The organism is Marmoricola sp. URHB0036, from assembly GCF_000426045.1.
In the GTDB taxonomy this organism is placed as follows: Bacteria; Actinomycetota; Actinomycetes; order Propionibacteriales; family Nocardioidaceae; genus Marmoricola.
Window position 1 is genome coordinate 57672 of sequence record NZ_AUEP01000007.1, and the last position, 56385, is coordinate 114056.

Below are 56385 nucleotides of genomic sequence, written 5' to 3' on the forward strand. Positions count from 1 at the left end.
CGGGGCTTCGGTTGAGACCTTGAACGACCACCCTTCGAGCGCCCCCCACACGCATCGATCCGGAGCAGCGGACGGTCGCTGACCGATGGCCGTTGGTAACCCATCCGAGGGTCGTCCTTGCGTCTCCGCCGAACGGGACAAGTCCCCACCATTCATGCCGCCCCAGCCGCGCGAACTATGGTCCGCGTCACAGTACGGGCCGGTAACACTCCCGCTCTGCCAACCTCTGCGCATCGGCAGCCCGAGCAAGTACAAGGTTGATCAAACTGCGACCTCTCTCCCACACCCACTCGCAGTCTCAGCCGCAAAAAGGGAACGCGCGGGCTGTCGGCTCAGACCTGCACATTGGAGCCTTGCGTCCGGATGCCCCGGTATTGACATGGCCGCTTCACCTGTCGTCAAAGGAGCAAGGGCGTGGTGATGTCGTCCGACCAAGAGCCGACGATGGGTCGAACGGACTCCACGCGGGTGCCCGACCCGACGAAGATACGCGTCGTCGTCGTCGACGATGCTGGGGACTTTCGGCACCTGATGCGCGCGGTGCTGGAACGTGCAGCTGGATTCGAGGTGGTAGGCGAAGCCCGCAACGGCTTGGAGGGAATAGCAGCGGTCCGCAAGCATGACCCGCAGCTGGTGTTGCTCGACATCTCCATGCCAACCATGGGGGGGTTCGAAGCGCTCCCCTTGATCCGCGACGTCTGCCCAAAGGCCGCCATCGTGGTGCTTTCCACCTTTCACCCATCAACCCTGAAGAACCATGCTGTCTCTCTCGGAGTTCAAGCCCGTTGCCTCGGCGCTGATGGTTACATCCAGAAGGGGCAAAGACTCAACGTCTTTCTGTCCCAGGTGCAGGCGGTTATCGACGCCACCTTGCATGGCGACCGACATGGTTGAGCCGGGCCAGCCGCCTCCGGGGCCTGAGGAGGCAGTGGAGCGGACCTATCACGTTGCACCGCACACGCTATTCGCTGCAGTCATGGCAGTCGTGCCTTCACTTGATGGCCAGCTGCTCGAGATCGGCAACTACGGCACTTCCCTAGCCTTCCTCCCAAGGGACTCCGGCAACGGCGTTAGGTGGGAAGCCTTCGTGCGACGCCACCCCGACGGGCATGGTGTCCTGATGGTCCGCTGGTCGCACACAGACGCCTCTCCGGCCTCTCGACTTAGCAGCACCAAGGAGGCTGCTCAAGCCTTGCTCGATGCCGTCACAGTGGAGGTGGAGCACCTGCCCCCCGTCGAACCGGCTCCGTCCACTCCGGACACGCAGGGGACACCGACTAGCAGAAGCTAGACCGCGCGCAGCTCGCCGGCGTAGCTGAGGAACAATTGGGTTATAGGAAACGTCCAAGAGATGGAGGTGAGAAATGAAACATGTTAGAAGTATTGATTCTATTGGTGGCCATTGCGCAGTTGTGCGTGATGGTCTATGCGGTGAAGGCAGGCAAGTGATGACGTCACACCCTGATATGCCCCGTGGCAGCCAGTCACAGGGCTTCTTCATCTCTGCGGCCGGGGGTTGCCCTAGGCTCCGTGCGTGCGACGGCTGGCCAAAGGTGACGAGGAGCGGCTGCGCGCTGAGCATGAGAAGCGCGCGGATCGCGACGTACAGGTGGTCACCGCGAGGTTCAGTGCGTTGACGGGACTGGCCGCAGCTCTACTTGGAGCAGTTCTCGGACTAACCGGTTCATTCCTCATCACCAACCGGCAGATCGAAGCTCAGGCCGCTCAGGATCAGCGCACTTTCGTCCTTAATCAGCAACAGGTGGCCTACGCGCGACTGATCGACATCGACAGCAAACTCCGGGAGTTCGAGGCCCAGCGTTCAAGTCTCTGAGGCTTTCACCGATGCTGAAGTCATCAACTACGGGCGCGAGGCCAGCGCCCTCATTTCTCAGTTCGATACGGCCAACATCCAAGTTCTAGTGGTCGGCTCAGATCGTGCAGCAGATGCCAGCCACGAACTTCTGAACGCACACAACAAGTGCACCGAAGACTTGTTAAATGCTCAGGGCGCGGTCACTCGACACGGCAGTGCAAAAGTTGTGGGGTCATTTATACATCGCAGCCAAGAGGACCGCTCGACTGTCCAAAAGTGGAGCAACAAGTTGCTGGTCGTAGTCAGAGACGACCTCGGCATCGATAAGTAGGCAAGGTCCGCCTTGTCTAATCTGCCCGCGACGCTCCGCCGAAGACCCGGATGTCCACCATAATGCCTGGCACTTTAACCATGATCGTCTCGGCGAGACGCGACGTCACTTGGTGAGGTGTTCCAGCCGGAACCTCGATTACCAGGATCTCTCGACCGTCGTCGCGGTATTCGACCAACACTCTGTTCACTCCGACGTCGAGGCGCTTCCCAGCCTCGAAGATCATCTGAGTCGCGTCTTCCAGCCACGCAATCGGGCGCACCACATCACGGATTGCGCGATCGTCACCAAGACGTCGAGAACGTATGGCAGCGGCCCGCACCGCATCGTTTTCGTTGCGCATCGCCCTTACGTGCTCCAGGATTTCGTCGAGCATTTCTTCGGGCGGCCTAGGCGGCTTCGTGAGATTCACGCCTCCGGAAGGCCGGGCCCGCTCCAGAGCTGCCTCCAGTTCTGCCCAGTGTGCCTCTACCCGCTTGTCCACTCGGTCGGGCTCAATGCCCAGCATCTCCCCGAGGGAGCGCATCAGGCCTCGGATGCCGTCCTTGTTCATGACCTTGGCTTGGAACTGTGTCAAAGGCCCGGTCAGTTGGGCGGGGCTGGACACATCGACCAGGAGAGGTGCCACACGCTGTTCAACGTTCTCGGTGATTGTCTTGCTTAAGGCGCCGGCCTCAAAGTTCAACCAAGGGGCACTCTGGTTCTCGTCCGTCACGACGATGATGCCGAACTGGGTGCCGTCAAGGCGACTCTCAATCACGTTCATACCGCGCTGGCCTGCCGCGATGTCGTTGTCGGACATGAACGGTTCCACATCATCAAAAAGGTTCGGGATCCATGCGCGCAGGGCTTGGGCTACACCCTTCGCGTACTCGCCCGACCAACTGATGAAGAGCTTTGACTTGGCCATATGTGAACCCTACTCAACACCTGACACTCTCCCGTTCCCACTTTGTTCAGTCGGGGAAGCCGGGGACGTTCGCAATGTGTTCGCTCTCGACCCCTGTTGAAAACAGAACCCCCCCCCCGCCGGGTGACCGGGGGCAGGGGAGTTGATTCAAGGTGTTACAGGTTTTCCGAGCCGACGCCCGTGATCGAGCAGGGGACTCCCCCATACGCGTGCCACTGGACGAAGTTCGAGATTAGGCCACGAAGAGTCGGCGCAGCCCTGTTCCCCGTCCGTGAACGTGCGCCCACCTGCCTCCACCATGGGCATTGCATCGCAGTTCATGACAGGCATGTCGTCTCCCGGACCACGAGTTGTCGACGGCGCTGCGCAAAGGAGGGGCTGTCCAGCCCAGAGTTACGCCGCCGTTCGAGTTTTCACGTGCTAGCTCGATCCCTGCAGCAATGGCGCCTAGCGCGGCGAAAGTGGTCGATGACCGGTTGAAGGCGTTCTTGCCCCACTTCTCTCGCTCCTCCTCCACCTTGCTGTCCTGAGAGCCTCGGCCTTCTCAGCGGCGGTGGCCTTCTTGGCTTCTGCATCCGGCTGGACTTCACTGGCCACGTATGCAAACTCGATCCGATCTGGATCGTCGTGGAAGCTCGCATACGCCTCTTCGCGGTGCACATTCCGGAAGGCATTGACCACCGCCGGTTGATGACTGACCGCCACAGGGGCCAAGCGTTTCTCCACTCGAGGTACTCCCCGCGCTGACCGATCAGTCTCTCTTTGAATACTTCCCGCGCCTGCTGGATTGGGTTCGCGCCGTCGCCCATTATGATCTCCGAAGCAGTCATATACAGGCGGGCTAGCCCGGGCAACACGTCATTGACCCTTTATGTATCCCTGGACGAACCACCCCAAGCAGGTTTGGCCAGAACTGAACTTGTCGCACGAGGAGGGCCCCCGGTTTGCTTTGTTTGAGCGATGGTGGACGATCTCCATATGGCCAAGACCACAATCACACAGATCACTGATGACCTCGACGGCTCGAAGGACGCCGAGACATATGCCTTCGCCTGGCAAGGCGCCGAGTATGAGATCGACCTGAGCAACAAAAACTACAAGGCCCTCGACAAGGTTCTCCAGCCTTACATCGAAGCTGGCACCAAGGTCACGAAGCGTTCGACGTCCAGTCGCCGCTCCTCCTCTTCCAAGCGCGACATCGCAGCTGTGCGTGAATGGGCTAAGAGCCAGAACCTTGAGGTCTCCGAGCGCGGGCGCATTCCGAGGGCGATCATCGAAGCGTTTGACGCCGCTCACTGAGCGTGGACGAGGACGACCCGGCGCACGGCGAGGCGCTCGTCTACATCGGCTACGGGGAGTTGATGCGGCGCTTGCAGTATCTCGAACTCAACTTGTGGCAGATGTAGGCGCTTCGCATGAAGCGAGGTATTTCCGACGATCAAGCCTTCGCCAAGATCGAGAAGTGGGACGGTACAGCCAGTCAACGGTTCATCTTGACCGACGGCCAAGTGGGCCTGCGACGACCCCCAGAGGCCGCCGCAATATCCGCCATTTGCCTGGCTCGACGATGCGTCTTAGTGGGCGGGATGTGGCGCGGCACGGTGCCGAAGGACTATCGAATCAGAGGCTCTGTTCGTCGCAAGTAGTCGGTGACGCGCAGGCGTATGCGGTCGACCATCGGTAGGTCTTCAAGTCGGTCCGGTGCCGCGAACTCAACTTCGTAGGACTCGTCACTTGCTGCCAGGTTGCCGCTAAGAACTCGACAGGCGAAGCAGATCGAGAACTCCTGTCGAACCTCGCCATCGTCGTAGGCGAAAACGTGCTTGGGATCGCTGTAGATCCCCACGATGCTTGTTGGCTCCACCTCGAGGCCGGTCTCCTCGCGCACTTCACGTACGACGCACTCACCGATCGACTCGCCGAGTTCCATGACTCCGCCTGGTAGTGCCCACATGTCGTTGTCGCGTCGTCGGTGCACAAGGATGCGCCCTTCGTCGTTCACGACAATGGCGGAGGCAGCTGGCACCAACGAGTTCGCGGGTGGTGCGTCGGGATCGTCGTAGTAGTCGACTCGGCCCATCAGATGTCCTCGGATTTAGACGCCCGACCGAACGGGTGGTCGCTTCCCATCCTCCACGACTTCGGTCGAGCTGGCCCAGATGCCTTCGAAGTGCGCCGAAAAGCGTGAGAACAGCCCGTTCGGGCCGAGTCTGCGCAGATGTAGCAACGGCGCCGCGTGGCCCGGTGTCGCGTAAAGGTGGGGAGTCACGAGCATCTCGTCGTCGAAGCGGAAAAGTGAGTTGTACAACGGTGCCGACTGGAAACGCACCTCTGCGCCGTTCACATCTAGGAGGGGACGGAGCGCTTTCAGCGTCGTGGAAATCCGGGCCACCAACGTGATCGGCTCCTGCTCTTCGTCGTCTCGGAGGCTCACCTGGTCGGACTCCGGGTCGGCGATGGCGATCCGCACGCGACATCCATCCGCACACTTCTCGCTCAGGAGCTCTACGAGCCCAGGGTGCTGCTGCGGCAGGAAGTACAGCGTGTAGCCCAGCAGGTCGATCTGCTTGTTCGCGCCCTCGAAGAGGTCCCACCACCGCCTGGTGTCCAGCTCCGACCGAAATGCATAAGCCGCCAGCAACTCGGCGCCAGCTGCGCTGCCGCTCGTGATCCCACCTGATCCCGGCCAGAGGAACTCCTCGTCCTCCCCCACTGCCTCGCACAGCTTCCAACGATGGCGCGGGTGCGGAACGCGACCGGCCAACCATCGCTGCACCGTCTTCGGATCTACGCCAGTCGACCGGGCAGCGGCTTCCACGGACAGGCTCGCCCGTCCCATTGCGAGGCGCAGGCGCTCGTTCGTCATCGGTGCTCCAGGACGTATCGGCGTATCTTCAAACATTCTAAACGTCCCAGCAATGCGGTTCCCTCGTCAAGAGGCCCAGCGCGTAATTGGGGAGAACCGACTCGGAGGTGAACGAGGTGACAGATTCAATCGCCGCAACCAGCGCCGATCTGGATCGGCCCCGTCTCCTGTCGTCGGCCCTGGAGGGGCTCCCCCTCCTCATTCCGGTCCCGCAGGCGGCGACTCTCCTCGGCATCAGTCGATCAGCCGCCTACCGCTGCGCCGCCTGCGGCGACCTTCCAATCACCCACCTCGGAGGACGCGTATACGTCGTGACCGCGCGGCTTCAGGAGCTCTTGTCGGCATGAGGGGTTCTGTGCGGCGACGTGCGAACGGCGAGTGGGAGTACCGCTTCGAAGCGGGCGAGGATGCGCTCACAGGCCGTCGGTACCGGCCCGGAAGGTCGGGTTTCCCCACACGCAAAGAGGCTTCCCAGGCACTGCGGGCGGCGATCGCAGCCCACCACCAGGGTCGATCAACCCGCACGACCAGGCAGACAGTTGGCGATTTCCTGCAGGAGTGGCACCAAGGCATCAGGTCGGTTCTGCGCCCCTCGACATGGGTCAACTACAGGGACTACATGAACGCCTACGTCATCCCCATCATCGGCGACAGTCGCCTGCGAGACCTCACCCCGATGCGGATCAACCTCCTCTACAGCCATTTGCTCAAGGACGGTCGCGTCAGAGGTCCCGGAGGACTCGCACCCAAGACGGTGCGCAATGTCCACGTGATGCTCCATCGCGCCTTGAGCGACGCCGTGCGTTGGGACCTCATCCCGCGCAACGCTGCAGAGGATGCCTCTCCGCCAAGGGTCAGCCGGAAGCGTCCGATGATCTGGACCCCCGAGCAACTAGGCGATTTCGTGGACCACATCCAGGGCGATCGCTTCTACGCCCTCTGGCTACTAGTCGCTACGACCGGTTTTCGGCGTGGGGAAATCGCCGGCCTTCGCAGGCATGACATCGATCTCCAGCGCGGTCGAGTCTCCCCGAGCGTCCCAAGAGTCGTCGTCGCTGGACGAGCCGAAGACTCGGAGACGAAGACGCGAAGTGGCGAACGAGTGGTGGCACTGGATCCCACCACTTGGGAGGCACTTCGCGAGTACGTCATCACATGGGATCAGGAACGCGAGCTCTTAGGTCAGGACACCGATCTTCTGTTCGTATGGCCTAGCGGGCAACCAATCCACCCCGACACCATCACGAGCCTGTTCCACAAGCACTGCGCGGCGGCGAACCTACCCAGGATCCGACTGCACGACGTCAGGCACTCATATGCGAGCGCGGGCCTGATGGCAGGCGTCCCGGCGAAGGTCATGAGCGAGCGGCTGGGTCACTCCGCGGTCGCGTTCACGCTGCAGACCTACTCACACGTCATCCCCGGGATGGACGAGGCCGCTGCGAACGACGTTGCAGACCTGATCTTGCGGCGCCACGAGTCGCCGGGACGCATTTCAGGACGCGCGGCAGTCGCGAGTATCACCGAGACAAGCAAAGAACCCGGTGACCTGCTGCATTTCCGCAGGTCACCGGGTTCTTCCTCTGGTAGCGGGGGCAGGATTTGAACCTGCGACCTCTGGGTTATGAGCCCAGCGAGCTACCGAACTGCTCCACCCCGCGTCGGTGAACACCACGTTACCGGGAGCACTCGGGCTCCTCCAAATCGAGGGGACTACACCAGTGCAGGGCAATGGGTCGGGAGTCCTGTTCCGCACCGTCGGCCGCGCGTACCTTCGGCAGTAGGGGGAGGACCGGTAAGGCTGGTCTTTCGATGTTGGGACGCTCGGGACGGGAGACGAGGAACGCTCGCAGAGCGATGCTCCTCGTGGCGATCGGCGTGCTCGCTCAACAGTGGGAGCTGTCCCCGCGGTCGCGAGGCTCGGCCGAGCCGGAGGTCCGCATGGCCGAGCTGCAGGCGGAGCTGGCTGCCGAACGGCGGCGAGCCGACGCGCTCGCGCAGGAGCTGGCCTCCGTACGCGACGAGTTCAGCCGCACGATGTCGCGGATCAACGACCTGTTCTGGACCGTGGAGATCCTTCCCGACGGGGACATCACCCTGACCTACCTCAGTGCCAACGCCTCCGGTGTGGTCGGCAAGGACGTGCAGGCAGGCCTCGACGCGCTCGCTTTCCGGGAGGGTCTCGGCCACCCCGACGACGCCGAGGCGAAAGCCGCCTTCACCGCCGCCATGCTGGCCGGAGAGGCGGCCGAGGTGGAAGAACGCCTCGTGGGGTACGACGGCGTGGTGCGCTGGACCTGGTCGCGGGGTACGCCGCGGCGTGAGGGCGACCGCCTGTTCTTCGACGGGGTGACCACCAACATCAGCGAGCGGCACGAGCTGGCTGCGCAGCGTGAGCACGTGCTGGACCGCGAGCGCGAGCAGGTGGCGATGCTGGAGGAGATGCACCGCAGCCACGACGACTTCATCGCGCTGGCGGGCCACGAGCTGCGTACGCCGCTCACCGTCGTCCAGGGGTACGCCGAGCACCTGCTCGACGACCCGACGATGGGGCGCGAACAGCGCGCCCAGCTCGAGATCGTCGTACGCCGGGCCCGGTCGATGAGCGACCTGATCGACGACCTGTTCGACCTCGCCAAGCTCAACGCCCCCCTCGGCACCGTCGCGTTCGCCCCGGTCGACCTGGACCGGGTCGTCGAGGAGGCGGTGCTCGCCCACCGGCGGCAGGCACGTCAGCGCGGCATCACCTTCACCACGACCACCGAGCCGCTCCAGGTGTTCGGAGACCGCGCCCGGCTGCGACGCATGTGCGACAGCCTGCTCGACAACGCGGTGAAGTACAGCGCCTCGGGCGGGGTCGTGACCGTCACTGTGCGGGGCGAGGAGGACACCGCTGTCCTGGAGGTCGCCGACCAAGGCATCGGTATCCCCTCCGAGGAGCTCTCCCACGTCTTCGAGCGGCTCTACCGCGCGACCAACACGACCGATGGCCGCTACCCCGGGACGGGCCTGGGACTGTCGATCGCGCTGGCGACGGCCGAGAGCCACGGCGGAACCGCGACGGCGGACAACGGGCCCGACGGTGGCGCGGTGTTCACGGTCAGGCTGCCGCTCGGCCGACCGGAAGAGGCGACCGACTGAACCGTGGGACTCCTCCACGGCGACCCTCGCTTGCTGGCATGCTTCGGCACGTGTCCAGCGGCGAGGCGTGGGTCTACGGCTCCGTCCTGCTCGGCTCGGCCGGCCAGACGGCGCGCCAGCTGCGGGTGCGCATCCAGGTGCTGCTCACCGTCCTGCTCGTGGGCACCAACGTCATCGGGGCCGTGCTGGTCTTCGTCCTCTCCACGCTCGTCATCCCCAGCCCGGACCTCGAGCCCGACCTCAAGCTCGCGCTGGCCATCGGCGTGCCCGTCTACGTGGGCGTCGCCGTGTTCCTCGGGGCCGGATGGGGGACGGCCGGTGCCCTCAAGGCGCTGCGCTGGTCCATCGAGGACCGCGAACCGACCGAGCAGGAACGCCTCACCGCACTCGGGGTGCCCTGGTTCCTGACCCGGATCCAGGCCGGTCTCTGGCTCGGGGGCACCGTTCTCTTCACGCTGCTGACCGCCTTCCTCCAGCCGGAGCGAGCCCTCACCACCGCCCTGACGACCGGGATCGCCTCGCTCGTCGTGGGTGGCATCGCCTTCCTGTTCACCGAGTTCGCCCTGCGTCCGGTGGCGGCGCGCGCGCTGTCGGGCGAGCAGCGGCTGCGCGTCCGCGGTCTCGGCGTACGACGACGCATGGTGCTGTTCTGGTCGCTGGGCACGGGCGCACCCGTGGCCGGGCTGGTCGTGGTGGCGATCCTGGCTCTGACCGTGGGCGACATCTCGCTGACCAAGCTGGCGATCATCGTGCTCGTCCTCGGCGGGGTGGTGCTGTGCTTCGGCCTGCTGGTCACCGGCCTCAACGCGCGCGCGGTCGTGGCCCCGATCCTCGCCGTCCGCAACGCGATGGAGCGCGTGGAGGAGGGTGAGCTCGACGTCGAGGTGCAGGTCTACGACGGCACCGAGCTCGGCCAGCTGCAGGCCGGGTTCAACCAGATGGTGGCCGGCCTCCGGGATCGCGAGAAGCTGCGCGACCTCTTCGGCCGGCACGTCGGACGAGACGTCGCTGAGGCCGCGGCCCTGGGCGAGGTCGAGCTCGGCGGCGAGACCCGGGTCGTGTCGGTGCTGTTCGTCGACATCGTCGGGTCGACGACGCTGGCCACGCAGAAGCAGCCGGACGAGGTGGTCGACCTCTTGAACCGGTTCTTCGCGGTCGTCGTGGAGGAGGTCGACCGCCACCAGGGCCTGGTCAACAAGTTCATCGGCGACGCCGCGCTCGCGATCTTCGGTGCGCCGGTGGAGGTCGACGACCACGCCACCCGCGCGCTGGCGTCGGGGCGGGCGATGGCGGCCCGCCTGGCCGAGGAGGTGCCGGACCTCGACTGCGGCATCGGGGTCGCCACCGGTGAGGCGGTGGCCGGCAACGTCGGCGACGAGTCCCGGTTCGAGTACACCGTCATCGGCGACGCCGTGAACGCGGCGGCCCGGATCTCCGACCTGGCCAAGAAGGTGGACCCACGGGTGCTCGCTGCCCGGGAGTCGGTGGACGCCGCGGACGACGACGAGGCCACCCACTGGCAGGACCACGACACGGTGACGCTGCGGGGGCGCAGCTCCGAGACGGCGCTCGTCGTACCGAGGGAGTGAGCTGCGCAGTGGAGATCGACCTCGAGAACGTCCAGCTGAGCGCACTGACCTGGGGGCCGGACGACGGTCCGCTGGCCGTCCTCCTCCACGGGTTCCCCGACAGCGCGCACACCTGGCGCCATCTCGGCCCGGCCCTCGCCGACGAGGGGTACCGCGTGGTCGCGCCGTTCACCCGCGGCTACGCGCCTTCGACCGTGCCGTCGGACGGCCGCTCGGACGTCGGTGCGCTGATGGACGACGCGGTCGGCGTACACGCGGCGCTGGGCGGCGGCGACGATGCCGTGCTCGTGGGTCATGACTGGGGCGGGATGACGGCCGGCACCCTGGCCGCTCACCGGGACTCGCCCTTCCGCCGGGTGGTGGCGATGGCCGTCCCACCGGTGGCGGCTCTGCCGTTCGGCGAGACCGTTCGGCACCTCCCGGGACAGCTCCGGCGCAGCTGGTACATCGGCTTCAACCAGCTCCCCCGCCTGCCGGAACGCTCTCTGGACCGGCTGGTGCCGAAGCTGTGGCGCGACTGGTCCCCGGCTTACGACGGGCGGGCCGATGCGACGCAGACCCTCGCGGCCCTTCCCGACGCCGCCCACCGGAAGGCCGCGATCGACTACTACCGGCACCTTGCTCGGCCGATCGGAGTGCCGGCCCGCTACCGCCGTTGGCAGGCGTCCCTCCGGGACCTCCCGACCACGCCTCTGCTCTACCTGCACGGTCGCGACGACGCCTGTCTCACCCCGGCCTTCGCCGAGATCGCTCGGTCGCACCTGCCCGACCACTGCGACGTCCGCGTCGTCGACGAGGCGGGCCACTTCCTGCACCTCGAGCAGCCCGACGAGGTCAACCAGCTCGTTCTCGACTTCCTGCGGAGCTGACCCGGTTACGGTCAGCCCATGAGCTCGTCACAGGGAAAGACCATCCTCATCACCGGGGCCGCCCGCGGCATCGGCGCCGAGACCGCCCGCCACCTGTCCCGTGCGGGAGCACGTCTGGTGCTGGTCGACCTCGACGAGGTCGGCCTGAAGTCGCTCGCCGCCGAGCTCGCCAGCGACGACGTGCTCGCGGTCACCGCCGACGTCTGCGACCTCGAGGGCATGGAGGCTGCGGTCGCCCGTGGACTGGAGCGGTTCGGTGGGATCGACGTGGTCCTCGCCAACGCCGGGATCGCCAGCTACGGCTCCGTCCTGGCGGTCGACCCGGCCACCTTCAAGCGGGTCATCGACATCAACTGCTCGGCGTGTTCCACACCGTGCGCGCGGCGCTGCCGTCTGTCATCGAGAACAACGGCTACGTGCTCGTCGTGTCGTCGATGGCGGCCTTCGGCGCGATGGCGGGCCTGGCGTCGTACAACGCGAGCAAGGCCGGCGTCGAGCACTTCGCCAACGCGTTGCGGCTCGAGGTCAAGCACCTCGGGGTCGACGTCGGCGTCGCCCACATGTCCTGGATCGACACGCCGCTCGTCCGTGATGCCCGCGACGACCTCACTGCCTTCGGACGGATGATCGCGGCCCTGCCGTACCCGATGAACAAGACCACGTCGGTCGAGGCCTGCGGCAAGGCCTTCGTCGCCGGCATCGAGGCACGCAAGCGTCGCGTCTTCGTACCGGGCTGGGTCGCGCTGGCCGCGGCGGCCCGGACGCTGCTGAACTCCCGCGTCGCCGAGCTCGGGGCGCTGCGCCACATCCCGGCCCTGCTGCCGCTCATGGACGAGGAGGTACGCCGGCTCGGCCGGTCGACCAGCCTCCGCAACGTCGAGCTGAGCGACGAGATCGCCGACCGCTGATCGACGACCCCGCTGCCCTCACTTCTTGGCGGACAGGGCCTGCTTCACCAGCCGGTGGGCCTCGTTGACCGCCGTGGCGTAGCCCTGCAGGTCACCGGCCTTGAGCGCCTTGTCGGCCTCGGCGAACTTGTCGTCGGCCCGCTGGAGCAACCGCAGTGCACCGACCGGGAGGTCCTGGGTGCCGGTCTGGCCCTGCCCGCTGTTGGAGTTGTCCGTGGGGGTGGGCACGGCGTCTCCCGAGTCGACGGTCAGCACGTCCTCGAGCGAGGCCGACAGCGTCGAGCCGATGCCCACGTCGCGACCGAACGACGACAGCACGAAGCGCAGCACCGGATAGTTGCCGGACCCGCCCTCGCGCAGCGTGTACAGCGGCTGCACGTAGAGCAGCCCGCCACCGACCGGCAACGTCAGCAGGTTGCCGTAGGCGACCTTGGCGTCGGCCTGCTTGAACGCACGCAGCTGGTTGGCGACCTTGGGGTCGTTGCTGAACTGGTTCGCGATCTGCGAGGGCCCCGGCACCTGAGTGGTGTCCGGCAGCCGCAGGATCTGGAACTTGCCGTAGCTCGCAGGCTTGGCGGCGTCGGCACCGACCGACATGAAGGCCGCGAGGTTCTGCTTCTTCTGCGGCACGAACACGCTGGTCAGTGAGAAGTCGGGCGTCTCACCGGTCTTGGTGGCCACCGAGAGCCGGTAGGGCGGCTGCTTGCGGATCGACGACGACGGGTCCTCCGGGACGTCCCACTTGTCGTTGCCCTCGTAGAAGTTCTTGGGGTCCAGGACGTGGTAGGCGCCGAGCATGTCGCGCTGCACCTTGAACAGGTCCTCCGGGTAGCGCATGTGCTGGAGCATGTCCGGCGGGATCTCGGACTTCTTCTTGACCACACCCGGGAACGCCTTCTCCCAGGTCCTGAGGATCGGGTCGGAGGTGTCCCATTCGTAGAGGGTCACCGTGCCGTCGTACGCATCGACCGTGGCCTTGACCGCGTTGCGCATGTAGTTGATCTGGTCGGTCGGCAAGGTGGCGTACGCCGAGCGCGGGTTGACCGCATCGGAAGTCATCTCCTGCAGCGACTTCTTCTCCGCCAGGGGGTACTTGTCACTGGTCGTGTAGCCGTCGAGCAGCCAGACGATCTTGCCGTCCACGACGGACGGGAGCGCGTCGGAGTCGACCGTCAGCCACGGCGCGACCTTCTGGACGCGCTCGCGCGGGGACCGGTCGTAGAGGATCTTGCTGTTCTCGTTGACCCGCGAGGACAGCACGATGTTGGCGTCGCCGAAGTGCACGGCGTAGAGCAGCTTGCGGAAGATGTTGCCGACGCCGACGCCGTCCTTGCCCTGGTAGGTGTTGGTCTGCGACTGCCCGGGGGTGCCGCTCCCCTGCGGCACGTCGAGCTCGACGTCCTTGCCACCCGGCCCCTTGCCCACGATGGAGTAGGTCGGACTGTGCTCGCCGAAGTAGATCTGCGGACGGTACTTGCCCTCCGGCTGGATCTTGCTGATCTCACCGATCGGCGGGAGGTCCTCCTCGGCGAACACGGGCTCGCCGTCGTTGTTCACCGGCTGGTCCTGGGCATTCTTCTGGTTGCCGTAGGCGGCGATGATGCCGTAGCCGTGGGTGTAGACGGTCTTCTCGTTGGCCCACTTCTTCTGGGCGTCGGGCAGTCCCTCGAGGTGGATCTCGCGGGCGGCCACGACGACGTCACGCTCCCGGCCGTCGATCGGGTAGCGGTCGACGTCGAGCACCGCCGGGACGCTGTAGTAGCCGCGCACCTGCTGCAGCTGCTCGAAGGTGTCCGAGACGAGCTGTGGGTCGACGAGCCGGATGCCCGGCAGCGAGGCCGAGTCGGCCTGCAGCTTGACCTGCGACAAGGTGGTGCTCGCGGCGTAGTCGCTGACCGCGGTGTCCTCGAGGTCGAACGCCGCTCGCGTGGCCTGGATGTTCTTGCCGATGAACGACGCTTCCTTATCGGGCTCGTCGGGCTTGACCTGGAACCGCTGCATCAGGCCTGGCCAGACACCACCGAGCAGCACCGCCGAGATCGCGAACAGGGCGAGCCCGACGCCCGGGAGCAGCCAGGTACGCCGGACGATGTTGGCGAAGAAGAACACCGCGCAGATCACGGCGATGAACATCAAGATGTTCTTCGCCGGCAGCACGGCGTGCTCGCGGGTGTAGGTCATGCCGGTGATCAGGCTGCCGCTCTGCGAGGTCAGGTCGAAGCGGTCGAGCCAGTAGTCGACACCCTTGAGCAGCAGGAACAGCCCGAACAGCGCGGACAGCTGGGCCTGGGCAGCCCCCGAGACGCGGTCGGACGCGGACTGCAGGCGGATGCCGCCGTAGAGGTAGTGCACGACCGCGGCGAGGAGCAGCGCGGTGAACAGCGCGGTCATCGCGAAGTCGACCAGGAAGTGCAGCCAGGGAAGGCTGAAGACGTAGAAGCCGATGTCCTTGTGGAAGTAGGGGTCGGCCTTGCCGAAGTTCTCGCGGTTGCTCCACAGCATGAAGATCCGCCACTTGCCGGTGGCCGAGACCCCGGCGAAGACGCCGAAGACCAGGCTCACGGCGACCAGCAGGATCCGGCGCAGCGGGGTGACGACCTCGCGGTAGCGCTCGAGGTTGGCCTGCTCCGGCGAGTGGGGCCGGAACATCGGCCGCAGCCGGAACGCGAGGAAGAGGTTGACCCCGATGATCACGGCCATGGCGCCGCCGAAGATCACGAACAGGAGCACGCGGGTCCAGATCAGCCGGCTGAACACCGAGCCGTAGCCGAGGCTGTTGAACCACAGCTTGTCGGTCCAGATGCCCGCGAACAGCGAGAACCCGACCACCACCACGCCGACGACCAGCAGGGTCAGCAGCAGGGGGCGCGGACGCCTGGGTCCGCGGGCGGGCCGCTCGGGTGGCCGGCCACCGGCGCCGCCTCCCTCGGAGGCACCCGCGGGCTGTTCGGCGAAGAAGTCGCTCATCGCTGGCTCATCTGTTGGGGCTCATGGTGTGGAGGGCTCTCCCGCATCGGGCTCGAGGGTGGTGTGCAACAACTCTAGGAGGGCGGGCACAAGGTCGTTGCCCGTCAGGACCATGTCGTCCTCGTCGTTCGCCCGTTGGCGGATCGCGCACCAGCTCTCTCCGGTGCGCAGGACGCCCGCGACGACGCGGGCTTCCTCACGGTCGGGATGGCTGGCGGCGTACTCCGCGGCGGCCTCGGCGTCGGCTGGCACGTCGCCCGAGCCGGGAGGCACCGTGGTCGCCTCGACCACGACGGCGCAGCCGATGACCTCCGGCGGCCACAGGATGGTGGGCAGGAGCTCCTCGAGGCTGTCGGAGACCGTCTCCTGCTCCACGGGCGTCAGTCCAGCCGCACTGCTCGCCTCGACGCCGAGCAGGCCGGCCAGGTGCGGCTCGCGCTCGAGCAGGTCGGCGGTGTCCACGAGCGCGAACAGCTGAGCCGGCTGGTCCCAGCCCGCTCGCGCCGCGTGCTGCTCCACCTCGCGGACCACGTCGGCCAGGGCGTCCTGCTGCGTGGGGGTGCTCACCTGGTGCACCTCGGCAGCGGCGCCTTCGGGTCCTTGACCCAGGCCCGGACGTCCTTGACGGCATCGTCGAGGGTGGTCACCTTGACCAGCCGCATCTTGTCGGGGTCGTAGTGGCCGCCCAGCGCCTCGGCGCAGTTGTCCGCGGGCACGAGGAACAGCTTGGCGCCGTCGGACTGCGCACCAACCAGTTTCTGCTGGATGCCGCCGATCGGGCTGACGTGGCCCTCGCCGTCGATCTCACCGGTGCCGGCGATCGCCTTGCCGCCGGTCAAGGACCCGGGAGTGAGTACGTCGTAGATGCCCATCGAGAAGATCATCCCGGCCGACGGGCCACCGATGTTCTGGTCGAGCTTGACCTCGACCTTGAACGGGAAGGTGTAGCCGGCGGCCTGGATCGAGACCCGGATGGCACTCGCCTTCGGGTCGTCGGGCGCGGCGGTCGTCGTCATCGCCACCCGTTGGAGCTTCCCGCCCCGGCGTACGGTCATGGTGACGTGGGAGCCGACAGGCAGCGGGCGGATGGCGCTGGTGACCTGGGTGACGCCACTGACGTCCTTGCCGTTGACGGTCACGATGATGTCCCCGGGCTCGAGGTGGCCGTCCGCCGGACCGCCCTTCTCGACCGAGGCGATGCCGACCTTGGTCACGAACGGGATGTGCAGCGCGCCCAGCGCCGAGGCGATGGCGTTGTCCTGCGAGGACGCCATCTGCGCCGCGGACTGCTGCTGCACGCTCTGCCGGGTGTCGGCCTTGCCGTAGAGGGTGCTGCGCGGGTAGACCGCGCGGTCCGGGTCGAGCCAGGCGAACACCATCGTCGGGATGCTCACCTTCTGCGACGGCCCGCTCGGGATCACCGTGACCAGCCGCATGGCTCCCTTGTCGCGGTAGGACCGGTGCCCGGTGACCCGGATGATCGCCTTGTCGTCGTACTTGCCCAGCACGTTGACCGTCGGCCCGGGCGAGAACGTCACGTAGGGAACGGCCTTGCGCGCCGCCACGACGGAGAGCCCGACCACCAGGGCGACCGCGAGAAGGGCCGCCCAGGTGCGGCGACTCAAGCGCGGTGCCGTTGGCATGGCGTCACCCTCTCATCCGGGGACAAGCGGGCCACGCGACGCCCGAGGTGCGGTTGGTCAGGCGGTACGGCGGTCGTCGGCGCCGGGGCGCGGCTCGACCGCTTGCTCGACCGGCTTCTGGGAGGGACGTACGGCGATGCCGGTGCTGCGCTCGCGCATCGGCCGGGGTGCGCTCACCTGGCGGGTGACCTCACTCGGCAGGTCGCGCATGATCGCGGCGGCGAACCTCTCCTGCGCGGCGTCGGACCGGTCGGGACCCGTCTGACGGGCACGACCCAGCCAGCTCACCCACGCCATCGCGACCACGGTCACGACAGCGGGCGGCACCCACCACAACAGGATCTCCACGGGCTCCATGATGCCGACGGCCCGGCCTGCTCGCCCTTATCGACACACCTCACCGCAGGTGATTTGAGCCGACCGGGCCGTTCTGGTCGGAGGAGCGAAGCGGGGGAGACGAGAACTGCCCGGTCGGCGTCCACAGCGGACCCGCACGCGAGCGACAGCCCGCTTGTCCCGACTACCGGCGACCTTCAGCCCAAACGCGTGCCACGGATCAGCGACAGGAACAACCCGGTCTACACGTACAGGTTGTCGTGCGCCACGAAGAACGCGTCCAGCTCCTCGGGGCTCAGCTGCTTGCCCTCGGCCAGCTCGAGCAGGCCCTCGAAGTACCCCTCCCGGGGAGCGCCGGGACTGAACAGGAGCAGCATCGAGGCCGGCTCGTCGGTCTCGTTCTTGAAGCTGTGCAGTCCCCCCGGCGGGACGTAGAGGTAGTCCCCCGCCCCGGCCGCGATCTGCTTGGCCCCGTCGCCGAGCGTGACGACGCCGGACAGGATGAAGAAGGACTCGCTCATCGTGCGATGGAAGTGCAGGTCCGGCCCTCCCGGACCCGGCGCCATGTTCCAGCGGTAGAGCCCGAACCGGCCGTCGGTGCTGGCTCCGGTGTTCAGGTACTCGACGGTGGTGCTGTTCGGATAGGTGATGTCCGGCGACGAGTCGGTCGCTCGGAACTGTGCCGAGACCTCACCGGTCTCGCCGTGGAAGAGGGGATCGGGGTAGCTCATCTGCCGATCATGCACCGGCCCGTCGTACAAAACGGGCGGGGTGGGCGAGCGAATTTGGGGGCTGGCGGGCGAAGTACTGCCTGCCAGCCCGGAGTTTCCCCGGACGTCCGGGGAAACCACGGCCCCCTACGGAGTCCCCACCCACTCGTCCCGCCCGTCCGCGAACACCTGGTGCTTCCAGATCGGAGTGGTCGCCTTGAGGCGGTCGATGAGGGCTCGGGAGGCGTCGTAGGCCTGGCCGCGGTGGGCGGCCGAGGCGGCGACCACGACCGCGACGTCGCCGATCTCCAGGTGCCCGATGCGGTGCACGGCGGCGAGGGCCAGCACGTCGTACTCCGCGGCCACCTCCTCGGCCACCGCGCGCATCCGGTCGAGGGCCGTCGGGTGGGCCGAGTAGTCGAGGTGATCGACGTCCTCGCCACCGTCGTGGTCACGGACGGCGCCCACGAACAGGTTCACCCCACCGGCCGCGGGATCCTCGACCGCGGACAGCACCTCGGCGGCGTCGAGCGAGGTCTCACGCAGGTCCAGCAGTCGTACGACGGGGCTCACCCGGCGAGACTACGACCCAGCGGAGCCCGGCCCGGACCCGATTGGGCGTCGGACGGTAATTTGGCCCCATGAGCAGCAACCCCGCACCGGACGACAACCCGTTCAAGGGCACGCCCTTCGAGCAGATCTTCAACGCGCTGGGCGGGTCCGGAGGTCTGCCCGGTCTCGGGGGACAAGCCGGCCAGGGCGGCATGCCCGACCTGTCGGCGCTGATGGGGCAGATGCAGGCGATGATGGCGCCGTACGACGGACCGGTGAACTGGACCCTCGCGACCGACATCGCCCGCAAGACCTCCGCCCAGGAGCCCGACCCCAGTCCCGACCGCAACGACCAGACCAAGGTTGCCGACGCGATCCGGCTGGCCGACCACTGGCTCGACGACGTGACGGTGCTCCCTTCCGGGATCAGCGCCACGGCCGCGTGGAGCCGGGCCGAGTGGATCGAGCAGACCACCGACGTGTGGCGGGTCCTGGTCGAACCGGTGGCCGAGCACGTCGTGGGTGCGATGGGCAACGCGATGCCCGATGAGGCCAAGGCGATGGCCGGCCCCCTCATCGGGATGATCGGCAAGGCCGGTGGGGCGATGTTCGGCAGCCAGGTCGGCGCCGCGCTGGGCGGCCTCGCCGGCGAGGTGCTCACCGCGAGCGACATCGGGCTCCCGCTCGGCCCGGCGGGCACGGCCGCGCTGGTGCCCCACAACATCAAGGAGTTCGCCGAGGGTCTCGACGTCACCGAGGACGACGTGCTGCTCTACCTCTCGCTCCGCGAGGCGGCACACCAGCGCCTGTTCGCCCACGTCCCGTGGCTGCGCCAGCACCTCATCTCCTCCGTCGAGGACTTCGGTCGCGGCGTGACCATCGACATCTCCGGCATCGAGGAGGCCATGGGCCAGCTCGACCCGACCAACATGGAGGCGATGCAGGAGGCCCTCCAGGGTGGCCTGTTCGAGCCCCAGCAGACCCCCGAGCAGAAGGCAGCCCTGGTGCGCCTCGAGACCACGCTCGCGCTCGTCGAGGGCTGGGTCGACGAGGTCGTCGGCCAGGCCACCGCCGAGCGGATGCCGGCCGCCACCAAGATGCAGGAGGCGATCCGGCGCCGCCGGGCCGCCGGTGGACCCGCGGAGGAGACGTTCGCCGCGCTCGTCGGCCTCGAGCTGCGTCCGCGTCGGCTGCGCGACGCCTCGACGCTGTGGGGGTCGCTGCGCTCCCGCCAGGGCCAGGAAGCCCGCGACGCGGTCTGGGCTCACCCCGACCTGCTGCCCACGGCGGCCGACCTCGACGACCCGTTGGGCTTCCGCGAGGACCTGCCAGAGGTCGCCGAGCTCACCGACGAGGACTTCGACGCCGCCATCGGCGAGCTGCTCGACCGCGAGGCGGGCACCTCGCGTGACGAGGACGACGAGACCGAGTGACCCTGTACGACGACGCGGTCGACGTACTCACCCACTGGAAGGCACCCACCGAGGAGCAGGAGCTCACCCGGGCTGCCTACGTGACCCATCTCCGGGTCCACCCCGACGGCCTGTGGCGCTCGTGCTTCCCCGACCACCTCACTGCCGGCGCGCTGGTGCTCAGCCACGACCGCACCCGCGTGCTGCTCAACCTGCACCGCAAGGCCCGGCGCTGGTTCCACTTCGGCGGCCACCTCGAGGACGACGCCACCTTGGCCGGGGCCGCCCTGCGTGAGGCGATCGAGGAGTGCGGGATCGAGGGTTTGCTGGTCGACGCCGAGCCACTGCACCTCTCCACCCATCCGGTCGAGTTCTGCGACCCGCGCGGGACGGTGCGTCACCTCGACGTACGTTTCCTGGCCCGGGCCGCGGCCGAAGTCGTGCCGGTGACGAGCGAGGAGTCCCTCGACGTGCGCTGGTGGCCGATCGACGACCTGCCCACCGACGAGCCGGACATGGTCGAGCTGGTCGGGCTCGCGCTCGAGCGCTCCTAGTTTTCCGCGGGCTCCTCGCACGGAGCCAGGTCCATCGCGATCGCGTGCGCGAGGCCCTCGAGGTACCCCTGGGCACGCTCCGAGCGCGGGTAGCGGTCGACCCAGTGCCAGAACCGCTTGCTGTGCCCGGGCTCGATCAGGTGGGCCAGCTCGTGGAGCAGGACGTAGTCGACCACCCACGCCGGCAGGGTCTGCAGCCGGTCGGAGAGACGGATCTCGCCGGTCGAGGTGGTGCACGATGCCCAGCGGGTCGTCATGTTGCCGACCCAGCGCACCGACGTGGGGCGCACCTTGTCGTGGAGGTAGTCCCGGCACAGCTCACGGGAACGTCGCATCAGCTGCTCGTCGGTGCGGCGGCGGCGCTGCTCGGACTTGTCGAGGCGCTGGAGCATCGTGGTCACCCACTCGGCCTCCTCGGCCCGGGTGAAGCGGTCGGGGATCATCACGATGACCTTGCCGTCCCGACGGTAGGCGGAGACGGTCTGGGTGCGACGCCGGGAGCGGCGGACCTCGACCTCGACCTCGACCTCGGAACCGTCTGCGTGCATGGAAAGAAAATAGCCCGGCACACCGACACCCCGCGGGAGGTCGAACAACGTGTTCGACGACCCGCGGGGCCGGCGGAGTCAGCGACCGATCAGGGCGTACGCCGGCTCGGTCTCCACCACGGTCTCGCCACCGGTCCGGCGCGGCCGGGACGGCCACCAAGCGCGCTCACCGAGCAACACCAGGATCGCCGGCAGCATCACCAGGCGGATGACGGTCGCGTCGAAGAGGATCGCGGCCGAGAGACCGACGCCCATCATCTTCATCTCCATCATCGACAGGGTCGCGAAGATGGCGAACACCGAGACCATCACCGCGGCCGCACTCGTCACGACTCCCGCGGTGTCGCGGATCCCCCGGGCAACCGCGAGACGGGTCGGCATCCCGTTCTGAACGTGCTCGCGGATCCGGCTGATCACGAACACGTGGTAGTCCATCGACAGGCCGACCAGGACCACCATCACGAACAGCGGGATCCAGTCGATGACGAAGCCCGGGCTGGTGAAGTCGAGGGCACCGGCGGCCCAGCCGTGCTGGAACACCAGGGTCAGGATCCCGAACGCGACACCCACCGAGGCCAGGTTCAGCCCCGTCGAGACCAGCGCGATCGGCACGCTCCGGAAGGCGAAGCCCATCATCAGCAGGGTCAGCAGGAGCACGACCCCGATCACGATCGGCAGGCGATCGTGCTGACGGTTGACGTAGTCCAGCGACTCGGCCGCGCCGCCACCGACGGCGTGCTCGACGTGCAGGCTGCCGAGAGCTGCCGGGACGAGGTCGGTGCGCAGCGAGGTGATCGCCCTGTCGACCTTGGGGTCCGACTCGTCGTACGGCATCACCAGCTGGAGCACCGAGGTGGTGCCGTCGGCCGAGACGCGCACGGGGTCGCGACCCGATCCGACGAAGTCGTCCGACCTGATCGCGTCCCGGTCCAGCCGCCGCAGCGCCTGGCCCACCGCGGCCCGGTCGGCCGGCGGCGCCTTGACCACCACGGCGGCGGTGGTGCCCTCGGCCGGGAACTCCTGCGTGATCCGGGTGAAGGTCTGCACCTCCGGGATCGAGGCGGGCAGCGTCTGCAGGTTGCCCTCGTGGATCCTCATCCCGAGCGCCGGCACGGCCAGCAGCAGCACGACCACACCGGAGAGAACCAGGGCGACGGCCGGGTGGCGGAGCACCGGCGACAGCAGGCGACTGCTGATCCCGCCCCGTCCGATCCGGCGGTTGAGGCGCCACAGCAGCGGGACGCGGGGACGATCGACCCAGCGACCGAGCTTGACCAGCAGCGCGGGCAGCACGGTGATGGAGCCCAGCACGGCGATCGCCACCACGAGGATGGCTCCGGTCGCGAGCGAGTTGAAGGTCGCGTCACCGATCACGAACAGCCCCGCCATCGAGGCGATCACCGCTCCTCCCGACACCAGGATCGAGTGCCCGGAGGTCTGCGCCGCGATCTCGACGGCGTCCAGCGTGCTGCGGCCGGCGGCTCGTTCCTCGCGCTCGCGCTTGAGGTAGAACAAGGAGTAGTCGACCCCCACCGCCATCCCGATCAGCACGATCATGCTGCTCACGGTTGCCTCGGCGTGCACGAGGTGGGAGAGCGGCGCGGTGATGCCGATGGTCGCGGCCACGCTCGTGGCGGTCAGCAACACCGGGATGCCGGCCGCGATCAGCGCACCGAACGCCAGCAGCATCAGGACCAACGTCACCGGCAGGCTGATGCCCTCTGCCGAGGACAGGTCCGAACCGACGCGGTCGTTGATGCTCGAGTCGATCGAGACGTCCCCGGCCTCACGCACCTCGAGGTCGGGATGGTCGGCCTGGACGCGCTTCGTCACGGCCTGCAGGGCCGAGGCATCGTCCTGGTCGCGTGCGAGCTGGACCGAGATCAGCAGTGCCGACCGGTCGGCGTTGGGCTGTGCCTCGGAGACGTCGACGATACCGGCGGCGTCGCGCATGCCGTCCCGGATCTCGGTGGCCGCGGCCGTGGCGTCGGCGGAGTCGAGGGCGGCGTGCCCGCGCGGGTTGATCAGCACGTTCTCGGTCTGCGGCTGGTCGAGGCCGGCCCGGTGCTGGAGGGCTTCGGCGCGACCCGACTCCCCCATCCGGTAGTCGGAGCTCTTGGTCTCCGTCGTCGGTACGGCGACGGCCAGGCCGACGGCGACCAGCACGAAGACGAGCCAGGCGAGCATGGCGCGCCAGGGATGGGTGGCGCTCCAGCGCGCGGCCCGGATCGGGATCTGCGTGAGGGGGTTGTGGGTGTTCGACATGACATCTCCTCGGGGGCGTTCAGGGATGTCATCGATCCTCGTGATCCGCGGGCCCCGGGTCAGTGGCGCCAGGACCCGACTCGAGGTGGTGCCTGCACCACCGCCCGGACGGCCCCGATCGGGAAGGATGGGCACGTGAGCACGGCGATGTCACCGGGGGATTCCCCACCCAGCCGGCTGCGCATGACGGCGTACGCCGCGGCCCAGCTGGCGCTCGCCGTCCCCGCCCTGGTGCTGTTCATCCTCAACGCCGTGGCCGGCGTGTTCGCCGTGATCGTCGTCGGCATCCCCGTGCTCCTGCTCACGATCCCGGCCACCCGCTGGATCGCCGACCAGCACCGGTCGATGGCCGGCCGGGTGCTGGGCACCCCCATCCCCCGGCAGTACCGCCCGCCGCGGTCCGGCGGCGCCCTCGCCCGGCTCGCCGGCTGGGCCTCGGACCCGATGACCTGGCGCGACCAGGCCTGGATCCTCGCCGCCACGACGTTGGGCTTCGCGCTCGCGCTGACCTCGGTGCTGCTGCTCGTGCTGGTCGTCACCGGTGCTCTCTGGTGGTTCGGGATCGAGCCGATCATGCGGGCCCGGTGCGCCATGGACCGGTGGTTCCTCAGCTACGGGCACGCCGAGGTGCTCGAGCAGCGCGTGCAGGTGCTCACCGAGACCAGGGCCGAGACGCTGGACCACGCGGCCGCCGAGCTGCGTCGCGTCGAGCGCGACCTGCACGACGGTGCCCAGGCCCGGCTGGTCGCGCTGTCCATGACCCTCGGGATGGCCGACTCGATGCTCGAGTCCGATCCGGAGAAGGCACGACGGCTGGTGAGCGAGGCACGGGCCACCACGACGGCCGCGATCGGCGACCTGCGGTCCGTGGTCCGCGGCATCCACCCGCCGGTGCTCGCCGACCGTGGCCTCGGCGGCGCGATCGAGGCGCTGGCGCTCGACATGTCCATCCCGGTCGAGGTGACGAACCGGGTGGGCGGCCGGCCTCCGGACCCGATCGAGTCGGCGGTCTACTTCGCCGTCGCCGAGTGCCTGGCCAACGTCGTCCGGCACTCGGGCGCCGGGCACGCGTGGATCACCCTGACCCACGCGGAGGGAGTGCTGAGCGCGATCGTGGGGGACGACGGTCGTGGCGGAGCCGACCCGCAGGCGGGGACCGGCATGCTGGGGGTGATGCGGCGGCTGGCCGCGTTCGACGGCACCATGAGGGTGTCGAGCCCGGCCGGCGGCCCGACGGTCGTCACCCTGGAGGTCCCGTGCGCCTTGTCCTCGCCGAAGACCATGCCCTCCTCCGAGCCGGCCTGATCCAGCTCCTCGAGGCCCACGGCTTCACCATCCTGCACGCGGTCGACAACGCTGCCGACCTGGCCGAGGCACTGCTCGACCCGGAGGCCGAGGCCGCGGTGGTCGACGTGCGTCTGCCGCCGACGCAGACCGACGAGGGCCTCACCGCGGCGATCACGGTCCGCACCGCCCGACCGGGGTTCCCGGTGATGGTGCTGTCGCAGTACGTCGAGCAGCTCTACGCCCGCGAGCTGCTGGCCAGCGGCGAGGGGGCGATCGGCTACCTGCTCAAGGACCGCGTCTCCGACGTCGCCGAGTTCGTGGACGGCGTACGACGGGTGGCCGCGGGGGGAACCGTGCTCGACCCCGAGGTCGTCGCCACGGTGATGGCCCGCAGCCCCGAGCAGCCTGTGGACCGGCTCAGTCCCCGGGAGCGTGACGTGCTGGCCCTGATGGCCGAGGGTCGCTCGAACGCCGGCATCGCCGCGTCGCTCGTGATCAGCGAGAAGGCGGTGGCCAAGCACATCAACAGCATCTTCGCCAAGCTCGACCTGCCGATCGGCGAGGACGACCACCGCCGCGTGCGGGCCGTGCTGGCCTGGCTACACCTCTGACGGCCCATGCTTCGGGGGCCGAGCCCACTCCAGCAGCCGGTCGAGCGCCCAGGTGTTGACGATGCGGTCGGGGTCGATCCCCAGCTCCTCGGCCCGGGCACAGCCGTAGACCTGGAAGTCCAGCTGTCCGGGCGCATGGGCGTCGCTGTCGATCGAGAACAGGCAGCCGAGGTCGATCGCCCGCTGCAACAGGTCGGTCGGTGGGTCCCGTCGCTCGGGACGCGAGTTGATCTCCACCGCGGTGTCGGTCTCCACGCAGGCCCCGAACACCTCGTCGGCGTCGAACTCCGACTGTCCCCGCGTGCCGCGGTTGCCGGTGACCAGCCGACCGGTGCAGTGCCCCAGCACGTTGGTGAAGGGGTTGCGGACCGCGGCCACCATCCGCTTGGTCATCGGCGCCTTGTCCATGGCCAGCTTGGAGTGCACCGAGGCGACGCGTACGTCGAGCCGGCCCAGCATCTCGTCGGTCTGGTCGAGCGAGCCGTCGTCGAGGATGTCGACCTCGATCCCCTTGAGCAGCCGGAAGCCGTCGGCGAGGTGCTCGTTGACCGCCTCGACGACCTCGAGCTGACGGGCGAGCCGGGGACCGGACAACCCGTTGGCGACCTTCAACCGGGGCGAGTGGTCGGTGAGCACCAGGTAGTCGTGGCCGAGCTCGATCGCGGTGAACGCCATCTCCTCGATCGGGGACCCCCCGTCGGACCAGTCGCTGTGCGAGTGCAGGTCGCCACGCAGCCGAGCGCGCACCTCCGCACCGCCACGGGTGAGCGGCCCGCCCTCGTCCCGCTCGAGCTGGGCGAGCCGCGCAGGCATCCGTCCCTCGACCGCCGCCTCGATCACCTCGGCGGTCGACGCGCCGATGCCGGGCAGGTCGCGCAGGGTGCCCTGGCGCGCCCGTTCGTCGACCTCGTCACCCAGCGGGAGCACCGTGGCAGCCGCTGTGCGGAACGCCTTGACCTTGTAGGTCTCGGCCCGGCTGCGCTCGAGCAGGAAGGCGATCCTGCGCAGTGCGGCGACGGGTCCGCCGTCGTACCTGTCCGATTTGTCGGCCGGTGGTCGGTTCACGATCCCTATTCTGGCGGCTCGGGTGTGATCCACAGCACAGGGCCGGTCCTCCACACTCTGTCCACAGGGTTATCCACAGCCGGTGGGAAACCGTCGGAGCGATCGCCGCACGCCCGGTCTGCTCCACGCATTGACCCGGGTGCCGTTCGCTGATTAGCGTGTCGGCGCAGAGGGGGCTCTCGATGAACCGCCCATGCGTTCGCAAGGGGAAGGCAAGCGCGCGGGTGTCATCGGGAGCCCCTGCTTCGCGCTCGACACCGCCTCAGGCTCATCTGAGCGAATCCACCCACGATCGGGGTTGGCAGTAGAGACTGCGAGAGTGGACGTGAGCGTTGCGGAGAAGGAGGGCGGGGACGTGCCCGGCGAGCGCACAGCACTGAGCGGGCCCGAGAAGGCTCTCACCGGGATCACCGGCTTCGACGAGATCACAGGCGGCGGACTCCCTCGCGGCCGCCCGACCCTGGTGACCGGCGCCGCCGGATCCGGCAAGACGCTGTTCGGGATCGAGTTCCTGGTGCGCGGTGCGCGCGACTTCGGTGAGCCCGGCGTGCTGCTCGCGTTCGAGGAGTCCCAGAGCGACCTCGCCACCAACGTGGCCTCGCTCGGCTTCGACCTCGACCAGCTCGAGAAGGACGGCCTGCTCGCGATCGACGCCTTCCGACTCGACCCGGCGGAGATCGTCGAGACAGGGTCCTTCGACCTCGAGGGACTCTTCATCCGCCTCGCCATGGCGGTCGAGTCCGTGGGTGCCAAGCGGGTGTTCCTGGACACCATCGAGCTGCTCTTCAGCGCCCTGCCCAACGAGGCGATCATCCGCGGCGAGCTCGGCCGGCTGTTCCGGTGGCTCAAGGAGCGCGACCTGACCGTCGTGATCAGCGGCGAACGTGGCAAGGAGGGAGACCTGACGCGGTTCGGCATCGAGGAGTACGTCTCGGACTGCGTCGTCACCCTCGACCACCGCGTGGAGGACCAGATCTCCACCCGGCGCCTGCGCGTCGCCAAGTACCGGGGGTCGCTGCACGGCACCAACGAGTACCCCTTCCTGATCACCGAGCGCGGCCTCGTCGTCGTACCCATCACCTCGGTCGGCCTGACCTACGAAGCGTCTCGCGAACGCATCTCCACCGGTGTCCCCCGACTCGACGAGATGTTGTCGGGCGGCATCTACCGCGGCTCGTCGGTGATGATCAGCGGCACGGCCGGCACGGGCAAGACCAGCCTCGGTGCGCTGATGGTCGACGCATCCTGCGCCCGGGGCGAGAAGGCCCTCTTCTTCTCCTTCGAGGAGTCACCCGAGCAGCTGATCCGCAACATGGGCTCCATCGGCATGGACCTGCGCCGGTGGATCGACGCCGGCCTCCTCCAGGTGAAGGCGGTGCGACCCACGGCCTACGGCTTCGAGGAGCACCTCGCCATGCTGCACGACCTCATCACCGAGCACGAGCCGCAGCTGGTGGTGCTCGACGCCGTCGCCAGTCTCACCCTCGGGGGGGCCCAGAGCGCGACCACGTCGGCGATCTCGCGTGACCTCGACCTGCTCAAGGGACGCGGCATCACCGGCGTCATGACGACCCTCACGCACGGCGAGCGCGAGGAGTCCAGCGAGGTCGACGTGTCCTCGCTGGTCGACACCTGGCTGTTGCTGCGCAACGACGAGAGCAACGGCGAGCGCAACCGGCTGTTGTTCGTGATCAAGAGCCGTGGCTCGGCCCACTCCAACCAGGTGCGCGAGTTCGTGCTGACCGACGACGGCGCCGAGCTCCTCGACGTCTACGTCGGCCCGCAGGGAGTGCTCACCGGTTCCGAGCGCGTCGAGCAGATCAGCCAGGAACGCCTCGCCCAGGCCTCCCGCGCCGACGAGACCGAACGACGGCGGCAGGAGCTGGCCACTCGTTCGGCCGCCGTCCGGGCCGAGATGGCGGCCCTGCAGGCACAGCTCGCTGCCGACACCGCCGAGTTCGAGCGGTTCGAGGCATCCGCCGACGCCGGCCGCGCGTCCGGAGCCGCCGTACGCGCGCTGCTCGGTCGTGAGCGCTCGGGAGATCGCGAAGGAGGACCTCGTGACGACGGAGTCTGAGGAGTTCTCGTCCGACATCAACGCCGAGGGCAACGCGCCGGACGGCAAGGCGATGTACGACCTGCGCCTCTACGTCGCCGGCCAGTCACCACGGTCCGTCCGGGCGATGGAGAACCTGCGGCGGGTCTGCGACGAGCACCTCGCCGGACGCTACCGGGTCGAGGTCATCGACCTCCTCGTCAACCCGGCCCTTGCGCGCGGCGACGAGATCGTCGCCGTACCCACCCTGGTGCGCAAGCTGCCCGAGCCGATCCGCAAGATCATCGGTGACCTGTCCGACACCGACCGGGTCCTCGTCGGACTGCAGGTGCGACCTCTGGGCGACGACCTGCCGTGACTGCCGAGGCCTCGGGCCCTCGGTGGGCACTGACGCTCTACGTGAGCGGCGCGTCGCCGCGCTCGTCCGAGGCGATCGTGACCATCCGCCGGATCTGCGACGAGGACCTGGCCGGTCAGGTCGACCTCACGGTGTTGAACGCCGTCGACCACCCGGAACTGGTGAAGCGCGACCACATCCTGGCGCTGCCGACACTCGTGAAGCACTCGCCCGAACCGCTCCGACACCTCGTCGGCAACCTGACTGACGCCGAACGGGTGCGGCTGGCCCTCGACCTCGATCTCGCCACGCCGCAACCGTCCGCAACCCCCGTGGTGGACGGAGGATCCCTCGAATGACTGCCCCAGACGACTTCGACTCGAACTCGGCCACCGAGCTCAGCGGGCTCCGCGAGCAGATCGCCTACCTCCAGGAGGCCCTGTCCGCCATCAGCAGTGGCGGGGTCGACGCAGTCGTGATCGGGGAGCCGGAAGCGGAGCAGATCTACACCCTCACCAGCGCCGACCGTCCCTACCGCGTGATCGTCGAGGAGATGGGTGAGGGCGCGGCGACGGTGTCGGCGAATGGTGTCATCCTGTTCGCGAACCCCCAGCTGGCGAACTTCCTCGGTGTGGAGCGTGACAGCATGATCGGACGCGACCTCGCCGACTTCGTGGCCGAGGACCAGCGTCCGGCGCTCGCCTCGCTCCTCGTCGAGAGCGCAGAGATGACGAGACGGGCGGAGCTCGTGCTCACTGGCGGGGAGCGCACCAACGTCCCGTTCCTGGTCTCGTCGACCGACATCGACCTCGACGGCGTGCTCGTGCGGTGCCTGGTCCTCACCGAGCTCACCATGCAGAAGCTGATCGAGAAGCAGCTGGCCGTCGACGTGGCCCAGCTCGAGCGACAGCGCGTCGCGGCCGAGGTCAACGACACCATCGTGCAGGGCCTGGTGGCTGCCGAGATGGCTCTCGACCTCGACCAGGTCGACTACGCCCGCAGCCTGATCGCGGGCACCTCGAGGCGCGCCCGGAGCTGGATCGGCGAGCTCGCCGGCGATCGAGAGCTCGAGCCCGGCATGGCCGTGCGCCGGTCCCCGGCGCGAGGACTGACCAGCCCATGACGGAGAGTCTCAGCGTCCTGATCGTCGATGACTCCGAGGACCTGCGCGAGCTGCTCAGCATGGTCATCGAGCGGCACCCCGACGGCTGGCGCGTGGTCGCGACCGCGGCCGAGGGACAGCAGGGCATCGAGCAGGCGCGCTCCAACCAGCCCGACCTCGTCCTGCTCGACATCGCGATGCCGGTGATGGACGGGATGCAGGCACTCCCCCGCATCCGGGAGGCCGCGCCCGACGCCGTCGTGGTGATGCTCTCCGGCTACCCGTTCTCCACCGCCGGCCAGGGTGCATTGGACGCCGGGGCCCACGGCTACCTGGAGAAGTCCGACCTGGTGAAGGGCCTCATCCCCCGCCTCGAGCGGATCATCGACTCGAGCACCTAGACCCCGCGGAACTCCGGGGGGCGCTTCTCGCGGGCGGCGCGGATGCCCTCCTGGAGGTCGTCGGTCGCCAGCGTGATCGGCTGGGCCAGGGCCTCCCACTGCACGCAGGACTCGAGGTCCTGGTGGCCGCCGTCGCGCAGCGCGAGCTTGGTGTAGCGACTCGGGATCGGCGCGGTCGCGGCGATGCCCGCCGCGATGTCGTCGACCTCCTCGGCGAACCTCTCGGGGGGAAAGACCCGCGACACGAGGCCGAGCTCTCGCGCCTCGTCGGCGTCGACGGTCCTTCCGGTGAGCAGCAGCTCGCGCGCGTTGGCCTCCCCGACGGCGTTCGGCAGCAGGTAGGTCGCGGCCATGCCGGGGTTCATGCCCAGCTTGACGAAGGGCGCTCCCAGCCGGGCACCGGCCGCGGCGTACCGGATGTCGCAGGCCAGCGCGAGGCACAGTCCGGCGCCGATGGCCGGTCCGTTCACGGCCGCGATGGTCGGTACCTCGAGCCTGCGGATGGAGAGCCAGGCCCGGTAGAAGGCCATCATCCGGGTGCGCAGGTGGTCGACCTCGGCGTCGGGCTCGCTGGCGATCCACCCGGTGTTGCCGCCCGAGCAGAACGCCGTCCCCTCCCCGGTCACCACGACCACCCGGAGGCTCCGGTCGGCCGCCAGGTCGTCGATCGCGCGCACCCAGGAGGCCGTCATCTGGTCCGACATCGCGTTGCGCTGGTCGGGGTTGTCGAGCACGAGGCGGACGACGCCGTCGGACGGGTGCTCCACCCGGAGGTGTTCGAGGGGGCCCGAAGGCGCCGATTCGGGTGACATGCGCGGGAGATTACCGCTGCGGGACACGCGTGGCCCGAGCGCCCCCGCTGCGTGGTTTGAGCGTGAATGTGGTCTAGGGTCGTTTGAGGTTCCACCCGAACCCCGGCGGGTTTCCCCGACCCTCCCGCCGAGACGACCAAGGGATGATGAGGAGGCCGTCATGGCGGAGACCTGGAGCGGCGAGTTCTACTGCGTGAAGTGCAAGGAAAAGCGCGAGGCGAGCGGCGAGGTCAGGGTCAACGACAAGGGCACCCGGATGGCTAAGGCCGTCTGCCCTGTCTGCGGCACCAACCTGAACCGCATCCTCGGCAAGGCCTGACACCCCGCCCAGCCGACGATTCACGGCGGGACCCTTCCACGGAGGGGTCCCGCCGTCGTGCTTTCCAGGCACGGGCACAGCCCTGTGGACGGCCGTTTCGCGCCGACCGGTCGCTCGACCTAGCGTCCGCACATGGATGACTTCGGGGCCCTCGCGCTGGCGCCCGGCCTCCGCGTCGTACGCCGGGGTGTGCGACACCTCCAGATCGGCCTGTACGACGCACGCCGGGCGCTCCTGCCCCGCACCCCGGACGTCGAGCACACGCTGGCCGCCCTGCTGGAGCGTCGCCCGTTCCAGCCCGGGCCGGAGGGCCGGGCTGCCCTCGAGACGCTGGAGGAGCACGGCTGCCTGGTGGCGGCGGACGGGATCTCCCGACGCGCTCGCCGCCTGAGCGGCAGCCGGGTGTCCCTGCTCGGCGACCTCGCCGGCGCCCGGGACCTGCTCACCCGAGCCGGGGTGCGCGTGGTGGGCGCTCACGCCGAGGCCGACGTGGTGCTCGTCGGCGGGCCCGGCGAGGTCGATCGTGACCGGCTCGACCCGCTCATCAGGCGAGGCACCAGCCACCTCGTCGTACGTCTGGTCGACGGCGCGGCGCTGCTCGGCCCCTTCGTCGTACCGGGAGTCACGGCCTGCCTGCGCTGCACCGACGCACACCGGAGCATTACCGACCCCGACCACGTGCCGGTCACCAACCGCTACGTGCGGGCGACGAGCCGGCCGCGGGAGGACGGCACACCGGACGTCACCGATCCCGTGCTGACCGCCCTGGCGCTCGCGTGGGCCGTCCGCGACGTCGTCGCGTTCCTCGACGGCAAGCGCCCCGCGACCTGGTCGCGCACGCTGTTCCTGGACCCCGACCCGTCGCTTCACCAGGAGCAGGACTGGTCCAGGCACCCCGAGTGTGGATGTTCCTGGTCCGCCCACGCCCTGGCGTCAGGCACGATGGGGGTATGAGCGAGCTCCCACGCAAGGCCGTCGCGCGCACGGCCAAGCTCGCCGCGCTCCCCCTCGGGTACGCCGGCCGCACCGCACTGGGCCTGGGCAAGCGCATCGGCGGCGCCTCGGCCGAGTCGGTGCTCACCGAGGTGCAGCAGCGCACCGCCGAGCAGCTGTTCCGGACCCTGGGTGACCTCAAGGGCGGCGCCATGAAGTTCGGGCAGGCGATGTCGATCTTCGAGGCCGCGCTGCCCGACGAGATCGCCGGCCCCTACCGGGAGCAGCTGACCCGGCTGCAGGACTCGGCTCCCCCGATGCCCACCATGACCGTGCGCGAGATCCTCACTCGCGAGCTGGGCCCGGACTGGAAGGACCACCTGGTGTGGTTCGACCCGGAGCCCGCCGCGGCGGCCTCGATCGGCCAGGTGCACCGCGGCACCTGGGCCGACGGACGCGAGGTGGCCGTCAAGGTGCAGTACCCCGGTTCCGCCGAGGCCCTGACCTCCGACCTGCGCCAGCTCAGCCGGGTGGCCCGAGGCCTCGGCCCCCTGGTGCCGGGGCTGGACATCCGGGCCCTGATCGCCGAGGTGCAGGCGCGCGCGATCGAGGAGCTCGACTACCAGCTCGAGGCCGAGGCACAGCGCGCCTTCGCCGCCGAGTTCCGCGACGACCACGACATCGTGGTGCCCGACGTGGTGCAGGAGTCCGGCACGGTCCTGGTCACCGAGTGGATGGAGTCCACCGGCTCGCTGGCCCGGGTGATCCGGGAAGGCACCCAGGAGGAACGCGACCACTACGGGCTGCTCTTCGTCCGGTTCCTGATGGACGCCCCACGTCGTACCGGCCTTTTGCACGCCGACCCGCACCCCGGCAACTTCCGCACCATCCCTGCTGCCGACGGTTCGCCGGGGCGGCTCGGGGTGCTCGACTACGGCGCCGTCGCGCGGCTGCCCGACCGTCAGCTCCCCCGCTCGCTGGGCGCGCTGATCAGGATCGCGCTGATGGAGGACTACGAGCAGCTGGTCACCGCCCTGCGCGACGAAGGCTTCGTGCGCGAGAAGGTTCGCATCGACGCCGAGCAGCTGCGCGCCTACCTCGGTCCGTTCCTGGAGCCGGCCAGCGTCGAGGAGTTCCAGTTCTCCCGGTCGTGGATGCAGAGCCAGTTCCGCCGGATCAACGACCCCCGGGGTGACGCCTACGCGGCGATGCTGCGGCTCAACCTGCCGCCGGCGTACATGCTCATCCACCGCACCTTCGCCGGCGGCGTGGGCGTGCTCAGCCAGCTCGAGGCCACCGTGCCGTTCCGGTCGGTCCTGCTCGGCTCGCTGCCCGGCTTCGCCGACTGAGCGCCGCTAGCGCCCACCTGCGACCCGCAGCGTCGCCCCGGTCACGTAGGGACACGCGTCCGAGAGCAGCCAGGCGATTGCCTCGGCCACCTCCTCCGGCTCACCCACGCGTCCCAGCGGGACGAGCGGGCCGACCCGCTCGACCCGGTCGGGCTCGCCGGCATCGGCGTGGATGCCGGTGCGGACGATGCCCGGGGCGACCCCGTTGACGCGGATGCCGCGCCCGGCCACCTCCTGGGCGAGCCCCTGGGTGAGGGCGTCGACACCCGCCTTGGCCGCGGCGTAGTGGACGTACTCGTGGGGCGAGCCGAGCGTGGCAGCGGCCGAGGAGATGTTGACCAGGACGCCGCCCTGGCCGAGATCGCGCGCCGCGCGCCGTGCGACGTAGATGGCAGCGGTGAGGTTGAGCTCCACGACGCGCCGGATCACCTCGACCGGGGTGTCCGCCAGGTCGCCCAGGTGCAGGGTCGCGCCGGCGTTGTTCACCACACCGGTGAGCTGCCCGATCCGGGCCGCCGCGTCGAACAGGGCGTCGACGTCACCGGGGTCGGTGACGTCGGCGGCCACGGCCTGGGCGCGGCTGCCCTGCCGGGTCACCTCGTCGGCCAGCGCCTGCGCCGACTCGACATCGGTGCGGTAGCCGATCACGACGTCGTGCCCGGCGGCGGCCAGCCGGCGTACGGTCGCGGCACCGATCCCGCGGCTGCCGCCGGTCACCAGCGACAGCGGCCGGTTCACCACCACTCCGAGTCGAGCTTGCTCTCCATGGCCCGCAGGTGCGTGCGCGAGCAGTCGTCACAGAACCAGCGGGCCTTTCCGTTCTCGATCGCCGAGGTCCACGTGATCGGCGGGTCGTCGGACTCCACGACGGTGCCGCAGAAGGAACAGGTGACCACGGCTCCAGCCTAGAACGGTGCAGACGTGCTCCGGGCATGCCTGAGCCCCGGAGAGTCGTGCTCTCCGGGGCTCAGGTGGTGGGAGTCGAGGTTCCGTGCCTCGCCATGCGCGCTACAGGACGCGGGCCACGGCGAGCCGCGCCTGGGAGGCGGCGCGCTCGGCCTGGCGGGAGACCCGCTCGGCCTTGTGCGACAGCCTCTCCGCCTTGCGCTCCAGCCGTTGTACGGCGGCAGCGCGGCGGGCGCGACGGAATTCCTCGACCTCGGCCTGACGGGACTTGTGCAGCTCCCGCGCCAGGTCGGTTTCGATGAAGTTCATCGTCTTCTCCGATCAGGAAATGGTTTCTGGTCATGGTTGGCAGCGACTCATGCGGCGGCGTCCTTGCGGGGCCGTCCTCGCGGGCGCTTGCGGGGGATCACCACTCCGGAGAGGAACAGCTCACCGCCCCAGACACCCCACGGCTCACGCCGCTCGAGGGCGCCCGCCAGGCACTCGGCCCGGACCGGACAGTCCTGGCACAGCGCCTTCGCGAGCTCCACGTCGCTGGGCGACTCGGCGAAGTACAGCTCCGGGTTCTCCCCCCGGCACGGCAGCTCCGCCTCGTCGATGGTGTGGTTGTCGACAACGCTGATGCTCATCTGTCACCTCCTCGTGACTTGGTTTCGAAGTTGTCGGTGGACTTTCGAGAAACACAAAGGCCGCGGATCCCTTGGTGTGGGTTCCGCGGCCTGGAGGCTGCCGATCAAGTCAAAGAGGACTCAGGTGATCGGTGGACTCCAGGGGTGGCGGTGACCCGTGACCATGCCGGCGCTGCCGGTGATCGGGGAGGCGGTCTGCACACGGAAATCGGCAGACTTCACCCCTGCGGCAGCGAGGGTGGGCGCGACGAATCGGGGCCGCACCGCGGTCCAGTAGTCAGTGGTGTTGTTCAACATGTCGCGCCTCCTTGTCTCGTGCCAAGGGCCTATGGGGCCGAACGGGTGGGTGAGAGGCACGGTACGCCGGGCCGCTTCTGGGGCGCAAACGATTTATTGGCGAGTTTGCAAAAAGATTTCGAACGACCGGTGGAGACCCTCGCCAAACGTGGCAATTCCTGCTCAGCCGAGGATCGCCAGCAAGTCCTCGGCGTACCTCTCGAGCTTGGCGGCACCGATGCCGTTGATCGACTGCAGGCCACGTCGGTCGGTCGGCTTGACCTCGGCCAGCGCCTCGAGCGTGGCATCGGAGAACACCACGAACGCCGGCACGCTCTGCGCCTCGGCCTGCTCCTTGCGCCAGCTGCGCAGTGACTCGAACAGCTCCTCGTCGTAGGGCACCGGGCAGTCGCTGCAGTAGCCGCGGTTGCGCTCGCGCGAGCTGGCCAGCGGACGCTGGCACTGCTTGCACACGGCCGCCTTCTTGCCGCGTCGTCGCCCGGACTTGGCAGGCGTGCCGCCGTCGGCGCGGTCGGTGACCGACTCCGGGCGCAGCCCGGCCAGGAAGCGCGACGGCTTGCGCCGTGCCTGCCCGCCCGGGTTGCGGGCCAGCGCCCAGGACATCCAGAGGTGCTCGCGGGCGCGCGTGATGCCGACGTAGAGCAGTCGGCGTTCTTCCTCCACGGCATCCGGGCCGTCGGCGTAGGAGATCGGCATCGACCCCTCCTGGAGACCGCACAGGAAGACGGCGTCCCACTCCAGCCCCTTGGCGGCGTGCAGCGTGGCCAGGGTGACACCCTCGGCGACGGGGGCGTGCTGCTCGTGGGCGCGCCGGTCGAGCTCGGCGACGAAGCCGGTCAGTGTCGGGGCGGCCTCGCTCGCCGCGTGGTCACTGGCTTGCGAGACCAGCGCCTGCAGTGACTCCCACCGGTCTCGGGCCTGACCGCGGGCGGTGGGCGCCTCGGGCGACCACCCCATGCCGGAGAGTACGGCGGTCACCCGTTCGACCAGCCCGTCGTCTGCCTCCTCGCCGGCCCGCGCCTCGCCCCGCAGCAGTGCGACCGCCTGGCGCACCTCCTGGCGCTCGAAGAACCGCGCGGCCCCCCGCACCACGTAGGGGATGCCCGCGGCGGTGAGCGCCTCCTCGAACGCCTCGGACTGGGCGTTGATCCGGAACAGCACGGCCATCTCGCGCAGCGGCACTCCCGCCCCGCGCAGTCGGCCGATCTCGGCGGCCACGGCCTGGGCCTCGTCGACCTCGTCGGTGGCCTCGCGCCAGCGGGTGTCGGGCCCGGCGCCCCGCTGCGCACGCAGCTGCACGCTGGTGCTCGAGGACTCCTTGAGCAACGTGTTGGCTGCCTCGATCACCTGCGGCGTCGACCGGTAGTTGCGGGTCAGCTCGACGTTGACCGCGCCGGGGAACCGCTTCGGGAAGTCGGTCAGGTAGGACGCCTGGGCCCCAGCGAAGGAGTAGATCGTCTGCGCCGGGTCACCGACGACGCAGATCTCGTCACGGCCGCCGAGCCACAGGTCGAGGAGCGCCGACTGGATCGGGCTGACGTCCTGGAACTCGTCGACCACGAACCACTTGTACTGGCGGCGTACCTCGGCCGCCACCCGGTCGTCCTCGCTGAGCAGGGCCGCACCGATGAGCAGGACGTCCTCCATGTCCATCCGGCCCTGATCTCGCTTGAGCTCCTCGTAGCTGCCGAAGACCCGGGCCACGGTGGCGGCGTCGAGACCGTTGACCGCCCGGCCTCGTCGCGGCGCCAGTCGCTCGTAGTCGTCGGGACGGACGTTGCTGACCTTGGCCCACTCGATCTCGCTGGCCAGGTCGCGCAGCATCGCTTGGCTCACCTCGACGCGGTTGCGCCGGGCTGCTCCCGCGACGACGGGGATCTTGGAGGCAGTCAGCTCGGGCGGGGCGCCGCCGTAGACCTTGGGCCAGAAGTAGCGGACCTGCCGCAGCGCGGCGGAGTGGAAGGTGCGGGCCTGCACCGCCCCGGCGTCCATGGCGCGCAGGCGGGTGCGCATCTCGCCGGCCGCCCGGGTGGTGAAGGTGACCGCGAGGACTTCCATCGGGTTGTAGACCCCGGCGGCGACGCCATAGGCGATGCGGTGGGTGATCGCCCGGGTCTTGCCGGTGCCGGCCCCAGCCAGCACGCGCACGGGCCCCCGCAGGGCGGTGGCGACCTCACGCTGCTCCGGGTCGAGCGAACTGAGTAGATCGTCCGCATGCATCGGAAATATTCTCCGTCCCGGTGGTGTTGTGTCCGGTGACGAGCGTAGACGCGAGAGAGGACAACCGTGACCGCCCATCCCCAAGCGGAATCACAGGCCGAACCGACCACCGGTTCCTTCACGATGTACACCACCCCCTGGTGTGGCTACTGCCACCGCCTGCAGGGTCAGCTGGACCGTGAGGGGATCACCTACGACGTGGTCGACATCGAGCGGGACCCGAGCGCTGCGGAGATCGTGATGGCCGCCAACAACGGCAACCAGACGGTCCCGACGCTGGTCTACAGCGACGGAACCGCCCACACCAACCCGTCCGTGCGCGACGTCAAGGAAAAGCTGGCGGCGATCGCCTGATCCGCAGGGCATGATGCCCTGCGTGCCTTCGACTCGTGACGATGTCTCCTGGCCGGTCCGCACCGCGCGGCTGACCATTCGCCTGGCCACCCCGGCAGACGCCGATGCCACCTGGGCCTACCGCACCGACCCCTCGGTGGCGATGTGGACGACCCGGTTGGCGGTCGACCGTGAGCAGTACGCCGAGTGGTACGCCTCGCCGGAGTGGCTCAGCTCACGCCTGGTCATCGAGCGGGACGGCGTGCTGGTCGGCGAGCTGGCGTGCGAGATCAAGGACGGCTGGGCCCAGGTCGAGGTCACCGAGCAAGCCGTCGGCACCGAGGCCGAGGTCGGCTGGATCCTCGCCCCCGAGCACCAGGGACACGGCTACGGCACCGAGGCAGTCGAGGCACTGCTCGCCATCTGCTTCGAGCAGCTGGGCCTGCGCCGAGTGGTGGCCGGCTGCTTCGCCGACAACGAAGCCTCCTGGCGGCTGGCCGAGCGGGTCGGCATGCGCCGGGAGAGCCACAAGGTGCGCGACTCCCTGCACCGCGAGCAGGGGTGGCTCGACGGGTTCGAGTACGGCCTCCTCGCCGACGAGTGGGCCGCTCGCACCGACTGAGCCATCCAGATCGACGACGCGCCGCTTCCCCACCTCGGCCTTCTCCCCTTCCCCAACCTCCCCCGCCGCCGCATAGTGGTCTCATGAACATCCTGGCCGCCGTGCTCGCCCGCTACCGCGCCCGACGCGCCCCGGTCACTCCCCCCACGACTCCTTCCGTGACGCCGTCATCCGCCGACCTCAATCGTCAGTGGCACAAGGACCGGGCAAAGGCGCGTGGGGGCGGTACGGGCCACCCTGGCCAGGCGGGCCAGAGCCAGCCCGGCGAACGACCGTGGGGCGGCATCGGTGGTGATGGTCTCGGCGGTTGAGCCGCCGCATGGACAGGTGCCGTGCTCCCAGGACGTCATACGAAGTGGCTGTGATAGCGACCAGAACGTATGACGTCCTGGGCCAGCACCATGGACTAGGCCCAGCCGAGCGCGGGCGGGCGCAGTCGGGCGCACCTCGGCATTCCGGCCTCGTCGGTGAGGTCGACACGTGCGGTCACGATCGGCTCCGCGGGGTCGGGTACGTCGGAGAGCATCAGCTTCGCGCGGCGGAACATGGTGAACGCCTCGCCCACCCCCTCGCCCCAGGTCAGGTAGACGAACCGCTCCCCGCGCCGTCCCTGGACCGCCGGCCCGCGGAAGTCCGTCTCGCCGTCGCGATCGACGACCTCGACCTCGACCTCCCACGTCGCTGACTCGGCGTCGGCGGCCACGAGGTCGGCCGGGTCGCGGCGTACCTGCACCCCGACGTGGACATCGTCGTAGCACCCGCACGAGCGCCCGGGCAGGTGGTGGCCCTCGATGACCAGCCGCACGGCTACCAGCGACCCGGCAGCGGCCCGCCGTACCAGCTCTCGACCAGCGACCGCGAGATCGAGACGCCGCCCGGGAGTACGAGCGTCCCGGCCTCGGCCTCGGCCCGCATCTCCTCGCGGGTGAACCAGCGGGCGTCCTCGATCTCGGAGCCGTCGACGTCGATGGTGGTCTCGATCGCCCGGGCGGTGAACCCGACCATCAGGCTGGCCGGCAACGGCCAGGGCTGGCTGCCGAAGTAGGACACCTCCCCCACCTTCACACCGGTCTCCTCCTCGACCTCGCGACGGACGGCGTCCTCCATCGTCTCGCCAGGCTCGACGAAGCCCGCCAGCGTCGAGTAGCGACCGGGTGGCCAGGCCGGGCTGCGCCCCAGCAGCGCACGTTCGTCGGGGCTGCCGGGATCGCCGTCGGTGACCACCATGATCACGGCCGGGTCCGAGCGCGGGAACTGGTCACGACCGCAGCTGGTGCAGTGCAGCACGTGTCCGGCCTGACGCGGTTCGAGGTCACCGCCGCACCGCGGGCAGTGCTTGGTGGCCCAGAGCCACTCGGCCAGTCCGATCGCGTGCAGCACCAGCGGCCCGTCGCTGATGGTCTCGTCGGCGAGCGACTGGACGATCGCGCGCAGCACCACCCACTCGTCGCGGTCGCCCGGCGCCTCGTCGGGGTCGACGATCACCGCGAAGTGCTCGACGTCGTCGCGCTCGCCGAGCAGCACGCGCAGGCCGTCAGGCGCCTCCTGCGGCGAGACCCAGGCCAGCCGACCCTCGACCGGCCGCACCCGCGCGCCTGCGATCACCAGCACGCGCGTCGCCGGATCGGACCACCGCTCCTCGAGCCAGTCCTCGTCGGTGCGCAGCACCCCGTGCCGGTCGTGGGCATGCTCGGAAAGGGCGACGTGCGGCAGCACCCGGCCCACCTCGGTCATCGAGCCTCCTCGGCATCAGCGGGCGCGGCGGCCAGCCAGGCCGCGTAGGCGCGGTTGTCGTAGGGCCGGCCGAGGAAGTCGGTGACGAGGTCGGCGGCGTCCCTCGATCCGCCCGGCACGAGCACGGTGTCGCGGTAGCGGTGCGCCACCTCCGGCGCGAACAGCTGCTCGCGGTCGAAGGCAGAGAACAGGTCCTTCGCGATCACCAGCGACCACGCGTAGGTGTAGTACGCCGAGCCGTAGTCGTCGAGGTGGCCGAAGCCGGTGTGGAAGTGGGTGTCCGGGACCAGCCCGACGAAGCTGTAGTGCTTGAACAGCTCACCGAGCCGGTCGGTCAGGTCGGCCGGTCGCTCCTGGTGGAACCAGTACGAGACCGCGGCGTACGCCGTCTGGGTGCGGGTCAGGAACCCCTTCCCGAACTCGTCGGCGGCGCGCATCCGGCGGACGAGGTCCTCCGGGATCGGCTCGCCCTGCGCGTCGGTGGCGAAGCTGCGCAGCACGCCCGGGTCCCACGCCCACTCCTCGAGCATCTGCGACGGCGCCTCGACGAAGTCCCACTCGGTGGCGACGCCGGAGAAGCGCACCCACTCGTGCCGTCCGGCGAGCACGTGGTGCATCAGGTGGCCGAACTCGTGGAACAGCGTGACCACGTGGTCGAGCTCCATCAGGCCGCGCGAGAAGTTGCAGACGAGCACCCCCTCCGGCAATTGCCGACCGAGCACGCCCTGCACCAGCGTGAACTGCGCCGCGTGGTTGTACTTCCGGGGCCGGGGGTGCAGGTCGAGGTGGATGCGGCCGAGCAGCTGCCGGTTGTCCACCAGCCGCACGTCGTACGACGCGACCTCGGGATGCCACGTCGGTGCCTCCACCGGCTCGTAGTCGAGACCGAAGAGCCGACCCGTGACGTCGAGCAGCCCCTGACGCACCTTGGCGGCGTCGAAGTAGCGTCGCAGCTCCTGGGCGTCGACGCCGAACCGCTCGCGCTTGACCGCCTCGGCGTGGTGGCGCCAGTTGGAGAAGTCGACGACGTCCTCGCCCTCGGCACGCGCCTGTTCGCGCAGCTGCTCGATCTCGCGTTGCGCTGCCTCCTCGGCAGCACCGGCGAGCTCGTCGATGAACTCCGGGATGCGGCGGCCCTCGGCGATCATCTTGACCTCGGCGTCGTAGCTCGGCCAATCGGCGTACCCGAGCAGCGTGGCCTTCTCCTCGCGCACGTCCAGCAGCTCGGCCAGCACGGCGTCGTTCTCCGGCCAGGCGAGGTTGTGGAAGGCGTGCGCGACCCGGCGCCGCTGGTCCGGGTCGCGACCGTGGGTCAGGAACGGCAGGGTGTCGGGGTACTCGGTACTGATCTCGACCATCCCGTCCACCGTCGGGTGGTCGGCGCGGTAGTCCTCGGGCAGCCCTTCGAGGGCGGCCTCCGGCACCCTCGTCGTACGCCGACCGTCACGGATGTTGCGTGCGAAGGCCTGCGACAGCTCGCTCTCACGACGACTGAGCTCGCGGACCCGCTCCCGGGTCTGCTCCTCGCGGTCGACACCTGCGCGTCGGAAGTCGCGGAGGGCGTCGTCGAGCACCCGTCGGGCACCGGCCTCGAGCGGCGCGTCTGCCAGCGAGGAGAGCCGGGCGAACACGTCGGCATCGAGGTGCAGGTCGGTGGAGAACGAGCGTGCGTCGATCTGGAACCGCTCACCGGCCTCCATCACCGCGGCGTCCGGGTGCACGACGCTCATCAGCGAGCTGAGCGCGAACACGTCGCCCAAGGCGATCTGGACGTCGTTCCACAGCTGCAGGATCGTCTCGTCCCCGGCGGGTGCCTCCTTGAGCGCCGCGACTCCGGCGCCCGCGGTCGACAGGCCGTGCCGCGCGCGTTCGGTCACCCAGCCGAGCCAGTCCTCGTCGCGGGTCGGCAGCTGGAGGGGGTGCAGGTCCGGTGACTCCATGCTCGCGACACTACGACGTCACGCACGGCCTACGCTCAGGCCCCATGAGCATCCACATCGGCGCCGCGCCCGGCCAGATCGCCCCGACCGTCCTGCTCCCTGGCGACCCCCTGCGGGCGAAGTGGATCGCCGAGACCTTCCTCGACGACGCCACCTGCTACACCGAGGTGCGCGGCATGTACGGGTTCACCGGGACCTGGCAGGGCACGCCGGTCTCGGTGCAGGGCTCGGGGATGGGCCAGCCGTCGATGTCGATCTACGTCAACGAGCTGTTCCGGGAGTACGACGCCCAGCGGATCATCCGGGTCGGGTCCTGCGGCGCCGTCACCGAGCAGGTCGCGATCCGTGACGTGGTGATCGCCTCCGGCGCCTGCACCGACTCGTCGCTGAACCGGCTGCGCTTCCACGGTCTCGACTACGCGCCGGTGGCCGACTTCGGGCTGCTGCGCGCGGCGGTCGATGCCGCCGAGGCGCGCGACGACGTCACCAGCCACGTCGGGCTGATCTTCTCCGGCGACACGTTCTACAACCCGCGCGAGGAGCTGATGGCGCCGATGGTGGCCCACGGGGTGCTCGCCCTGGAGATGGAGGCCAGTGCGCTGTACACGCTGGCGGCGGCGTACGGCCGCAAGGCGCTGGCCATCTGCACCGTCAGCGACCACATCGTCACTGGCGAGGAGACCACCTCGGCGGAGCGGGAGCAGACCTTCGGCGCGATGGTCGACATCGCCCTGTCAGCGGCGGCTGCCGCCGGCTGACCGGGTCAGTTGGCGCCCGCGCCCGCGGGTGCGGTGGAGGGGACGACGAACTCGGTGCGTTGCTGGGGGCTCTGCGAGGGGACGTGCGGTCCGCTCTCGACGCTGGGCATCCGCACCGCCGTGACCGCTTCCTGGCGGACGACGCACAGGTCGCCGTTGCTCTCCAGGACGGCGACCCCGTGGCCGTCGCTGTTGATGACCTGGCCGGTGACCCAGTCGCCCGCGATGTTCAGGCGCACGACCATGCCCTCTTCCTTCGCGCGGTCGAGCGCGTGGCCGACCGTCAGCAGCATGGTGGTTCCGAACATCTGCGCCCCCTCGAGATCTGGATACGAGATGAGTTTCCGACAGGTCGCCCTATACAGCACTAAAAGGTACGAAAGCGGATCAACTGGTCTAGACCGGGGTGGTGCTTTTCAGCAATTCCGCTAGTGCGGCCCGGTCGGGCAGGTCCTCCGGCAACACCGTCTCGCCGGTGCGCACGTAGTGGAAACCGGCCGACACCCGGTCGAGCGGCACGTCGTGGAGCTCGGCCCAGGCCAGTCGGTAGAGGGCCAGCTGGAGCGGGTCGGCGGTCTGGCGGCGGTTGGTCTTCCAGTCGATGACCAGCCAGCCCCCGTCGGGCTCGGCGTACACCGCGTCCATCCGTCCGCGCACCACCTGGCCGGCCAGCACCAGCGCGAACGGCGCCTCGACGGCGTGCGGGACCCGTTCGCCGAAGGGCCCCGACTCGAACCGGGTGATCAGCTCACGCAGGTCGTCCTCGTCGTCGATGCCCAGGTCGCCCCGACCGGGCAGGTCGTCGGGGTCGAGGAGCGACTGCTGGCCGAAGCGGGCCTCGACCCAGGCATGGAACCGGGTGCCGAAGCGCGCCGCGGGTGACGGCTGGCGCGGCATCGGTCGGGCCAGCTCACCGGCGAACGCCTCGGGGTCCTCGCGCAGCCGCGCCACCGCAGTCGCGGACAGGCTGGTGGGCAGGGGTACGTCGAGCACCTCGGCCCGGTCGGCCCGGGCCTCGACCAGCAGCCGGTCGAGCTCGACGTCCCACTCCTCCACCCGCGCGCTCTCCACGAGGTCGAGGTCGGCGTCGTCTCCGTCGACCGCGGATCCGCGCACCAGCTCGGCCGCCTGTCGACGCAGCGCTGCCTCGCGGCCCACCCCGGAGACCGGCCACGGTGTCGCGACGTCGGTCGCCGCGTAGGGGTTGGCAGCTCCCTTCTCGGGCTTGTCCAGCCAGTCGACCTCGAGGTCGAGCTGATCGGCCAGGCCGGCCACCAGGCGTTGGTACTCGGACGGGCCGAAGGGGGTGGCCCGCGGGCTCCAGAGGTAGGAGGAGACCTCGAGCCGGTGCGCGGCCCGGGTGAAGGCGACGTAGGCGAGCCGGAGCTCCTCGATCCGGTCGTGCTCGCGCGTGTCGGCCCGGTAGGCGTCGAGTGCGGCCTTGTCCCAGCCCCGGAGCTGCGGCTGGTCGTGGGCATCGCCACGCAGCGGCGCGGGCAGCACCGAGGGCGAGGAGGTCCACAGCGTCCGCGAACGGTTGGACGGGAAGCGCGTCTCGCACACGCCGACCAGGAACACGGAGTCCCACTCCAGCCCCTTGGCGCGGTGGACGGTGAGCAGCTTCACCGAGTCGGCCTCGGTCGGGGTGGCGATGTCCAGGCCGTTGCCCTGGTCGTCCTCGGCGGTCAGGTAGGCGAGCAGGGCCGGCAGGGTGACGTCACCGTCGATCGCCTGGAACTCGGCGACCGCCTTGAGGAACAGGTCGACGTTGTCTCGGCGGGCCGCGGCGGCGGGACTCACCGCCGAGGCGAGCTCGATGTCGATGCCGGTGGTGTCGACGATGCGGCGGACGACGTCGAGGATCGGCTCGCCGGCGTACGACCGGAGCGAGCGGAGCTCGGCGGCCAGCAGGGCGAACCGCTCCAGCGCTTCTGCCGAGTAGGGCCCGCGGCCCGGATCTGCGAGGGCGTCGCTCAGCGCCGGGAGCTCGGCCGGGTCGATGCCGTCGGCGATCTCGGTCAGCTGGTCGCCGATCGTCGCGCTCTCGGTGCGGCCACGGCGCCCGGCGAGCTCCGCCGCCCGCTCGCGCAGAAGCCGGAGGTCGCGGGGGCCGATCGCCCAGCGGGGCCCGCTGAGGAGGGTGAGCACGGCGGTGTTGGCGGTAACGTCGTGGAGCAGCTCGAGCATGGCGACGATCTCGGCCACCTCGGGCAGTCGCAGCAGGCCGGACAGACCGACGATCTCGACCGGGATGCCGACCGCGGTGAGCGTGTCGAAGACCGACTCGGCGGTGGCGTTGTCGCGGGTGAGCACGCCGATGTCGGACCACAGCCCGGTGTGGGCGTCGCCGACCGCCCCGGCGAGCCAGGCCAGCTCGCCGTCCTGGGTCTCGAAGACCCGCGCGGCCACGCGGCCCGCGAGGGCACCCGGTTTCGGCTCGAGGGGACGCACCATGGAGGTCGCGGCGTACAGCGGGTCGGCCAGGGCGTTGGCGACGCTCAGGATGGTCCGGTCGGAACGGCGGTTGACGGTCAGCGGCAGCACCGGCACCTCGTCGGTGACGGCCGGGAACGTCTGCGGGAAGTCGAGGATGTTGGACACCGAGGCCCCGCGCCAGCCGTAGATCGCCTGGTTGGGGTCGCCCACTGCCGTGACCGCGTGCCCCCTGCCGCTCGCGGCGTCGGCCCCGGAGAACAGGTGCGCGAGCATCCGCGCCTGGGCCACCGAGGTGTCCTGGTACTCGTCGAGCAGCACCACCTTGAAGCGCTGTCGCTCGAGTGCCCCGACGTCGGGATGCTCCTCGGCCAGTCGGGCGCCCAGGGAGATCTGGTCGGAGAAGTCCATCAACCCGAGGTCGGCCTTCAGCCGCCGGTAGGAGGTCACGAGCTGCAGCAGCTCGCCGCGTCGCTCGACGGCGTGGAGCGCCTTCTCCGACGCCTCGCGGTAGGTCTTGCGGTCCTTGCCGGCGCGTTCCTCCGCGATCGCAGACGCGAAGCCGGCGCCGGCCTCGGCGTCCGCCGCCCGCACGTCGTCAGCGGTGACGAGGTGCTCGCTCATCGCGCCGTCGAGTGCCAGCAGGTTCTGGATCACGGTCGGCGGATGGTCGCTGAGCAGCTCGATCTCGCCGGTGAACCGCTCCACGGCCCGGGCGCCGAGCTGGTAGCGGGAGGCGTCGGTGATGACCCGGGTCTCCGGCTCGTGGCCGATGCGCAGGCCGTGCTCCGCGAGCAGGTTGGCGGCGTAGGCGTTGTACGTCGAGACCGTGGGCTCGAGTGCGTCGACGTCGTCGTCGCGCACCGAGGTGGCCTCGCTGATGGCCCCCGCTGCGAGGAGGGCATCGCGGATGCGCTGCCGCAGCTCGCCGGCCGCCTTGGTGGTGAAGGTCAGGCCGAGCACCTCCTCGGGCCGGACCTGTCCGGTCACCACGAGGTAGACGACGCGCGCCGCCATCAGGCTGGTCTTGCCAGACCCGGCGCCGGCGATCACCACCGACGGCGACAAGGGCGCGGTGATCGCGGCCCACTGCTGCGCGCTCGGAGCCCAGTCGGTGCCCATCGCCGACCGGAGCTCGTCGGGGGTGCGGAGCTCGCGCGGGATCGCCGTCACTGGGACAGCACCGAACCCGCACTCCGGGCCGGGCAGATCGGCACGAACGCGCAGTCGCGGCACACCTGTCCGGGCACCGCGGGAAAGACCTCGGCCCGCACCATCTGGGCCGCCATCCCGAGCTCGGTGCGGAGGCCGTCGCGCTCGGGTCCGTCGTCGGCCACCGCCGCCTGTTCCTGTACGACGGCCGGCCCGTCCTCGAGCGACCCGAGCTGGACGAGCTCGGCACCGCCGCTGGTCAGGCGCTCACCCTCGCCGGCCTTCTCGTCGAGGGCACCGCTGTCCACGGCGTACTGGTAGAGCGCCAGCTGTCGATGGGTCGCCACCGACTTGTTGGTCGGCATCGACCGGCCGGTCTTGAGGTCGACCACGACTAGCCGCCCCTCGGCGTCACGCTCGATGCGGTCGGCGTACCCGGTGAGCTCGACCTCCTCGCCGTCGGGCAGCTCGACCACCGTGGAGAAGCGGGACTCGACGTCGACCAGCTCGCGCTTGTCGGCGTAGTGCCACTCCAGGAACCGGGTCAGTGCCCGGCGCACCCGGGCGTGCTCCCGCGCCTTGGACCACGGGGTGCGGAAGTGCAGCCGCTCCCAGACCGCGTCGACGTGGGTCATCAGCTCCTCGACATCGCCGGGCCCGGTGGTGAGCTCACCGCTCGCGACCCGTTCGGCCAGCGCGTGCACCAGCTGGCCGATGTTGGCCTCCTGGTGAGCCCGCTCGATGCCACCGGCCTCGTCGCGCAGGAACCACTGCGCCGGGCACACCATCACTGACTCGAGCACGCTGGCCGAGATCGGCACCGGGCGCTCGGGATCCCGCACCGGCCGGGTCGAGAGGCTGGCCGAGCGGGTGCCCCACCAGGTCGCCGGGTCGGCCGCCGGGACCAGCTGGTGCTGTCCGATGGTCTCGGTGGCCAGGCGCGCGAGCCGTCGCGCGGCGGCCGCGCGGAGCGGCTCGGAGCTGTCCGGATCGGCGACCGTGCGGCGCAGCTCGCTCACCAGCCCGGCCAGGGACAACGGCCGGGCCGGGCGACCCTTGACGTGCGTGACGTCGACGCCGAGCTCGCCGAGGAACCGCGACGGCTGCTCACCGTCGTCCTCACGTGACTGCACGGCGGTCACCACGAGCCGCTGGCGGGCGCGGGTGCAGGCGACATAGAACAGCCGGCGCTCCTCCAGCAGCAGCTCGCGCGGCGTGACCGGCGGGACGAGTCCCTCGCGGCCGATCCGGTCGGCCTGGAGCAGCGTCGAGCGACGACGGAGGTCGGGCCAGGCCTCGGCCTGCACGTGGGCGATCGCCACCAGTCGCCACTCCAGTCCCTTGGACCGGTGGGCGGTCAGCAGGCGCACGGCGGCGCCGCGGACCCCGCGCTCGGACAGGGTGTCGGAGGGGATCTGCTGGGCCACGAGGGTGGCCAGGAAGTTGCGGACCCCGACGTGGTCGCGCTGCTCCTCGGCCCGGGCGGCAGCGTCGAAGAGCGCCACCATCGAGTCGAGGTCGCGGTTGGCACGACGCGCAGCGGCACCGCCGACCGCCACCGACCGGCGCAGCCGGCGTGGCCAGCCGGTGCCGGACCACAGCGTCCAGAGCAGCTGCTCGGCGCTCGCGCCGTCGTCGAGCTCACTCCTGGCGTGGACGAGCAGGTCGTGCAGGGCGCGAGCGCGGTCGGGCGCCGGACCGCCGAGGCCGTCCAGGAACCCCGGGCGTACGACGGCTGCACGCAGCAGCTCTCTCGACGGCAACGGGAGCGTGCCGGTCTCGTGCGTGCGCGCCTTCTCGCGCGCTCGCAGCTCGCGAGCCAGGCGGCGTACGTCGCCGGCGTCGAGCCCCCCGAGCGGACCGGTCAGCAGCGACTCGGCCCGGCCCGGGTCGACGTACTCGACATGGTCGCGGTCGTCGTTGTCGAGGTTCAGCACGGCCCGCAGCGCATCGAGCATGGGCAGCACCGCCGGGTCGCGCACCAGGGGTACGTCGTCACCGGCCACCTCGACCGGCACGCCTGCGGCTCCGAGCGCACGTCGCAGGCCGGGGATGGTCGACCGCCCCGAGCGCACGAGCACCGCCATCTCGTCCCAGCCGATGCCGTCCTCGAGGTGGGCGCGCCGGAGCAGGTCGGCGAGGTGCTCGGCCTCCGCGCGCTCGGTCTCGTACGTCGTGACCTCGACCCGGCCCTCGCCGTAGCGTCCCGGCTCGGCCATCGGCGACAGGAACGCCTCGCGTGCCGCGGCGTCGATCGGACCCGGCAGCGACAACCGGCCCGCCACCCGCTGGGTCGCGGTCAGCAGACGGGGGCCGAACCGTCGCGTCGTCCGCAGCGCCAGGACGTCCGCCGGAGTGCCGTCGGGACGCGCGAACTCGCGCGGGAACTCCAGCAGCCCGCGCACCTCGGCACCCCGGAAGGCATAGATCGACTGGTGGGGGTCGCCCACCACCGTCAGGTCGCGCCCGTCACCGGCAAGGTGGTGCAGCAGCTCGACCTGGGCCGGGTCGGTGTCCTGGTACTCGTCCACGAACACGTGCGTGAACCGCGCCCTCAGCTCCTCACGGTGGGCAGCCGCCTCGAGCACCGCTCGTCGGATCAGGTCGGTGTAGTCGGTGGCGCTCTGCTGGTCGAGGTTGACGAGGTACTGCTCGAGGAACAGCCCCGCCGCGACGTACTCCGGCAGGTCGTGGGTCTCGCCGAGCGCGCGCAGCGCGTCGCCGTCGAGGCCCTTCTCGCGAGCACGGCCGAGCACCGACTGCACCTCGTGGGCGAACCCGCGCGTGCCGAGCGCCCCGCGCAGCGAGTCGGGCCAGCGCACCGACTCGGGCGCGTCGGTGAGCAGCTCGCGCAGGACGACGTCCTGCTCGGGGGCGCTGAGCAGGCGCAGGGGGCCGGCGTACAGCTCCGGCGGGGAGTACTTCCGGATCAGCCCGTAGGCGAAGGAGTGGAAGGTCGAGCACAGGGTCGTCGACGTCGTGCGGCCCAGGCGGGCGGTGACCCGGTCACGCAGCTGCTCGGCGGCCTTGCGGCTGAAGGTCAGGGCGAGCACCGAGTCCGCCGAGGCCCCGCGGTTCTCGATGCGGTCGACGATCGCCTCGACGAGGGTCGTGGTCTTGCCGGTGCCCGGTCCCGCGAGCACGAGCAGCGGACCGCCCGGGTGGTCGACGACGGCCTGCTGGGAGTCGTCGAGCGCCGGCGCGCCGACCGCACCCGTACGCGGGCGCACCAGCCGATAGGTCGTGTCCACGGCCCTACCCAAACACGGTCCGCCGACACGTGGGATCAGGGCTGCCAGAAGGCCTGCGGCATGTCGACCCGGCCGCTCGGACGCAGCGGCGTCCCCTCGTCGAGGTAGGCCGCACGTGCCTCGTCCCCGTGGCTGGGCGGCAGCGACCCGTCCGCGCGTACGACGCGCCACCAGGGCACCGGTCCCCCGTAGTTGGCCATCACTCGCCCGACCAGTCTCGGCCCGCCATGGCCCACCCGGTCGGCGATCGCGCCGTACGTCGTCACCCGGCCGCGTGGGACCTGCTCGACGACCCTGAGCACCCGTTCGACGTACTCCTCGGGATCCACGCGCCGATGATCGCAGGTGTCCAGACCGCCTGGCTCCCCTACGATGCCCGGACGCCCCGACTCTCGGCGGGGCCGGACTCGGAACGGGTGGTCTCATGCGTCAACGCATCGTCGTGGCAGTCGCACTCACGCTGGTCGCACTGGGTCTGGGGGTGGCCCCCGCGGGCGCGGCACTGAACCCGTCGAGCCTGCCCAGGGGCACCGACAGCGCGGTGCCCTACCTGTCCGGGCGCACCCTCCATGTCGGCAACGCGAGCTACACGTTGCCCGACCAGAGCCAGGCCGGGGCCTACCGGGTGGGCTACTCCCTGGTCGGGCTGGACGGCCGCGGACGGTGGCTGGTCAGTGCGGCCATGGACCTGGTCGCCCAGCCCGAGGAGTACTACTACACCTACGGCGCCCGCGCCCGGCTCTTCGTCCTCGGGTCGTCCGGGGCGACGATGATCTACGACGAGCGCAACGACTACGGACAGCTGCCGGAGTTCCGGCTCAACCGCACCCGTTCCCGGGTCGTGCTGGCCTACCACCAGACCGACGACGACTCCTTCGCCGACACCGACGTGCGCGTCATCGACCTCGACGGGCACGTCGTGGCGCAGGTGCGCCGCCTCAACCAGATGCTCAGCGTCCTCGACGCCAGCGGGCGACGCATCATGCTGGGTGGCGGCGTCCCGGCTCGGGTGTGGACACCGGGCGGCACGACCCGGTGGATCACGCGCAAGGAGACGTCGTTCGCCGACCTGCACACCGGCACGCTCGCCGTACGCGCCACGCAGCACCGCTGGGCGATGAGCACGCTCGCGCACCCGAAGCGACTCCGGTGGAAGGCGTGGTTCCAGCCGGTGCGGGTGTCCCCCAACGGGAAGCGGGTCGTCGGCGTGGCCACCACGCGCAACGGTCGCCTGACGAGCACGGTGCAGGTGCGTCGACTCGCCAACGGTCGCGTCACCAACTCCTACGCCTTCTCGAGCGGTGGGGTGGACGCGCGGACCCTGGCCTGGCAGGGCAGCACGGCCGTGGTGTTCCAGGCCGGCCTCGTCGGGAGCTCCGCCTCGGTCCTGGTCCGGTGCGTGACGGGCGGCAGGTGCGTCCGCGCCAGCGACCCGGCGCCGCGGACCAACGACGTCTACTCACTGGGCGACCCGCTCACCTTCGCCTTCGAGCCGGACTCCCGGATCTTCTGAGCACAGGACAGCGCCCCACCCCGCGGGGGAGATGGGGCGCTGTCGCCTCAGCGAGTCAGACGCTCAGAGGATGGGGTTGAACGGCTCGGTGCCGTTCTCCAGCTTCAGGCCGGAGATGCCGGAGTGAGCCTGCGCGAACGCGAGCTCCTTGGCGAGGTCACCGATGTTGTTCGAGGCCGGCAGCGGGGCCAGGCCCAGCGTCGACAGCACACCGGCCGCCTTGCCGCCCGCGGTCATGAAGCCCGAGCCCGAGTCACCGGGGATGCCGGGGCTCACGGTGTAGAGCGGGTGGCTCCAGCCACCGTCGGCCGCGTCGTCACCCAGGCTGATGCCGGTGTGCGGCGACAGCGGCGACAGGCCGGCCCGCAGGCTGGAGTTGCCGTAGGTCCACACGCGGTCGCCGGCCTTGGTGCCGTCGGTGTCGATGCCGACCGGGCCGCCCCAGAACGGGACGGACGGGTTGACCTTGGAGACGTCGGCGGCGTCGACCTTGACCAGGGCGAGGTCGTTGTAGGCGCAGGTGTTGGCGTCGGTGGTGCCGAGGCTGTGCTCGGTGATCCACGAGCTGTAGGCCAGGGTGCCGTGGCCCACGATCGTGCCCTCGGAGGCGAGGTTGCCGTCGTTGGTGAAGTCGACCTTGGTGCCGAGCGGGACCGAGTCGGTCGAGCAGCCGTTGGTGTCGGTCGAGGAGCCCTTGCCGGCGCAGTGCGCGGCGTACCCGACGTAGACGTTGCCCGCACCGTCGGTGTAGACGAAGTTCGCGGTGCACTGGGCGCCGTCGGTGTACATCATCGTGCCGGGGTGGATCAGCGCTGAGTCAGCAGGCGCCCAGCTGGGGGCGGCCTGCGCGGTGCCGGTCGAGGCGACCAGGCCGGCGGCGGCGAGACACGCCGCGGCCAGCGTCGCCAGGAGAGTGCGGGACAGACGCATGGGTGGGGGCCTTTCGGGATCAGTGCGGGCGCACGGGCGCGCCCCTCACTGTGTTCAACGCCACTGGTCCCGACGGGTTACGCCCCTCAGTACGACGGCTGCGAGGGGTCGATCTGGTTCACCCAGGCGACCACGCCGCCACCGACGTGCACGGCGTCGGAGAACCCGGCTCCCTTGAGCACCGCGAGGGCCTCGGCGGAACGCACCCCGGTCTTGCAGTGCAGCACCACCGGCTTGTCCTGTGACAGCTGGTCGAAGACGTGGCCGTTGAGGAAGTCACCCTTGGGGATCAGCACCGAGCCGGGGATCTTGTTGATCTCGTACTCGTTCTGCTCGCGTACGTCGACCAGCACGAAGTCGCGGGTGCCCTCGTCGCGCTCCTTGAGCATGCTCTCCAGCTGGGTCACCGAGATCGTCGACCCGGCGGCGGCCTCGGAGGCCTCCTCGGAGACGGCGCCGCAGAAGGTCTCGTAGTCGATCAGCTCGGTGACGGTGGCGTTCTCGCCGCACAGCGCGCAGTTGGGGTCCTTGCGCACCTTCAGCGTGCGCCACTCCAGCTCGAGGGCGTCGTAGATGACCAGCTTGCCGACGGCCGGGTCGCCGATGCCGGTGAGCAGCTTGATGGCCTCGTTGACCTGGATCGAGCCGATGCTCGCGCACAGCACGCCGAGCACGCCGCCCTCGGCGCAGCTCGGGACCATGCCGGGCGGCGGGGGCTCGGGGTAGAGGCAGCGGTAGCAGGGGGCGTCGGCACCCTCGAGGGTCGGCCAGAAGACGCTGGCCTGGCCGTCGAAGCGGTAGATCGAGCCCCAGACGTACGGCTTGTTCAGGAAGTACGCCGCGTCGTTGACCATGTAGCGGGTCGCGAAGTTGTCGGTGCCGTCGACGATCAGGTCGTAGTCCTTGAAGATCTCGAGCACGTTGTCGTTGTCGAGACGCTCGTCGTGCACGATCACGTTGACCAGCGGGTTGGTCTCCGCGATGGACTCCTTGGCGGAGATCGCCTTCGACTTCCCGATGTCGGACTGCCCGTGGATGATCTGGCGCTGCAGGTTGGACTCGTCGACCTCGTCGAACTCCGCGATGCCCAGCGTGCCGACACCGGCTGCGGCCAGGTAGAGCAGGGCCGGGCTGCCGAGTCCGCCGGCGCCGATGACGAGCACCTTCGCGTTCTTCAGCCGCTTCTGCCCGGTCATCCCGACGTCGGGGATGATCAGGTGACGGCTGTAGCGGCGTACCTCGTCGGTGGTCAGCTCTGCGGCCGGCTCGACCAGGGCGGGAAGGGACACGACTGCTTCTCCTTGGATCGGTTCACGTGAGGACTCAGGAACTACCGGGGACAACACCGGCCCTCCCGACCATGTTCCCTCGCCCGCGCAGGCCCGGTCCACGTGCCCGCGATCCGGACGCTTGTAGGCTGCGCAAGGTGAGCACCATGGAGGAACCGCGGCCTGCTCCGGCGGCCAACGGCAAGGGCGTGCGGCTGCCCCGGCGAGCCCGGCGGGCCCAGCTGCTCAGCGCCGCGCTCGAGGTGTTCGTCGCGCAGGGCTACCACGCGGCGGCGATGGACGACATCGCGGAGCGCGCCGGAGTGTCCAAACCGGTGCTCTACCAGCACTTCCCCGGCAAGCTCGACCTCTACCTCGCCCTGCTCGACCAGTCCTGCGACCAGATCATCTCGGCCGCCGGCCGGGCCCTGGAGTCGACCGAGGACAACAAGCAGCGCGTGACCGCGACCATGCACGCCTTCTACGACTACGTCGCCGACGCCGAGGGCGCCTTCCGACTCGTCTTCGAGTCCGACCTGACCAACGAGCCTGCCGTTCGCGCCCGGGTCGACCGCGTCACCACCGAGTGCGCCAAGCTGATCGCCCACGTGATCGCCGACGACACCGGGCTCCCCGAGGAGCAGTCCCAGCTCCTCGCGGTCTCGCTGGTGGGAATGGGCCAGGTCAGTGCGCGCTTCTGGCTCCAGGAGCGCGGCACGATCGACCAGGATGCCGCCGCGGCGCTGGTGTCGGGCCTCGCCTGGCGCGGCATCGGTGGCTACCCGCGCACCGACGACCACCACTGAAGTTTCCCCACACAAGGAGGTCCTCCTGATGGAGGTCAAGATCGGCGTGCAGAACGCCAACCGCGAGCTGACCATCGACACCACCCTCGACGCCGACGGCGTCCAGGAGGCCGTGACCAAGGCCCTGGAGAAGGGTGCCGTGCTCTCGCTCACCGACGCGAAGGGCCGCCGCCTCGTCGTACCCGGGGACAAGCTCGCCTACGTCGACATCTCCACCAGCACGACCGGGACGGTCGGCTTCCGGGGCTGACCCCAGGGGACTACGTCAGGCGCCCACCGGCTCGAGCTCGCGCTCGTCGCTCCACTCGTCGGCGCTCCCCGCCGGGTGGGGCTCCTCGGTCTTGCGGATCGTGGTGCGCAGCTCCGTGACCGGCATCAGCGCCACGGCCACGAAGGTCACGATCGCGATCACGCCGGCGATCAGGAAGATCCGGCCGGTGGCGTCGGCGTACGCCGTCCGCACGATCGTGGCCACCGCCGGGGGCAGCTTGTCGAGGTCCAGCGAGCCCACGTTGCCGCCGCCCGAGACCGGGATGCCGGCCGCGGCCATGCCGGAGGCGATCTTGTCGGCCACGTTGCTGGCGAGCACCGCACCGAGCGCCGCGACACCGATCGTGCCGCCGAGCGAGCGGAAGAAGCTCACCGAGCCGCTCGCGGCACCGACGTCGGTCACGTCGACGGTGTTCTGCACGACCAGCACGAGGTTCTGCATCAGGGCGCCGGTGCCCAGGCCCATCAGCACCATGAAGGTGCTCAGGTGCCACATCGGGGTCAGGTGGTCGATGGTGCCCATCAGGGACAGGCCCACCACCAGCACGGCACCGCCGACGAGCATGATGCCCTTCCAGCGTCCGGTCCGGGTGATGTACTGACCGGTCCCGGTGGCGCCGATCATGTTGCCGAGGATCAGCGGCAGCATCAGCAGACCGGCCTGGGTCGGGGTGTGGTCGCGGGCGACCTGGAAGTACTGCGCGAGGAAGACCGACGCGCCGAACTGGGCGACTCCGACCGCGAGGCTGCCCAGGATGGAGAGCATCGTGATCCGGTTGGCAAGGATGCGCGGCGGGACGAGGGGGTCGCTGTGCCGGCGCTCGATGGCGATGGCGATGGCGAGCGCGACGAGGGCAGCGCCCAGGAACTCGGCGGTCTCGAGGGACAGCCAGTCGAAGCTGGTGCCGGCGAAGGAGACCCAGACCAGCGGCAGGCTGGCGGCGACGGTGATGAACAGCGCGCCCCAGTAGTCGATGCGCACCTCGCGGCGCACGTTGTCGATGTGCAGGAACTTCTGCAGCATCACCAGGCCGGCCAGGGCGAACGGGATGGCCACCCAGAAGCACCAGCGCCAGCCGGCCGAGTCGACGAGCAGGCCACCGAGCAAGGGGCCGGAGACGGTGGCGACGGCCATGGTCGCGGCCATGTAGCCGCTGTAGCGACCCCGCTCACGCGGCGGGATGATCGAGCCGAGGATCGACTGGGCCAGGGCGATCAGACCGCCCATGCCGAGACCCTGGACGGCGCGGGCCGCGAGCAGCTCGGGCACGTTCTGCACGGCGCCGGCGGCCAGAGATCCGAGCAGGAAGACGACGATCGCGACCTGGACCAGGACCTTCTTGTTGAAGAGGTCGGAGAGCTTGCTCCAGATCGGGCTGGTCACCGTCATCGCGAGCAGCGAGGCGGTGACGACCCAGGTGTACTGCGTCTGGGTGCCCTCGAGGTCGCCGATGATCGTGGGAAGGGCGGTCGAGACGATCGTGGTGCTCACGATCGCGACGAAGAGCGCCGACATCAGGCCGATGAGGACCTCGACGATCTCCTTGTGGGACATCTCGGCCTGCTGCGGCCGGGTCCCGACGATGGTGGTGTCAGACATGGGAGTCCTTGCTGGTGTGACTGGTGGGTTCGTG

At 69.6% G+C, this 56385-nt stretch carries 56 protein-coding genes, 1 tRNA gene and 1 pseudogene (1 of these 58 cut by a window edge); 27 read left to right on the plus strand and 31 right to left on the minus strand.

All coding sequences use genetic code 11. The annotated features are described in order from the left end of the window. The first annotated feature begins 420 nt into the window (after positions 1–420). Both H976_RS28645 and H976_RS0108495 read left to right on the plus strand, forming a co-directional pair. Complete coding sequence (locus H976_RS28645; protein WP_231388846.1) at positions 421–894, plus strand: response regulator transcription factor; 474 nt, start codon at positions 421–423, stop codon at positions 892–894. A 640-nt stretch (positions 895–1534) separates the two neighbouring features. Then, positions 1535–1834: a hypothetical protein gene (locus tag H976_RS0108495; RefSeq protein ID WP_155918097.1), complete on the plus strand. Its 300-nt coding sequence runs from the start codon at positions 1535–1537 to the stop codon at positions 1832–1834. A 329-nt stretch (positions 1835–2163) separates the two neighbouring features. Here the strand turns inward: H976_RS0108495 and H976_RS28650 are convergent, their stop codons facing one another. Next, a complete protein-coding gene (locus tag H976_RS28650) occupies positions 2164–3057 on the minus strand; it encodes a TIR domain-containing protein (RefSeq protein ID WP_051276509.1) in 894 nt (297 codons plus the stop codon). 978 nt (positions 3058–4035) lie between these two features. On the opposite strand from H976_RS28650, the gene H976_RS0108505 reads away from it, so the two are divergent. Beyond that, positions 4036–4356, plus strand: a complete 321-nt coding sequence (locus H976_RS0108505; RefSeq protein ID WP_027861188.1) for an Lsr2 family protein — start codon at positions 4036–4038, stop codon at positions 4354–4356. Positions 4357–4669: 313 nt separating this feature from the next. Here H976_RS0108505 and H976_RS0108515 read toward each other — a convergent pair whose 3' ends face one another. Beyond that, on the minus strand, positions 4670–5137 hold the full coding sequence (locus H976_RS0108515) for an NUDIX domain-containing protein (RefSeq protein WP_027861189.1): 468 nt from the start codon (positions 5135–5137) through the stop codon (positions 4670–4672). 15 nt (positions 5138–5152) lie between these two features. Further along, entirely contained in the window at positions 5153–5923 is a 771-nt protein-coding gene (locus H976_RS0108520) for a helix-turn-helix domain-containing protein (protein ID WP_027861190.1), read from the minus strand. 343 nt (positions 5924–6266) lie between these two features. Between H976_RS0108520 and H976_RS29460 the strand changes: the two genes are divergently transcribed. Then, entirely contained in the window at positions 6267–7529 is a 1263-nt protein-coding gene (locus tag H976_RS29460; protein WP_081682775.1) for a site-specific integrase, read from the plus strand. On the opposite strand, the gene H976_RS0108535 is transcribed toward H976_RS29460, so the two are convergent. Continuing rightward, positions 7508–7584: transfer RNA gene (locus H976_RS0108535), tRNA-Met, on the minus strand. The genes H976_RS29460 and H976_RS0108535 overlap by 22 nt on opposite strands. Before the next feature lie 196 nt (positions 7585–7780). Here H976_RS0108535 and H976_RS0108540 point away from each other — a divergent pair. The 4 genes and pseudogenes from H976_RS0108540 to H976_RS25320 all read left to right on the plus strand — a co-directional run bounded on the left by H976_RS0108540 (position 7781) and on the right by H976_RS25320 (position 12430). Beyond that, positions 7781–9064 carry a sensor histidine kinase KdpD gene (locus H976_RS0108540; protein WP_027861192.1) on the plus strand — a complete coding sequence of 428 codons (1284 nt, stop codon included), beginning with the start codon at positions 7781–7783 and terminating at the stop codon, positions 9062–9064. Between the two features lie 38 nt (positions 9065–9102). Next, complete coding sequence (locus H976_RS0108545; RefSeq protein ID WP_155918099.1) at positions 9103–10653, plus strand: adenylate/guanylate cyclase domain-containing protein; 1551 nt, start codon at positions 9103–9105, stop codon at positions 10651–10653. Positions 10654–10661: 8 nt separating this feature from the next. Continuing rightward, positions 10662–11522: an alpha/beta fold hydrolase gene (locus H976_RS0108550; protein ID WP_196804016.1), complete on the plus strand. Its 861-nt coding sequence runs from the start codon at positions 10662–10664 to the stop codon at positions 11520–11522. Between the two features lie 18 nt (positions 11523–11540). Further along, positions 11541–12430: pseudogene (locus H976_RS25320) on the plus strand (SDR family oxidoreductase). A gap of 18 nt (positions 12431–12448) precedes the next feature. Here H976_RS25320 and H976_RS25325 read toward each other — a convergent pair. The 6 genes from H976_RS25325 to H976_RS0108585 all read right to left on the minus strand — a co-directional run bounded on the left by H976_RS25325 (position 12449) and on the right by H976_RS0108585 (position 18659). Further along, positions 12449–15397, minus strand: coding sequence for a UPF0182 family protein (locus H976_RS25325; RefSeq protein ID WP_051276512.1), 2949 nt, complete (start codon positions 15395–15397; stop codon positions 12449–12451). Positions 15398–15418: 21 nt separating this feature from the next. Beyond that, positions 15419–15964 carry a PPA1309 family protein gene (locus H976_RS25330; RefSeq protein WP_231388836.1) on the minus strand — a complete coding sequence of 182 codons (546 nt, stop codon included), beginning with the start codon at positions 15962–15964 and terminating at the stop codon, positions 15419–15421. Further along, positions 15961–17040, minus strand: coding sequence for a PDZ domain-containing protein (locus H976_RS0108570; RefSeq protein WP_081682776.1), 1080 nt, complete (start codon positions 17038–17040; stop codon positions 15961–15963). The genes H976_RS25330 and H976_RS0108570 overlap by 4 nt, the downstream gene beginning before the upstream one ends. A gap of 57 nt (positions 17041–17097) precedes the next feature. Continuing rightward, entirely contained in the window at positions 17098–17388 is a 291-nt protein-coding gene (locus tag H976_RS0108575) for a hypothetical protein (RefSeq protein ID WP_027861196.1), read from the minus strand. 230 nt (positions 17389–17618) lie between these two features. Beyond that, positions 17619–18107 (minus strand): cupin domain-containing protein, encoded by a 489-nt coding sequence (locus tag H976_RS0108580; protein ID WP_027861197.1) that lies wholly within the window; start codon positions 18105–18107, stop codon positions 17619–17621. Positions 18108–18233: 126 nt separating this feature from the next. Next, positions 18234–18659 (minus strand): molybdenum cofactor biosynthesis protein MoaE, encoded by a 426-nt coding sequence (locus tag H976_RS0108585; RefSeq protein WP_027861198.1) that lies wholly within the window; start codon positions 18657–18659, stop codon positions 18234–18236. A 68-nt stretch (positions 18660–18727) separates the two neighbouring features. Here H976_RS0108585 and H976_RS25335 point away from each other — a divergent pair, with 68 nt between their 5' ends. Both H976_RS25335 and H976_RS0108595 read left to right on the plus strand, forming a co-directional pair. Continuing rightward, positions 18728–20071 carry a zinc-dependent metalloprotease gene (locus H976_RS25335; RefSeq protein WP_081682777.1) on the plus strand — a complete coding sequence of 448 codons (1344 nt, stop codon included), beginning with the start codon at positions 18728–18730 and terminating at the stop codon, positions 20069–20071. After that, on the plus strand, positions 20068–20604 hold the full coding sequence (locus H976_RS0108595) for an NUDIX hydrolase (RefSeq protein WP_027861199.1): 537 nt from the start codon (positions 20068–20070) through the stop codon (positions 20602–20604). Before H976_RS25335 ends, H976_RS0108595 begins: the two co-directional genes overlap by 4 nt. Here H976_RS0108595 and H976_RS25340 read toward each other — a convergent pair. Beyond that, complete coding sequence (locus H976_RS25340; RefSeq protein WP_036225441.1) at positions 20601–21152, minus strand: M48 family metallopeptidase; 552 nt, start codon at positions 21150–21152, stop codon at positions 20601–20603. The genes H976_RS0108595 and H976_RS25340 overlap by 4 nt on opposite strands. Positions 21153–21230: 78 nt before the next feature. Further along, complete coding sequence (locus tag H976_RS0108605; RefSeq protein WP_036225445.1) at positions 21231–23417, minus strand: MMPL family transporter; 2187 nt, start codon at positions 23415–23417, stop codon at positions 21231–21233. 135 nt (positions 23418–23552) lie between these two features. Between H976_RS0108605 and H976_RS0108610 the strand changes: the two genes are divergently transcribed. Both H976_RS0108610 and H976_RS0108615 read left to right on the plus strand, forming a co-directional pair. Then, the gene (locus tag H976_RS0108610; RefSeq protein ID WP_196804017.1) at positions 23553–24722 is read left to right on the plus strand and encodes a sensor histidine kinase; all 1170 of its coding nucleotides are present in this window, start codon (positions 23553–23555) and stop codon (positions 24720–24722) included. After that, positions 24674–25315 carry a response regulator transcription factor gene (locus H976_RS0108615; RefSeq protein ID WP_027861202.1) on the plus strand — a complete coding sequence of 214 codons (642 nt, stop codon included), beginning with the start codon at positions 24674–24676 and terminating at the stop codon, positions 25313–25315. The genes H976_RS0108610 and H976_RS0108615 overlap by 49 nt, the downstream gene beginning before the upstream one ends. On the opposite strand, the gene H976_RS0108620 is transcribed toward H976_RS0108615, so the two are convergent. Further along, entirely contained in the window at positions 25304–26380 is a 1077-nt protein-coding gene (locus tag H976_RS0108620; protein WP_051276518.1) for a PHP domain-containing protein, read from the minus strand. The two genes, H976_RS0108615 and H976_RS0108620, sit on opposite strands and share 12 nt — an antisense overlap. A gap of 319 nt (positions 26381–26699) precedes the next feature. Here H976_RS0108620 and kaiC point away from each other — a divergent pair, with 319 nt between their 5' ends. From kaiC to H976_RS25350, 5 genes are read left to right on the plus strand one after another with little or no spacing between them, the layout of a single operon-like run. After that, positions 26700–28457, plus strand: coding sequence for a circadian clock protein KaiC (gene kaiC / locus H976_RS25345; protein ID WP_196804018.1), 1758 nt, complete (start codon positions 26700–26702; stop codon positions 28455–28457). Beyond that, on the plus strand, positions 28441–28794 hold the full coding sequence (locus H976_RS0108630; RefSeq protein ID WP_027861204.1) for a circadian clock KaiB family protein: 354 nt from the start codon (positions 28441–28443) through the stop codon (positions 28792–28794). Before kaiC ends, H976_RS0108630 begins: the two co-directional genes overlap by 17 nt. Then, positions 28791–29132, plus strand: coding sequence for a circadian clock KaiB family protein (locus tag H976_RS0108635; RefSeq protein WP_027861205.1), 342 nt, complete (start codon positions 28791–28793; stop codon positions 29130–29132). Before H976_RS0108630 ends, H976_RS0108635 begins: the two co-directional genes overlap by 4 nt. After that, positions 29129–29896, plus strand: a complete 768-nt coding sequence (locus H976_RS0108640) for a PAS domain S-box protein (RefSeq protein ID WP_027861206.1) — start codon at positions 29129–29131, stop codon at positions 29894–29896. Before H976_RS0108635 ends, H976_RS0108640 begins: the two co-directional genes overlap by 4 nt. After that, complete coding sequence (locus H976_RS25350) at positions 29893–30276, plus strand: response regulator transcription factor (RefSeq protein ID WP_051276521.1); 384 nt, start codon at positions 29893–29895, stop codon at positions 30274–30276. The genes H976_RS0108640 and H976_RS25350 overlap by 4 nt, the downstream gene beginning before the upstream one ends. On the opposite strand, the gene H976_RS0108650 is transcribed toward H976_RS25350, so the two are convergent. After that, the gene (locus H976_RS0108650; RefSeq protein WP_027861207.1) at positions 30273–31088 is read right to left on the minus strand and encodes an enoyl-CoA hydratase/isomerase family protein; all 816 of its coding nucleotides are present in this window, start codon (positions 31086–31088) and stop codon (positions 30273–30275) included. The two genes, H976_RS25350 and H976_RS0108650, sit on opposite strands and share 4 nt — an antisense overlap. Before the next feature lie 160 nt (positions 31089–31248). Between H976_RS0108650 and H976_RS30320 the strand changes: the two genes are divergently transcribed. The 3 genes from H976_RS30320 (at position 31249) to H976_RS0108665 (ending at position 33689) form a co-directional block, all read left to right on the plus strand. Beyond that, positions 31249–31407: a DUF5679 domain-containing protein gene (locus H976_RS30320; RefSeq protein ID WP_196804019.1), complete on the plus strand. Its 159-nt coding sequence runs from the start codon at positions 31249–31251 to the stop codon at positions 31405–31407. A 132-nt stretch (positions 31408–31539) separates the two neighbouring features. Continuing rightward, complete coding sequence (locus H976_RS0108660) at positions 31540–32361, plus strand: hypothetical protein (protein ID WP_027861208.1); 822 nt, start codon at positions 31540–31542, stop codon at positions 32359–32361. Continuing rightward, a complete protein-coding gene (locus H976_RS0108665; protein ID WP_027861209.1) occupies positions 32358–33689 on the plus strand; it encodes an AarF/ABC1/UbiB kinase family protein in 1332 nt (443 codons plus the stop codon). Before H976_RS0108660 ends, H976_RS0108665 begins: the two co-directional genes overlap by 4 nt. Before the next feature lie 6 nt (positions 33690–33695). Here H976_RS0108665 and H976_RS0108670 read toward each other — a convergent pair whose 3' ends face one another. From H976_RS0108670 to H976_RS0108695, 6 genes are all read right to left on the minus strand, one after another. Beyond that, positions 33696–34427, minus strand: coding sequence for an SDR family NAD(P)-dependent oxidoreductase (locus H976_RS0108670; RefSeq protein ID WP_027861210.1), 732 nt, complete (start codon positions 34425–34427; stop codon positions 33696–33698). Then, a complete protein-coding gene (locus H976_RS30325; RefSeq protein ID WP_196804020.1) occupies positions 34424–34585 on the minus strand; it encodes a hypothetical protein in 162 nt (53 codons plus the stop codon). The genes H976_RS0108670 and H976_RS30325 overlap by 4 nt, the downstream gene beginning before the upstream one ends. Before the next feature lie 112 nt (positions 34586–34697). Beyond that, on the minus strand, positions 34698–34904 hold the full coding sequence (locus H976_RS0108680; protein WP_027861211.1) for a hypothetical protein: 207 nt from the start codon (positions 34902–34904) through the stop codon (positions 34698–34700). A gap of 47 nt (positions 34905–34951) precedes the next feature. After that, on the minus strand, positions 34952–35224 hold the full coding sequence (locus H976_RS0108685; protein ID WP_027861212.1) for a WhiB family transcriptional regulator: 273 nt from the start codon (positions 35222–35224) through the stop codon (positions 34952–34954). A gap of 120 nt (positions 35225–35344) precedes the next feature. Next, entirely contained in the window at positions 35345–35521 is a 177-nt protein-coding gene (locus H976_RS29910) for a hypothetical protein (protein WP_155918101.1), read from the minus strand. A gap of 162 nt (positions 35522–35683) precedes the next feature. Next, entirely contained in the window at positions 35684–37741 is a 2058-nt protein-coding gene (locus H976_RS0108695; RefSeq protein ID WP_036225448.1) for an ATP-dependent DNA helicase UvrD2, read from the minus strand. Positions 37742–37864: 123 nt separating this feature from the next. Between H976_RS0108695 and H976_RS0108700 the strand changes: the two genes are divergently transcribed. The 3 genes from H976_RS0108700 (at position 37865) to H976_RS29915 (ending at position 39007) form a co-directional block, all read left to right on the plus strand. Then, positions 37865–38095, plus strand: a complete 231-nt coding sequence (locus tag H976_RS0108700; protein ID WP_027861214.1) for a mycoredoxin — start codon at positions 37865–37867, stop codon at positions 38093–38095. A gap of 13 nt (positions 38096–38108) precedes the next feature. Then, positions 38109–38696, plus strand: coding sequence for a GNAT family N-acetyltransferase (locus H976_RS0108705; protein WP_051276590.1), 588 nt, complete (start codon positions 38109–38111; stop codon positions 38694–38696). A gap of 83 nt (positions 38697–38779) precedes the next feature. Then, on the plus strand, positions 38780–39007 hold the full coding sequence (locus H976_RS29915) for a hypothetical protein (protein WP_155918103.1): 228 nt from the start codon (positions 38780–38782) through the stop codon (positions 39005–39007). Positions 39008–39102: 95 nt separating this feature from the next. Here the strand turns inward: H976_RS29915 and H976_RS0108710 are convergent, their stop codons facing one another. From H976_RS0108710 to H976_RS0108720, 3 genes are read right to left on the minus strand one after another with little or no spacing between them, the layout of a single operon-like run. Next, positions 39103–39501 carry a DUF5990 family protein gene (locus H976_RS0108710; RefSeq protein ID WP_027861216.1) on the minus strand — a complete coding sequence of 133 codons (399 nt, stop codon included), beginning with the start codon at positions 39499–39501 and terminating at the stop codon, positions 39103–39105. 2 nt (positions 39502–39503) lie between these two features. Further along, the gene (gene nudC, locus H976_RS0108715) at positions 39504–40430 is read right to left on the minus strand and encodes an NAD(+) diphosphatase (protein WP_027861217.1); all 927 of its coding nucleotides are present in this window, start codon (positions 40428–40430) and stop codon (positions 39504–39506) included. Beyond that, complete coding sequence (locus tag H976_RS0108720) at positions 40427–42370, minus strand: M3 family metallopeptidase (RefSeq protein ID WP_027861218.1); 1944 nt, start codon at positions 42368–42370, stop codon at positions 40427–40429. The genes nudC and H976_RS0108720 overlap by 4 nt, the downstream gene beginning before the upstream one ends. A 44-nt stretch (positions 42371–42414) precedes the next feature. Here H976_RS0108720 and deoD point away from each other — a divergent pair, with 44 nt between their 5' ends. After that, positions 42415–43128 carry a purine-nucleoside phosphorylase gene (gene deoD / locus H976_RS0108725; RefSeq protein WP_027861219.1) on the plus strand — a complete coding sequence of 238 codons (714 nt, stop codon included), beginning with the start codon at positions 42415–42417 and terminating at the stop codon, positions 43126–43128. 5 nt (positions 43129–43133) lie between these two features. On the opposite strand, the gene H976_RS0108730 is transcribed toward deoD, so the two are convergent. The 4 genes from H976_RS0108730 to H976_RS0108745 form a co-directional block, all read right to left on the minus strand. Continuing rightward, the gene (locus H976_RS0108730) at positions 43134–43436 is read right to left on the minus strand and encodes a hypothetical protein (protein ID WP_027861220.1); all 303 of its coding nucleotides are present in this window, start codon (positions 43434–43436) and stop codon (positions 43134–43136) included. A gap of 88 nt (positions 43437–43524) precedes the next feature. After that, positions 43525–46734, minus strand: coding sequence for an ATP-dependent DNA helicase (locus H976_RS0108735; RefSeq protein ID WP_231388837.1), 3210 nt, complete (start codon positions 46732–46734; stop codon positions 43525–43527). After that, on the minus strand, positions 46731–49964 hold the full coding sequence (locus H976_RS0108740) for an ATP-dependent DNA helicase (protein WP_036225450.1): 3234 nt from the start codon (positions 49962–49964) through the stop codon (positions 46731–46733). The genes H976_RS0108735 and H976_RS0108740 overlap by 4 nt, the downstream gene beginning before the upstream one ends. Positions 49965–49999: 35 nt before the next feature. Then, positions 50000–50293 carry an MGMT family protein gene (locus H976_RS0108745; protein ID WP_027861223.1) on the minus strand — a complete coding sequence of 98 codons (294 nt, stop codon included), beginning with the start codon at positions 50291–50293 and terminating at the stop codon, positions 50000–50002. Positions 50294–50388: 95 nt separating this feature from the next. Between H976_RS0108745 and H976_RS0108750 the strand changes: the two genes are divergently transcribed. Next, positions 50389–51477 (plus strand): hypothetical protein, encoded by a 1089-nt coding sequence (locus H976_RS0108750; RefSeq protein WP_027861224.1) that lies wholly within the window; start codon positions 50389–50391, stop codon positions 51475–51477. A 63-nt stretch (positions 51478–51540) separates the two neighbouring features. Here the strand turns inward: H976_RS0108750 and H976_RS0108755 are convergent, their stop codons facing one another. Both H976_RS0108755 and moeZ read right to left on the minus strand, forming a co-directional pair. After that, positions 51541–52407 carry a hypothetical protein gene (locus H976_RS0108755; RefSeq protein WP_027861225.1) on the minus strand — a complete coding sequence of 289 codons (867 nt, stop codon included), beginning with the start codon at positions 52405–52407 and terminating at the stop codon, positions 51541–51543. An 86-nt stretch (positions 52408–52493) separates the two neighbouring features. After that, positions 52494–53696 carry an adenylyltransferase/sulfurtransferase MoeZ gene (gene moeZ / locus H976_RS0108760; RefSeq protein WP_027861226.1) on the minus strand — a complete coding sequence of 401 codons (1203 nt, stop codon included), beginning with the start codon at positions 53694–53696 and terminating at the stop codon, positions 52494–52496. A 146-nt stretch (positions 53697–53842) separates the two neighbouring features. Between moeZ and H976_RS0108765 the strand changes: the two genes are divergently transcribed. After that, complete coding sequence (locus H976_RS0108765) at positions 53843–54481, plus strand: TetR/AcrR family transcriptional regulator (RefSeq protein WP_036225453.1); 639 nt, start codon at positions 53843–53845, stop codon at positions 54479–54481. Between the two features lie 28 nt (positions 54482–54509). After that, positions 54510–54731, plus strand: coding sequence for a DUF3107 domain-containing protein (locus tag H976_RS0108770; protein WP_027861228.1), 222 nt, complete (start codon positions 54510–54512; stop codon positions 54729–54731). Between the two features lie 15 nt (positions 54732–54746). Here the strand turns inward: H976_RS0108770 and H976_RS25355 are convergent, their stop codons facing one another. Next, positions 54747–56351, minus strand: coding sequence for an MDR family MFS transporter (locus H976_RS25355; RefSeq protein ID WP_051276526.1), 1605 nt, complete (start codon positions 56349–56351; stop codon positions 54747–54749). Further along, a protein-coding gene (locus H976_RS28655; RefSeq protein ID WP_051276528.1) for a MarR family winged helix-turn-helix transcriptional regulator crosses the window boundary here: on the minus strand, positions 56344–56385 show its 3' end. Its footprint extends 447 nt past the window's final position; the window shows 42 of its 489 coding nt (coding positions 448–489); its start codon lies beyond the right edge, outside the window; the stop codon is at positions 56344–56346. Before H976_RS28655 ends, H976_RS25355 begins: the two co-directional genes overlap by 8 nt.

Coding starts and splice junctions, on each gene's coding strand:
- H976_RS28645 (WP_231388846.1), top strand. CDS start 421: ATGTCGTCCGACCAAGAGCCGACGATGGGTCGAACGGACTCCACGCGG.
- H976_RS28650 (WP_051276509.1), bottom strand. CDS start 3,057: ATGGCCAAGTCAAAGCTCTTCATCAGTTGGTCGGGCGAGTACGCGAAG.
- H976_RS0108505 (WP_027861188.1), top strand. CDS start 4,036: ATGGCCAAGACCACAATCACACAGATCACTGATGACCTCGACGGCTCG.
- H976_RS0108515 (WP_027861189.1), bottom strand. CDS start 5,137: ATGGGCCGAGTCGACTACTACGACGATCCCGACGCACCACCCGCGAAC.
- H976_RS0108520 (WP_027861190.1), bottom strand. CDS start 5,923: ATGACGAACGAGCGCCTGCGCCTCGCAATGGGACGGGCGAGCCTGTCC.
- H976_RS29460 (WP_081682775.1), top strand. CDS start 6,267: ATGAGGGGTTCTGTGCGGCGACGTGCGAACGGCGAGTGGGAGTACCGC.
- H976_RS0108540 (WP_027861192.1), top strand. CDS start 7,781: ATGCTCCTCGTGGCGATCGGCGTGCTCGCTCAACAGTGGGAGCTGTCC.
- H976_RS0108545 (WP_155918099.1), top strand. CDS start 9,103: ATGCTTCGGCACGTGTCCAGCGGCGAGGCGTGGGTCTACGGCTCCGTC.
- H976_RS25325 (WP_051276512.1), bottom strand. CDS start 15,397: ATGAGCGACTTCTTCGCCGAACAGCCCGCGGGTGCCTCCGAGGGAGGC.
- H976_RS0108570 (WP_081682776.1), bottom strand. CDS start 17,040: ATGCCAACGGCACCGCGCTTGAGTCGCCGCACCTGGGCGGCCCTTCTC.
- H976_RS0108580 (WP_027861197.1), bottom strand. CDS start 18,107: ATGAGCTACCCCGATCCCCTCTTCCACGGCGAGACCGGTGAGGTCTCG.
- H976_RS25335 (WP_081682777.1), top strand. CDS start 18,728: ATGAGCAGCAACCCCGCACCGGACGACAACCCGTTCAAGGGCACGCCC.
- H976_RS25340 (WP_036225441.1), bottom strand. CDS start 21,152: ATGCACGCAGACGGTTCCGAGGTCGAGGTCGAGGTCGAGGTCCGCCGC.
- H976_RS0108605 (WP_036225445.1), bottom strand. CDS start 23,417: ATGTCGAACACCCACAACCCCCTCACGCAGATCCCGATCCGGGCCGCG.
- H976_RS0108640 (WP_027861206.1), top strand. CDS start 29,129: ATGACTGCCCCAGACGACTTCGACTCGAACTCGGCCACCGAGCTCAGC.
- H976_RS25350 (WP_051276521.1), top strand. CDS start 29,893: ATGACGGAGAGTCTCAGCGTCCTGATCGTCGATGACTCCGAGGACCTG.
- H976_RS0108650 (WP_027861207.1), bottom strand. CDS start 31,088: ATGTCACCCGAATCGGCGCCTTCGGGCCCCCTCGAACACCTCCGGGTG.
- H976_RS30320 (WP_196804019.1), top strand. CDS start 31,249: ATGGCGGAGACCTGGAGCGGCGAGTTCTACTGCGTGAAGTGCAAGGAA.
- H976_RS0108660 (WP_027861208.1), top strand. CDS start 31,540: ATGGATGACTTCGGGGCCCTCGCGCTGGCGCCCGGCCTCCGCGTCGTA.
- H976_RS0108665 (WP_027861209.1), top strand. CDS start 32,358: ATGAGCGAGCTCCCACGCAAGGCCGTCGCGCGCACGGCCAAGCTCGCC.
- H976_RS0108680 (WP_027861211.1), bottom strand. CDS start 34,904: ATGAACTTCATCGAAACCGACCTGGCGCGGGAGCTGCACAAGTCCCGT.
- H976_RS0108685 (WP_027861212.1), bottom strand. CDS start 35,224: ATGAGCATCAGCGTTGTCGACAACCACACCATCGACGAGGCGGAGCTG.
- H976_RS29910 (WP_155918101.1), bottom strand. CDS start 35,521: ATGTTGAACAACACCACTGACTACTGGACCGCGGTGCGGCCCCGATTC.
- H976_RS0108695 (WP_036225448.1), bottom strand. CDS start 37,741: ATGCATGCGGACGATCTACTCAGTTCGCTCGACCCGGAGCAGCGTGAG.
- H976_RS0108700 (WP_027861214.1), top strand. CDS start 37,865: ATGTACACCACCCCCTGGTGTGGCTACTGCCACCGCCTGCAGGGTCAG.
- H976_RS0108705 (WP_051276590.1), top strand. CDS start 38,109: ATGCCCTGCGTGCCTTCGACTCGTGACGATGTCTCCTGGCCGGTCCGC.
- H976_RS29915 (WP_155918103.1), top strand. CDS start 38,780: ATGAACATCCTGGCCGCCGTGCTCGCCCGCTACCGCGCCCGACGCGCC.
- nudC (WP_027861217.1), bottom strand. CDS start 40,430: ATGACCGAGGTGGGCCGGGTGCTGCCGCACGTCGCCCTTTCCGAGCAT.
- H976_RS0108720 (WP_027861218.1), bottom strand. CDS start 42,370: ATGGAGTCACCGGACCTGCACCCCCTCCAGCTGCCGACCCGCGACGAG.
- deoD (WP_027861219.1), top strand. CDS start 42,415: ATGAGCATCCACATCGGCGCCGCGCCCGGCCAGATCGCCCCGACCGTC.
- H976_RS0108730 (WP_027861220.1), bottom strand. CDS start 43,436: ATGTTCGGAACCACCATGCTGCTGACGGTCGGCCACGCGCTCGACCGC.
- H976_RS0108750 (WP_027861224.1), top strand. CDS start 50,389: ATGCGTCAACGCATCGTCGTGGCAGTCGCACTCACGCTGGTCGCACTG.
- H976_RS0108755 (WP_027861225.1), bottom strand. CDS start 52,407: ATGCGTCTGTCCCGCACTCTCCTGGCGACGCTGGCCGCGGCGTGTCTC.
- H976_RS0108765 (WP_036225453.1), top strand. CDS start 53,843: ATGGAGGAACCGCGGCCTGCTCCGGCGGCCAACGGCAAGGGCGTGCGG.
- H976_RS0108770 (WP_027861228.1), top strand. CDS start 54,510: ATGGAGGTCAAGATCGGCGTGCAGAACGCCAACCGCGAGCTGACCATC.
- H976_RS25355 (WP_051276526.1), bottom strand. CDS start 56,351: ATGTCTGACACCACCATCGTCGGGACCCGGCCGCAGCAGGCCGAGATG.